Source organism: uncultured Brevundimonas sp., from assembly GCF_947305955.1.
GTDB lineage: Bacteria > Pseudomonadota > Alphaproteobacteria > Caulobacterales > Caulobacteraceae > Brevundimonas.
The window spans coordinates 1-57,671 of sequence record NZ_CAMZFB010000012.1; the positions used below are offsets into that span (position 1 = coordinate 1).

The 57,671-nt window shown below is 62.1% G+C and carries 47 protein-coding genes and 2 tRNA genes (1 of these 49 running past the window's edge); 19 read left to right on the forward strand and 30 right to left on the reverse strand.

Going from position 1 to position 57,671, the window contains the following annotated elements:
- On the reverse strand, positions 1–276 hold a 276-nt coding region (locus Q0Y42_RS04915; protein WP_297800809.1), incomplete at its 3' end, for a hypothetical protein.
- 251 nt (positions 277–527) lie between these two features.
- Here Q0Y42_RS04915 and Q0Y42_RS04920 point away from each other — a divergent pair.
- The 3 genes from Q0Y42_RS04920 to Q0Y42_RS04930 all read left to right on the forward strand — a co-directional run bounded on the left by Q0Y42_RS04920 (position 528) and on the right by Q0Y42_RS04930 (position 4,455).
- Positions 528–653, forward strand: coding sequence for a hypothetical protein (locus Q0Y42_RS04920; RefSeq protein ID WP_297800812.1), 126 nt, complete (start codon positions 528–530; stop codon positions 651–653).
- Position 654: 1 nt separating this feature from the next.
- Entirely contained in the window at positions 655–1,821 is a 1,167-nt protein-coding gene (locus tag Q0Y42_RS04925; RefSeq protein WP_297800814.1) for an aminotransferase, read from the forward strand.
- Between the two features lie 228 nt (positions 1,822–2,049).
- Entirely contained in the window at positions 2,050–4,455 is a 2,406-nt protein-coding gene (locus Q0Y42_RS04930) for an ATP-binding protein (protein WP_297800816.1), read from the forward strand.
- A 96-nt stretch (positions 4,456–4,551) separates the two neighbouring features.
- Here Q0Y42_RS04930 and Q0Y42_RS04935 read toward each other — a convergent pair.
- Together Q0Y42_RS04935 and Q0Y42_RS04940 are read right to left on the reverse strand one after the other, a co-directional pair.
- Positions 4,552–4,627 (reverse strand) — tRNA-Lys (locus Q0Y42_RS04935).
- 74 nt (positions 4,628–4,701) lie between these two features.
- Positions 4,702–4,777: transfer RNA gene (locus Q0Y42_RS04940), tRNA-Lys, on the reverse strand.
- 191 nt (positions 4,778–4,968) lie between these two features.
- Between Q0Y42_RS04940 and Q0Y42_RS04945 the strand changes: the two genes are divergently transcribed.
- The 3 genes from Q0Y42_RS04945 to Q0Y42_RS04955 all read left to right on the forward strand — a co-directional run bounded on the left by Q0Y42_RS04945 (position 4,969) and on the right by Q0Y42_RS04955 (position 9,203).
- Positions 4,969–6,378, forward strand: a complete 1,410-nt coding sequence (locus tag Q0Y42_RS04945) for an amino acid permease (RefSeq protein WP_297800817.1) — start codon at positions 4,969–4,971, stop codon at positions 6,376–6,378.
- A complete protein-coding gene (locus tag Q0Y42_RS04950; protein WP_297800819.1) occupies positions 6,378–6,731 on the forward strand; it encodes an Hpt domain-containing protein in 354 nt (117 codons plus the stop codon). The genes Q0Y42_RS04945 and Q0Y42_RS04950 overlap by 1 nt, the downstream gene beginning before the upstream one ends.
- A gap of 198 nt (positions 6,732–6,929) precedes the next feature.
- Positions 6,930–9,203 (forward strand): autotransporter outer membrane beta-barrel domain-containing protein, encoded by a 2,274-nt coding sequence (locus Q0Y42_RS04955; RefSeq protein WP_297800821.1) that lies wholly within the window; start codon positions 6,930–6,932, stop codon positions 9,201–9,203.
- A gap of 50 nt (positions 9,204–9,253) precedes the next feature.
- Here Q0Y42_RS04955 and Q0Y42_RS04960 read toward each other — a convergent pair whose 3' ends face one another.
- Positions 9,254–9,526, reverse strand: a complete 273-nt coding sequence (locus Q0Y42_RS04960; protein ID WP_297800913.1) for a chorismate mutase — start codon at positions 9,524–9,526, stop codon at positions 9,254–9,256.
- 61 nt (positions 9,527–9,587) lie between these two features.
- Positions 9,588–10,391 (reverse strand): ferredoxin--NADP reductase, encoded by an 804-nt coding sequence (locus tag Q0Y42_RS04965; protein ID WP_297800823.1) that lies wholly within the window; start codon positions 10,389–10,391, stop codon positions 9,588–9,590.
- Positions 10,392–10,535: 144 nt separating this feature from the next.
- On the opposite strand from Q0Y42_RS04965, the gene Q0Y42_RS04970 reads away from it, so the two are divergent.
- The 5 genes from Q0Y42_RS04970 to Q0Y42_RS04990 all read left to right on the forward strand — a co-directional run bounded on the left by Q0Y42_RS04970 (position 10,536) and on the right by Q0Y42_RS04990 (position 14,820).
- Positions 10,536–12,782, forward strand: coding sequence for a S9 family peptidase (locus Q0Y42_RS04970; protein WP_297800825.1), 2,247 nt, complete (start codon positions 10,536–10,538; stop codon positions 12,780–12,782).
- A 120-nt stretch (positions 12,783–12,902) separates the two neighbouring features.
- Positions 12,903–13,343, forward strand: coding sequence for a hypothetical protein (locus Q0Y42_RS04975; RefSeq protein ID WP_297800827.1), 441 nt, complete (start codon positions 12,903–12,905; stop codon positions 13,341–13,343).
- A gap of 39 nt (positions 13,344–13,382) precedes the next feature.
- Positions 13,383–13,574, forward strand: coding sequence for a hypothetical protein (locus Q0Y42_RS04980; protein WP_297800829.1), 192 nt, complete (start codon positions 13,383–13,385; stop codon positions 13,572–13,574).
- An 85-nt stretch (positions 13,575–13,659) separates the two neighbouring features.
- Positions 13,660–14,364 (forward strand): hypothetical protein, encoded by a 705-nt coding sequence (locus Q0Y42_RS04985; protein ID WP_297800831.1) that lies wholly within the window; start codon positions 13,660–13,662, stop codon positions 14,362–14,364.
- 33 nt (positions 14,365–14,397) lie between these two features.
- Positions 14,398–14,820, forward strand: a complete 423-nt coding sequence (locus Q0Y42_RS04990) for a low affinity iron permease family protein (protein WP_297800833.1) — start codon at positions 14,398–14,400, stop codon at positions 14,818–14,820.
- A 3-nt stretch (positions 14,821–14,823) separates the two neighbouring features.
- Here the strand turns inward: Q0Y42_RS04990 and Q0Y42_RS04995 are convergent, their stop codons facing one another.
- Complete coding sequence (locus tag Q0Y42_RS04995; protein ID WP_297800835.1) at positions 14,824–15,378, reverse strand: STM3941 family protein; 555 nt, start codon at positions 15,376–15,378, stop codon at positions 14,824–14,826.
- Between the two features lie 14 nt (positions 15,379–15,392).
- Entirely contained in the window at positions 15,393–16,592 is a 1,200-nt protein-coding gene (locus Q0Y42_RS05000) for a CaiB/BaiF CoA-transferase family protein (protein ID WP_297800837.1), read from the reverse strand.
- 581 nt (positions 16,593–17,173) lie between these two features.
- Here Q0Y42_RS05000 and Q0Y42_RS05005 point away from each other — a divergent pair.
- On the forward strand, positions 17,174–17,995 hold the full coding sequence (locus Q0Y42_RS05005) for a GntR family transcriptional regulator (RefSeq protein WP_297800839.1): 822 nt from the start codon (positions 17,174–17,176) through the stop codon (positions 17,993–17,995).
- Positions 17,996–18,055: 60 nt separating this feature from the next.
- Here the strand turns inward: Q0Y42_RS05005 and Q0Y42_RS05010 are convergent, their stop codons facing one another.
- On the reverse strand, positions 18,056–19,552 hold the full coding sequence (locus Q0Y42_RS05010; RefSeq protein WP_297800841.1) for an aldehyde dehydrogenase: 1,497 nt from the start codon (positions 19,550–19,552) through the stop codon (positions 18,056–18,058).
- 231 nt (positions 19,553–19,783) lie between these two features.
- On the opposite strand from Q0Y42_RS05010, the gene Q0Y42_RS05015 reads away from it, so the two are divergent.
- Complete coding sequence (locus Q0Y42_RS05015; protein ID WP_297800843.1) at positions 19,784–20,983, forward strand: FAD-dependent monooxygenase; 1,200 nt, start codon at positions 19,784–19,786, stop codon at positions 20,981–20,983.
- A 71-nt stretch (positions 20,984–21,054) separates the two neighbouring features.
- Here the strand turns inward: Q0Y42_RS05015 and Q0Y42_RS05020 are convergent, their stop codons facing one another.
- Both Q0Y42_RS05020 and Q0Y42_RS05025 read right to left on the reverse strand, forming a co-directional pair.
- Positions 21,055–21,354 (reverse strand): hypothetical protein, encoded by a 300-nt coding sequence (locus Q0Y42_RS05020; protein WP_297800845.1) that lies wholly within the window; start codon positions 21,352–21,354, stop codon positions 21,055–21,057.
- 33 nt (positions 21,355–21,387) lie between these two features.
- The gene (locus Q0Y42_RS05025; protein ID WP_297800847.1) at positions 21,388–22,203 is read right to left on the reverse strand and encodes a hypothetical protein; all 816 of its coding nucleotides are present in this window, start codon (positions 22,201–22,203) and stop codon (positions 21,388–21,390) included.
- A 120-nt stretch (positions 22,204–22,323) separates the two neighbouring features.
- Here Q0Y42_RS05025 and Q0Y42_RS05030 point away from each other — a divergent pair, with 120 nt between their 5' ends.
- The gene (locus Q0Y42_RS05030) at positions 22,324–23,448 is read left to right on the forward strand and encodes a class I SAM-dependent methyltransferase (RefSeq protein ID WP_297800849.1); all 1,125 of its coding nucleotides are present in this window, start codon (positions 22,324–22,326) and stop codon (positions 23,446–23,448) included.
- Between the two features lie 145 nt (positions 23,449–23,593).
- On the opposite strand, the gene Q0Y42_RS05035 is transcribed toward Q0Y42_RS05030, so the two are convergent.
- The 8 genes from Q0Y42_RS05035 to Q0Y42_RS05070 all read right to left on the reverse strand — a co-directional run bounded on the left by Q0Y42_RS05035 (position 23,594) and on the right by Q0Y42_RS05070 (position 33,268).
- Positions 23,594–25,768: a TonB-dependent receptor gene (locus tag Q0Y42_RS05035; RefSeq protein WP_297800851.1), complete on the reverse strand. Its 2,175-nt coding sequence runs from the start codon at positions 25,766–25,768 to the stop codon at positions 23,594–23,596.
- A 221-nt stretch (positions 25,769–25,989) separates the two neighbouring features.
- Positions 25,990–26,799 carry an alpha/beta fold hydrolase gene (locus tag Q0Y42_RS05040; protein WP_297800853.1) on the reverse strand — a complete coding sequence of 270 codons (810 nt, stop codon included), beginning with the start codon at positions 26,797–26,799 and terminating at the stop codon, positions 25,990–25,992.
- Positions 26,796–28,244, reverse strand: coding sequence for an FAD-dependent oxidoreductase (locus Q0Y42_RS05045; protein WP_297800855.1), 1,449 nt, complete (start codon positions 28,242–28,244; stop codon positions 26,796–26,798). The genes Q0Y42_RS05040 and Q0Y42_RS05045 overlap by 4 nt, the downstream gene beginning before the upstream one ends.
- A gap of 43 nt (positions 28,245–28,287) precedes the next feature.
- Positions 28,288–29,820 carry an ABC transporter substrate-binding protein gene (locus Q0Y42_RS05050; protein ID WP_297800857.1) on the reverse strand — a complete coding sequence of 511 codons (1,533 nt, stop codon included), beginning with the start codon at positions 29,818–29,820 and terminating at the stop codon, positions 28,288–28,290.
- A 1-nt stretch (position 29,821) separates the two neighbouring features.
- On the reverse strand, positions 29,822–30,715 hold the full coding sequence (locus Q0Y42_RS05055; protein WP_297800859.1) for an ABC transporter ATP-binding protein: 894 nt from the start codon (positions 30,713–30,715) through the stop codon (positions 29,822–29,824).
- Positions 30,712–31,527 (reverse strand): ABC transporter ATP-binding protein, encoded by an 816-nt coding sequence (locus Q0Y42_RS05060; protein ID WP_297800861.1) that lies wholly within the window; start codon positions 31,525–31,527, stop codon positions 30,712–30,714. The genes Q0Y42_RS05055 and Q0Y42_RS05060 overlap by 4 nt, the downstream gene beginning before the upstream one ends.
- The gene (locus Q0Y42_RS05065; RefSeq protein WP_297800863.1) at positions 31,524–32,336 is read right to left on the reverse strand and encodes an ABC transporter permease; all 813 of its coding nucleotides are present in this window, start codon (positions 32,334–32,336) and stop codon (positions 31,524–31,526) included. The genes Q0Y42_RS05060 and Q0Y42_RS05065 overlap by 4 nt, the downstream gene beginning before the upstream one ends.
- Entirely contained in the window at positions 32,333–33,268 is a 936-nt protein-coding gene (locus Q0Y42_RS05070) for an ABC transporter permease (RefSeq protein WP_297800865.1), read from the reverse strand. Before Q0Y42_RS05070 ends, Q0Y42_RS05065 begins: the two co-directional genes overlap by 4 nt.
- 242 nt (positions 33,269–33,510) lie before the next feature.
- Here Q0Y42_RS05070 and Q0Y42_RS05075 point away from each other — a divergent pair, with 242 nt between their 5' ends.
- The 4 genes from Q0Y42_RS05075 (at position 33,511) to Q0Y42_RS05090 (ending at position 40,483) form a co-directional block, all read left to right on the forward strand.
- Positions 33,511–36,324, forward strand: a complete 2,814-nt coding sequence (locus Q0Y42_RS05075; protein WP_297800867.1) for a M14 metallopeptidase family protein — start codon at positions 33,511–33,513, stop codon at positions 36,322–36,324.
- A gap of 139 nt (positions 36,325–36,463) precedes the next feature.
- Positions 36,464–37,684, forward strand: coding sequence for an acetyl-CoA acetyltransferase (locus tag Q0Y42_RS05080; protein ID WP_297800869.1), 1,221 nt, complete (start codon positions 36,464–36,466; stop codon positions 37,682–37,684).
- 134 nt (positions 37,685–37,818) lie between these two features.
- Positions 37,819–39,618 carry an AMP-binding protein gene (locus Q0Y42_RS05085; protein WP_297800871.1) on the forward strand — a complete coding sequence of 600 codons (1,800 nt, stop codon included), beginning with the start codon at positions 37,819–37,821 and terminating at the stop codon, positions 39,616–39,618.
- A 58-nt stretch (positions 39,619–39,676) separates the two neighbouring features.
- Positions 39,677–40,483: a DUF1295 domain-containing protein gene (locus Q0Y42_RS05090; protein WP_297800873.1), complete on the forward strand. Its 807-nt coding sequence runs from the start codon at positions 39,677–39,679 to the stop codon at positions 40,481–40,483.
- 61 nt (positions 40,484–40,544) lie between these two features.
- Here the strand turns inward: Q0Y42_RS05090 and Q0Y42_RS05095 are convergent, their stop codons facing one another.
- The 4 genes from Q0Y42_RS05095 to Q0Y42_RS05110 form a co-directional block, all read right to left on the reverse strand.
- The gene (locus tag Q0Y42_RS05095; protein ID WP_297800875.1) at positions 40,545–42,020 is read right to left on the reverse strand and encodes a carotenoid oxygenase family protein; all 1,476 of its coding nucleotides are present in this window, start codon (positions 42,018–42,020) and stop codon (positions 40,545–40,547) included.
- A gap of 59 nt (positions 42,021–42,079) precedes the next feature.
- Complete coding sequence (locus tag Q0Y42_RS05100) at positions 42,080–43,039, reverse strand: helix-turn-helix domain-containing protein (protein ID WP_297800877.1); 960 nt, start codon at positions 43,037–43,039, stop codon at positions 42,080–42,082.
- Between the two features lie 113 nt (positions 43,040–43,152).
- Positions 43,153–43,812 (reverse strand): hemerythrin domain-containing protein, encoded by a 660-nt coding sequence (locus tag Q0Y42_RS05105; protein ID WP_297800879.1) that lies wholly within the window; start codon positions 43,810–43,812, stop codon positions 43,153–43,155.
- A gap of 12 nt (positions 43,813–43,824) precedes the next feature.
- Positions 43,825–45,975: a catalase gene (locus Q0Y42_RS05110; RefSeq protein ID WP_297800881.1), complete on the reverse strand. Its 2,151-nt coding sequence runs from the start codon at positions 45,973–45,975 to the stop codon at positions 43,825–43,827.
- Positions 45,976–46,236: 261 nt separating this feature from the next.
- On the opposite strand from Q0Y42_RS05110, the gene Q0Y42_RS05115 reads away from it, so the two are divergent.
- Entirely contained in the window at positions 46,237–47,886 is a 1,650-nt protein-coding gene (locus tag Q0Y42_RS05115) for a c-type cytochrome (protein WP_297800883.1), read from the forward strand.
- Here Q0Y42_RS05115 and Q0Y42_RS05120 read toward each other — a convergent pair.
- The 8 genes from Q0Y42_RS05120 to hutH all read right to left on the reverse strand — a co-directional run.
- On the reverse strand, positions 47,883–48,854 hold the full coding sequence (locus Q0Y42_RS05120) for a hypothetical protein (RefSeq protein ID WP_297800884.1): 972 nt from the start codon (positions 48,852–48,854) through the stop codon (positions 47,883–47,885). The genes Q0Y42_RS05115 and Q0Y42_RS05120 overlap by 4 nt on opposite strands.
- On the reverse strand, positions 48,851–49,963 hold the full coding sequence (locus tag Q0Y42_RS05125) for a GNAT family N-acetyltransferase (RefSeq protein ID WP_297800886.1): 1,113 nt from the start codon (positions 49,961–49,963) through the stop codon (positions 48,851–48,853). The genes Q0Y42_RS05120 and Q0Y42_RS05125 overlap by 4 nt, the downstream gene beginning before the upstream one ends.
- Positions 49,960–51,165, reverse strand: coding sequence for a hypothetical protein (locus tag Q0Y42_RS05130; protein ID WP_297800888.1), 1,206 nt, complete (start codon positions 51,163–51,165; stop codon positions 49,960–49,962). Before Q0Y42_RS05130 ends, Q0Y42_RS05125 begins: the two co-directional genes overlap by 4 nt.
- Positions 51,162–52,034 carry a ThiF family adenylyltransferase gene (locus Q0Y42_RS05135; protein ID WP_297800890.1) on the reverse strand — a complete coding sequence of 291 codons (873 nt, stop codon included), beginning with the start codon at positions 52,032–52,034 and terminating at the stop codon, positions 51,162–51,164. Before Q0Y42_RS05135 ends, Q0Y42_RS05130 begins: the two co-directional genes overlap by 4 nt.
- Positions 52,031–52,963, reverse strand: coding sequence for a hypothetical protein (locus Q0Y42_RS05140; RefSeq protein ID WP_297800892.1), 933 nt, complete (start codon positions 52,961–52,963; stop codon positions 52,031–52,033). The genes Q0Y42_RS05135 and Q0Y42_RS05140 overlap by 4 nt, the downstream gene beginning before the upstream one ends.
- Before the next feature lie 86 nt (positions 52,964–53,049).
- The gene (locus Q0Y42_RS05145; RefSeq protein WP_297800894.1) at positions 53,050–53,361 is read right to left on the reverse strand and encodes a plasmid stabilization protein; all 312 of its coding nucleotides are present in this window, start codon (positions 53,359–53,361) and stop codon (positions 53,050–53,052) included.
- A 135-nt stretch (positions 53,362–53,496) separates the two neighbouring features.
- Positions 53,497–56,490, reverse strand: a complete 2,994-nt coding sequence (locus Q0Y42_RS05150; RefSeq protein WP_297800896.1) for an autotransporter domain-containing protein — start codon at positions 56,488–56,490, stop codon at positions 53,497–53,499.
- 359 nt (positions 56,491–56,849) lie between these two features.
- Positions 56,850–57,671, reverse strand: partial view of a histidine ammonia-lyase gene (gene hutH / locus Q0Y42_RS05155; protein WP_297800898.1) — the 3' portion only. The gene runs 711 nt beyond the window's last position; 822 of the gene's 1,533 nt are visible here — the last part of the coding sequence; its start codon lies off the right edge, out of view; the stop codon is at positions 56,850–56,852.

Here is a 57,671-nt window from a genome sequence, read left to right on the forward strand (position 1 = left end):
GGTGTCGCCGTAGATAATCTGGGCGCTTTCGCCGTTCGCGAGCGGGCGATAATGCGCTTGGACGACATAACCACCCGGGCTGTTGCACGCTTCGGTCACGGTACCGGACGCGCCGTTCTGGGCGATAACGGTCGTGTCAGGTCGTACCCAGCATGCCACCGGCACACGGGCGCGAATACGGAAGGTGGTCCCAGCCGTATCCTTGGCTTCGACGATACCGGGTGCGGCGATCATGGCCACTGCGGCCGTAAGGCTGGCCAAAACGAAATTCTTCATTCTTACAGACCCCGTCATGACGCTCTCTGTCATTGCATTCTTGAGTCTGGTTCTAGCGGGCAGCTGTTAACTCTAGGCGATCAGACAGGCTTAGCGGGCGCTTAAATCTTAGGGTGAACAGCCACTTAACCGCGTTCCTAGTGACGGGATTCAAACGTCATTCGTGGTCAACGGCGGTTAACCATGTTCTTCACAACCAAAAAAAATCCGAGCAAAATCAGCCAATGATTCGTGTTCGGGAGTGCTGAGACATGCCGCTGCAGGTCTATAAGGGTAAGGGTCGTCATGCCCGCCGCGTCGTGCACAAGCGCAGCGGTGGCCTGTTGTTTCGCCTGTTCACCCAATGGCTGCGCAACGGCGTGATGTCTGTCCGCTAGGATGGAGCCTGATCCCCGCTACGCCGATGCGTCGGTCACCATCTTTGAGGTGATGTCCGGATTGGCGCGTGAGTATGGGGCGATCAATCTGGGGCAGGGGTTCCCTGAAGATCCCGGCCCGCTGGAAATCCGACAGTTTGCTGCCGACGCCGCCGTTCATGGCTGGAACCAGTATGCGCCGTCGCGTGGCCTGCCCGAATTACGCGCGGCGGTGGCCGAGCATTACGGCAGGCTGCACCATCTGGAACTGACGCCTGAAGAGGTGCTGATCACCTCGGGCGCAACCGAGGCGCTGGCTGCGTCCATTGCTGCTTGGGTTCTTCCGAGCGACGAGGTGGTGATTTTCGAGCCGGCCTATGACGCCTATCGCCCCTTGGTCGAGCGGGCAGGGGGCGTGGTCAAATCCGTCACCCTGTCACCGCCCGATTGGCGGATTACCGCCGAGGCGCTGGATGCCGTGGTCGGCGCAAAGACCCGCGCGGTCATCTTCAACAACCCGATGAACCCTGCCGCACGCATGGTGCCACCCTCCGAGCTTGAGTTGCTGTCAGATGTCTGCGTGCGCCACGACCTGCTGGTGATCAGTGACGAGGTCTGGGAGCATGTGCGGCTGGGCGAGCAACGGCATCTACCCCTGCCTGCCGTGGCCCGCATGCGCGAGCGCACCATCAAGATCGGCTCGGCGGGCAAGATGTTTGGTCTGACGGGGTGGAAGATCGGCTTTGTCTGCGGGCCGCAGAACCTGATCGATCCGGTGGCGCGGGCGCACCAGTTCATCACCTTTGCCACGCCGCCCCTGCTGCAGACGGCGGTGGCCAAGGGCTTGGCCTATGACGCCGCATGGTTCGATGCCGCTGCGGACGAGATGGCGCGTCGGTACCAGTTGTTGAAACAGGCCCTGACCGCGCAGGGTTTCCACTGTCTGGACAGCGACGGCACCTATTTCCTGAATGTCGATCTGTCGGCATCCGGCATTGAAACGTCGGACGTGGATTTCTGTGACCTGTGCGTGCGCGAGTTCGGCGTAGCGGCCATTCCGGTCTCGGCCTTCGTGTCCGCGAATACGGACTGGAGCGTGATCCGCCTGTGCTTTGCCAAGCCGGATGAAGTCTTGAGAGAGGCGGCGGATCGGCTGGGCCGTGCGCGTAAAAAACTCGAGAACCGTTGACCTGCGGAGCCTGATCGCACACTTAACGACCAGTAAAGAGTAGCAGGTGATATGGCCCGCACAGTTGTTAAGTGTAGCTACGCCGCCCTGGCTGCGGCGTCTGTGTTGCTATTTGCCCCCTATAGTCCTGCGGCTCCCAGTGGCGACACCATGCCCACGGAGGGACCGTCGGTCAGCGCGGGCCTGCACAGTGACGTTCGCGATTATACCTTGACCGTAAGGCGGCGGGTGCTGGCAACCAGCCCGCAAAGCCTGCAGGAGTTTGGTCAAAGGGCGCTTGGTAATCCGTCGGAAGAAAGCCTGAGGCACCTGCACCATGTGGCAATCGTCAGCATGGGCGAGCGCGCCTTCCCCGAGGCGGAGGCGTGGAATGCCCGCATGCTGGCCATGGCGCAGCAGCTGAACAACCGCACCTATATCAATCTGGCGGCCCTCAATACGCTGACGATCCAGCAACTGCGCGATCAATCGGTGACGCAGGAGCAGGCCGACGCCGCCGTGGCGCGCTATCGTAGTGGTGTGCCTATGCTGATGGCGCGCACGCTTCAGGCGCGGGTGCTGATCGACAATCAGCAGGCACCGGCCGCCATAAAGGTTCTTGGCGATGTCCTTCGGCGCCTGCCGCGCGTCGAAGGCGAGGGGCCGGCGGACGAGGTGATGATCTGGCGCGCGGTCGGTCTGGCCCATGGCCAGTTGGACGATGTTGCCGGCTATCTGGCGGCCATGCGCACGGTCGAGGAGAAGATGGCCGAGACCGGCTATCCTTGGCCAGATTATGAGGGCACCTACCACCTCGCCCTGACGCTGGGCTACATCGGCCAGTATGATGACGCGGACTATGTGGCGGGCGTCTATCAGGAGCTGGCCCAGCGTAATGGACAGCCGCTGCGGCTGGCGATGGCGGGCAGTCTCTGCGGCTATATCGCGGCGGCCAAGGATGACTGGGCCAAGGTGCTGGAATGTTATGCGCCGTTCGGTCCGAACCTGGATGTGCCGGAGCGCATCTATAACGTGATGCTGCCGAGGCGGGCGGTCGGCTATGCGCGGACGGGGCAGCTTGCCTTGGCACGCCGCGATCTGACGACGCTGCGCAACCGGCTGGATGCGGGCAAGATCGAGTTCACGCCGGCCATCCATCGTGCCGAAGCCGAGGTGATGATCGCCTCGGGCGACTACAAGCGCGGGGTGAAGGCTCTGCGCGACTATCACCTGCGCCAGTTCCGCACGGCCAGCGAGCTGTCCGGTTCGGTGATGGGCGAAGTCGTAGGCGATATGGACAAGCAACTGCGCGAGGTGCAGGCGCAGAGCCAAAATCGCGCAACGACCATCGCGACCTTGTCGTGGCTGGTGGCCATGGTGGTCCTGCTGGCGCTGATCACGATGGCCCTGCTGTTCAAACAGCGCCGACTGAGCAAGGCGCTGACCGCCGCCAATGCCCGTGAACGCGAGGAGTTGGAGCGCCGAGGCCAGTTCTTTGCCGACATCAGCCATGAAATCCGCACGCCCCTGAACGGGGTGGTGGCCTTGGCCGATGCTCTGGAAAAGGAAGACCTGCCGCCCGAGATCGCCGAGAAGGTGCGCCTGATCAACAGCTCCAGCGAGCTGCTGAACCGTCTGCTGTCCGATGTTCTGGACAATGCCAAAATGCAGGCGGGCCAGCTGTCGGTGGAGCCGACGGTCTTTAACCTGACCCGTCTGATCCGCGACACGACGGCCCTGTGGCGTCCCAAGGCCGAGAGCAAGGGTCTTAAGCTGGAGCTTCAGAGCGATTTCAGCGACGACGTCTGGGTCATGGGCGATGGCATGCGTCTGGCGCAGGTGATCAACAACCTGATCAGCAACTCGCTGAAGTTCACGCCCGAAGGCCGCATCCTGATCAATGTCGTGGACCTTCCTGCAGAACGGGTTCTGTTTGTGGTCACCGATACGGGCATCGGCTTCGACGTGCCGGACGCCGGGTCGATCTTCGAGCGCTATCGTCAAGCGGACCGCTCTATCTCGCGTACCTTCGGCGGGACTGGGCTGGGGCTGGCCATCAGCCAGAAGCTGATCTCGCTGATGGGAGGACAGCTTCAGGCGAAGAGTGCGCCGAACGAAGGGGCGCAATTCTGGTTCGATCTGCCTCTGCCGGTCCAGCAGGCCCCCGAGGCCGAGGCCGCTCCAGTGACGCAAGTGCCGCGCGATCCGTCTGGTCCGATGCGTGTGCTGATCGTTGACGACAACCAGACCAACCGAACCATTGTGGGGATGTTGCTGGCTGACCGTGACTATCAGCTGCACTATGCCGTCAATGGTCAGGAGGCGGTCGAAGCGGCCGCCGCCATGCGGTTCGACGTGATCCTGATGGATATCCAGATGCCGGTGATGGACGGACTGGAAGCCATCCGCCGTATCCGTCACGCCGAGGTCCAATGCGGTACCGAGCTGGCGGCCATCGTGATCTTTTCGGCCAATGACAGCGCCGACGATTACCGCACGGGCGTTGAAGCCGGTGCCGACACCCAGCTGTCCAAGCCGGTGGTTCTGGACCGCCTGCTGGAAGCCATAGATAGCGCGATCCAGATCCGCTCCAACTTGAGCCAGAAATCGGCCGAGGCGGATTTCGACATCATGTCGGCGTCCATCAACCCATAGGCGACAAGCGGCGGCGAAGGTTCAAACAGCCTTCGTCGTCGGACCGCTTGGCGAAGCGGCTGTCAGATGGATTATGAAGGAAGAGGAGGGAAACGATGGTGGGTGATCACGGGCTCGAACCGTGGACCCGCTGATTAAGAGTCAGCTGCTCTACCAACTGAGCTAATCACCCATGCCGTCGTTCAGGCCCTAAAGCCTGTGTCATCTCTTTGCGGTGCTGTGAACAGTATCGCTAAGAAGAAATGATGGTGGGTGATCACGGGCTCGAACCGTGGACCCGCTGATTAAGAGTCAGCTGCTCTACCAACTGAGCTAATCACCCGTACCGTCATTTGAGCCCTTGGTGAGGCTCCGGCGTCCCGCAGAAACGCAGTGCGTCGCGGCGAGGTGGGCTTAATACTGATGGGGTCGGATTCATGCAAGTGGAAAATTTCCGGCGTGGAAATTTTCTCAACACTGATAACGTGATACCGAGAGTCTCTAACCAATTTTACAAGAGTCGGGGAGTGAGGCATGGCCTTCTGGAGCCGCCGAAGATCAATCGATGCAATGCTGGCTCCGCAAGAAGGGCCCGCGCTTAAAAAGACCCTTGGATGGCCGCACCTGATGGCCCTCGGCATCGGGGCCATTGTCGGCACCGGTATCCTGACCCTGATCGGGGTTGGGGCAGGGCTGGCAGGGCCCGCCGTTCTCATCAGTTTCGCTTTGGCCGGTCTGGTCTGTGCCTGTGCGGCACTGTCCTATGCCGAGCTCTCGACCATCATGCCCGCCTCGGGCAGCGCCTATGCCTATTCTTATGCGGCGCTGGGCGAGATTCTGGCTTGGATCGTGGGCTGGAGCCTGATCCTCGAATACTCGCTGGTGGTATCCGCCGTGGCCGTGGGCTGGGCGGGCTATGCCGCGCCCTTCCTTCAGGAATGGGGTGTTCCGGCAGCGCTGCTGACGGGGCCGCACGTTGAGGGCGGCATCGTCAACCTGCCGGCTATCGGCATCATTGGCGTGGTGACCGGCCTGCTGCTGCTGGGCACCAAGGAAAGCGCCACGCTGAATGCCATTCTGGTGCTGATCAAGATCGCTGCGTTGGTGCTGTTTGTGGCCCTGTCGCTGCCGCACTTCGACAACGCCAACTTTACTCCGTTCATGCCGAACGGCTTTGGTGCGCCCTTTGTCCAGACGGGCGTGATGGCCGCTGCCTCGATCATCTTCTTCGCCTTCTACGGTTTTGACGCCATCGCCACCGCCGCCGAGGACACCAAGAAGCCCGAGCGAGATCTGGCCATCGGTATCGTCGGCTCCATGCTGATCTGCACCGTGCTGTATATCCTCGTGGCCGCCGCCGCGATCGGTGCGGCTCCGGTCGCCCGCTTCGCCGAAAGCCCCGAGCCGCTGGCCCTGATCCTGCGTGATCTGGGGCAGGGTGCCGCCGCCAAGTGGATCGGTGCCGCTGCCGTCATCGCCTTGCCGACGGTGCTGCTGGCCTTCCTGTTCGGTCAGTCGCGTATCTTCCTGGGGATGGCACGTGATGGTCTGCTGCCGACCGGCCTGGCCAAGATTTCCAACCGTGGCGTGCCGGTCGTGGTGACGGTGTTCACCGCCATCGTCGTCGCCTTCCTGGCGGGCGTGATGCGTCTGGACGAGCTGGCCTCGCTCGCCAATGCCGGTACGCTGACGGCCTTCTGCGCCGTGGGTGTCAGCCTGATCGTGCTGCGCCTGCGCGAGCCGGGCCGCGAGCGCAAGTTCAAGGCCCCGCTGTGGCCGGTGGTCGGCGCGATCACCATCATCGGCTGTCTGTTCTTCTTCACCAGCCTGAAGGCTTCGACCCAACTGTGGTTCCTGCTGTGGAACGTGGCGGGTCTGGTCATCTACTTCGTCTGGTCGTCGCGTCACTCGCGTCTGGCCAAGGGCGAGGAAGAAGCCGCCTGATGGCGCGTCGCGATCTGACAGGCGCGGTGGACTTTTCCGTTCTGGAACGGGCCACCGCCGGTGCGGATGACATCAGCGATGAAATCCTCGGCCTGTTTGTGCATCAGGCCTCCATCTGGGGGCCGATGCTGACCACGGCGCAGGAAGGCTGGCGCGACGCGGCCCACACCCTTCGCGGATCGGCGGGCGGTATCGGTGCTGGCGAACTGGCTGAACTGTGCGGAACGGCAGAAGGTGCCGATGAGGCAGTAGCCGAGGGGCATCTGGTCCGCGTCCGCGACGCGCTGGATCGGGCTTTGGCCGATGTGGCGGCCTACCGCCACGAACTGGCGCTCAGAAGCCTAAAAGGCTGAGGCGATAGACCTTAAAGACCAAGGGCGGTTCGGTTGAGCCGCCCTTTTTCATGGCGCGCGATTATCGTTTAAAGTGTTGAGCTTGCACGATTTTCAACCGGCAAGGTTGTATTGTTGTTCAGTCCTCATGGAAATCGGGCCGATGTAAGACTCCGGAAAGTCTTATGTTCGTAGCGAGCCCTGAACTCGGGGACTCCTATGAACAAATTTTCGAACCTGCGCACGGCGATGCGCACGGCCTTGCTGTCGACGACCGGCCTTTGTGTGGCGGGGCTGATGGTGCCGTCCACGGCGTGGGCTGAACCGGATTACAGCCATATTCGCGACGGGCAGGTAGTCAACGTTGGCGATTATACGTTCGGCTATGACGTACTGGTCGAGGGGCCGGTTACCACGCTGGTCGGCCACACTGTCGCGCTCATCGACGACGCCGAACTCACTATCGACGATCGGGCGGTGGCCGAGTTCCAGGACCTGTTTGTCGGGGAGAACCACAGTTCCGGCGCGGTATCCGTTACCAACGGTGGGCGGCTGTTTATCAATGCCGATCTCGCTCTCCCCGGTGGGGGGACGAAATATGGTTCGGTCAGGATTGATGGTGCCGGATCGCTGCTCGATGTGGGCCGCAACCTGATCATCAGCGGCGACGGTGGCATTTTTGACGACAGCACGTTGGTCATTTCTAACGGCGCGGTTGTGAATGTCGGCAGCGAGATCATCTTGGAGTCGCGTGCAAGCCGTGCGGTCATCTGGATCGGCGGCACTGGGTGGGCGGCACCGGAAGCTGCGGGCGTTGTGAATGCGCCCAGTATTCTTCTTAACAATCAGTCCAGCATCAATCTCAACCACAGCGGGACCTTCACCTATTCCGGTGAGATTGCGGGCGAGGGCGTCGTCAATGTTATGGCGGGCCACACGATCCTGACGGGCGATAGTTCGCAGTTCGACGGGTACACTTACGCGTCTTACGAAGCAGGGACGCTGGAGGTTAACGGCAGGCTGGGCGGTGCCCTTTATCTGGGTGACTCCCACCTGACCGGAACGGGTGTCGTTGACTTTGTGCGGCTGAACCCCGCCTTGAGCGGAACCATCCGGCCTGAAGCCACGACCCCGACGATCGGCGAACTCGATATCGGCGTCTATTCCACCCTGTACGTGGTTGTGGACCCTGAAACCGGCAAGTCGGGGACGCTGCGTGTCGCAGGCCGCGCAACCATCGGCGAGGGGGCTGAACTGCACCACATCGGGGGATCGAATACCAATTTCCGTCGTTCGGCCAGCTTCGTGATCATCGACGCCGCGGGCGGGGTCGATGGCCAGTTCGACATCGTGCAGTCGGAGTTCGCCTTCCTCGATGTAAGCATGGATTACACCGCCACCCAGGTCATCATGAACCTGGATCGCAATGACATCCGCTTCGTCGACATCGCCGAGACCGCGAACCAGCGGGCGGTGGCGAATGCCATCGAAGGTATTACGGATAATCTGGACCTGTCGGATCTGGTTATTGGTCTGAATGACCAGAATGCGCGTCTGGGCTTCACGCAGATGGCGGGCGAACTGCACGCCTCGGCGCGTTCGGCCATGCTGCTGGATGCGGCCAATCTGCGCCGTACCGTGATCAGTTCGGTCGGAGCGCGCGACGAGAACGGTTATGGCGTGTGGGGCCGCGCCCTGACGTCATCGACGCGGATGGAGGCGCTGGGCGAGAATGCCGGACTGAAGGCCGAAACGACGGGCTTCGTCGGCGGTATCGACAAGTCGTTTGGTGAAGCGATCCGTGCGGGCGTCGTGGTCGGCTTCGAAAAGGGTGAGCTGAAGTCGAATGGCCTTGGCCAGATCGACCGCGATACCCAGCATCTGGGCGTTTACGGTCGTGGTGACTGGGGCGCACTGAACGTTCAGGCCGGTGCCATCGCCTCTTGGCATGAACTGTCGTCGCGCCGCGATCTAGCCTTTGGCGATACGGCACAGACCCTCAAGGGCGATTATGACGCCACCTCGCAGCAGGCCTATGTCGAGGCTGCATGGTCGGTGCCGATGGCGTGGGCCACGGTGTCGCCCTATGCTTCGCTGGCGGTCAACACGCTCGATGTTGATGCCGTGTCGGAAAAGGGTGGCGTGGCCGCTCTGGAGATCGGCGACAACGCGCAGGATCTGACCACGGCGGGTCTGGGCATCGGTGCCGAGCGTCGCTGGAGCTTATCGAACGGCCGTGCGGCCAGTGTCTCGGCCCGCGTGGGCTGGGAAAGCTATTCCGGTGATCTGGAAGCCATCCAGACGGCGGCCTTTGCCGACAGCGCAGCCTTCGACATCGTGGGCCTGCCGATGGGCGACGAGGCGGTCGTGGCCAGCGTCAATGTGGCCGTTCCGGTGGGCCAATCCGGCCAACTGGGTCTGTACTGGAGCGGGGCCAAGGGTTCCGACCACATCCGCAACAGTCTGGCCCTCAGCTATCGCCTGAGCTTCTAAGGCAGATACGAGAAAGGCGGCCCGTCGGGGCCGCCTTTTTTGTATCCGGTTCAACCGCGGTTGCGGTCGTAACTGCCGAACTCGTGCGCGATGCAGCGGTCGATCAACAGACGCCAGACAGGCTCGGCGATGTCGGGCGACAGTCCGGCCTTCTCAGAGGCGGCCAGCACCTTGGCCACCACATCGTCGATACGGGCCTGATCGAACACGGCGTCGCGGTTGGGTTTGATGCGGGCGGCGGCGTCCATGTACCGCTGGCGCTCGGCCAGCAGGGTGACAAGGGCGCGGTCCAGCGCATCGACGCCCTGACGCACGTCCGCCATCGTCTCGCAGGCTTCGGGGGTCTTGCGTTCGTCGATGGCGACCGACAGCGGGGATTTTACATCAGCCGACAAAGGCGCGCTCCAGCACATAGTCACCCGGTTCGGCGTTCGAGCCTTCCTTCAGGCCGTAGGATTCCAGCAGTTCCGCCGTCTCCTTGATCATGGCCATCGAGCCGCACAGCATGACGCGGTCGGTGTTGGGCGAGAAGCCGATGGGCAGTTGCAGGTCGGCGAACAGGTCGCCCGACTTGATGCGGTCGGTGATACGGCCCGGCGTCTCGAACTTCTCGCGCGTGACGGTGGGATAGTAGGTCAGCTGGGCCTTGGCTTCTTCCCCGATCAGCGGGTCATCGTGGATGCCCTTGGTGAAGAAGTCGCGATAGGCGAGGTCCTGCACATTGCGGACCGTGTGGCAGACGATCACTTCCTTGAAGCGCGAATAGGTTTCCGGCTCACGCGCGACCGACAGCCACGGGGCCAGACCCGTACCTGTACCGATCAGCCACAGGCGCTCGCCACCCGTCAGGGCGTCGAGGACCAGCGTGCCGGTCGGCTTCTTGCCCATCAGCACGGTGTCACCGGCAACGATCTTCTGCAGGCGCGAGGTGAGGGGACCGTCCGGCACCTTGATCGAGAAGAACTCGAGCTCTTCGGCCCAGAACGGGCTGGCAATCGAATAGGCGCGCAGGACCGGCTTGCCGCCGTCTTCGCCCGGCAGGCCGATCATGACGAATTCACCCGAACGGAAACGGAAATCCTCGGGGCGTTTCACACCGAAGCTGAACAGCTGGTCGGTCCAGTGGCGGACCCACAAGACTTCCAGTTCGTGGAACGGGCTGGGCTTTGCAGGGGAGGCGTCTGTCATGCGCCCTAACTAGGGCGTTCGAACGATTTGCGAAAGGTGGTGGCACCAACAGAGACGCCGTTGCGATGTTTTCCGAGTGACGGGGCGCATTTCGGCCATTAACCTGACATCATGCGCACACTTCTTCTCGCTTCGACGATCCTGATGGCCGCAGTTGCAACGCCTGTCATGGCCCAGAACGCCGCCGCGCCTGCCGCGGCCACCGCTCCCGCTTCCAATATCCTGACGGTGGAGCGGGTTTTCGCGAATCCCTCGCTGGCCGGACCTGTCGCCCGTGGCGTCAGCCTGTCGCCCGATGGCGAGCTGGTCGCCTTCCTCCGCTCGCGCGAGGATGACGTGGATGTGCTGGACCTGTGGGCTGCGCCTGTTTCGGGCGGCGATGCCTTCAAACTGATCGATGCCCGCGCTCTGGTGCCTGATGCCGGTGAGCTGTCGGAGGCCGAAAAGGCCCGCCGCGAGCGCATGCGTATTTCCCAGCGTGGCGTGGTGGAATACAGCTGGGACGAACAGGGCCGCTATATCCTTGCCCCGCTGGAAGGTGACATCTTCCTGGCCAACCGCGCCGATGGCTCGGTGCGCCGTCTGACCGAGACCGCCGCTGACGAGATCGACGCCAAGGTCTCGCCCAAGGGCTCGTTCGTCAGCTTCGTGCGTGACCAGAACCTTGTGATCCTGAACCTCGAGACGGGGGCCGAACAGGCCATCACGACCGACGGCAAGGACCTGATCACCTGGGCGACGGCAGAGTTCATCGCGCAGGAAGAGCTGGACCGCGACACCGGCTATTGGTGGTCGCCGGACGAGAAATACATTGCCCTGCAACGCACTGATGAATCGACGGTCGATATCATTCCGCGCCTCGATATCTCGGGCGGCGGTGCGTCTGTGGTCTCGCAACGCTATCCACGTGCGGGTCGTCCCAATGCCGTGGTCGAACTGTTCATCCAGGACGTGACGACGGGCAACCGCGTTCAGGTCGATCTGGGCGCGAACAAGGACATCTATCTGGGTCGTGTGAACTGGGCCGCCGACGGCTCGGTCGCCTATGTGCAGCGCCTGTCGCGTGACCAGAAGACGCTGGACCTGCTGAGCGTCGATCCGGCCACGGGCCGCAGCCGCGTGATCGCCACCCAGACCTCGAACGCATGGGTGCCGCTGACGCACAATTTCAAGGCGCTGAAGGACGGCAACTTCATCTGGTCGTCGGAAGAGACCGGCTGGCAGCACCTGTACCTCTATAACAAGGACGGCCGTCGCATCCGCGCCATCACGCGCGGCGAATATCCGGTGAAGTCGCTGGATGGCGTCAATCAGGATACGGGCGAGGTCTTCTTCACCGCCTCCATGCGTGACGGCAAGGAACTGCCGATCGAGCAGCAACTGTTCAAGGCGTCGCTGAAGCGTACCGTGACCCCGACCGAGATCACCCCGCGTGGCGGCTGGTGGTCGGCATCGGTCAACGGCACGGGCACGGCCTATGTCGGCAACTATTCGGACCTCGACACCCCGTCGCAGTCGGCGCTTTACCGCATCGACGGCACCCGCGTGCGCTGGATCGAAGAGAACAAGCTGCAACCGGGCCATCCGTTCTGGCCGTTCGCAGAGCGCCAGCAGAAGCCGACCTTCGGCACGCTGGAAAGCCACGGCGAGACGCTGGTGTGGCAGATGACCACCCCGCCGGACTTTGACCCGAGCAAGAAATATCCGGTCGTGATGCAGGTCTATGGCGGCCCGTCGGGCGGCGGCGTAAAACGGGCTTGGCAGCCAGCCACGACCCAGCTGCTGACCGAGGCGGGCTATATCGTCTTCCGTCTCGACAACCGTGGCGAGGGCGACCGTTCGGCAGCCTTCAAACAGGCGCTCTATCTGAAGATGGGACAGCCCGAGATCGAGGATCAGGTGCTGGGTGCCAACTATCTGCGCAGCCTGCCGTATGTCGATGCTGACCGCATCGCCATCATGGGCTGGTCCTATGGCGGGTTCATGAGCCTGATGGCGCTGACCGAGCCGCAGATGGGTCTGGCCGCTGCTATTTCGGGCGCGCCGCCCACGGAATGGAGCCTGTACGACACCGCCTATACCGAGCGTTACATGTCGACGCCGCAGGGCAATGTGGCCGGTTACGCCGCGTCGGACGTTCTGGAGCGCCTGGATAATATGACGGGCCGTCTGCTGCTCATGCACGGCATGGCGGACGACAATGTGATCTTCGAGAACACCACCCGCGTGCTGAATGCTCTGCAGGAAAAGAGCATTCCGTTCGAGACCATGCTCTATCCGGGGCAGCGCCACGGCATCCGTGGCAATGACCGCCAACTGCACCAGTGGCGCACCTATCTGGACTTCCTCGACCGCACCATCGGCACCCGCGCCGAAACGGGCGAGCAGTAAGGTCGAATCGAAAGGGCAGGGACTTCACGGTCTCTGCCCCTTTCTTTTGGGGGAATAGGGGGAATGGATAATCGGCCAATATGGGATCGACGTCCGGAATATAAATCGCCCTCAACGGCGATGGCCGACCACATCTTTCTGTCGTTCCGAAAGATCGATGAGGACTGGAAGGCGCGCAACCTGTGGGAGCGAGGTGAGCAGGCTTGGCTTATGGTCGCCGTCGCGCATTTTGTGTCCGGGATCTACCATCATTTTCACGCGGATATCCTTGGCTATGACGCGCGATGGACCAATGAGCCCATGGTCATTCTCAATGGCAGCTTGGCCGTTCTCGCCATTGCCATGAACCGCGTTTCCAAGCTGCACCAAAAGGCTTGGTTGCCTGTGTTCTGCCTGCTTTGGATTGGGTTGGGCTTCTACTATAATTTTACGACCCAGATCGCTGACAAAATCAGCATGCTGTTTGCGTTCTTTGCAGCAGGGCTATCAGTCGGTGCTGTCCGGGCCGCCCTCTATATGACTCGTCAGAAATCGGTGGATCAGACGCGGAACGCAGCTTAACGAACGGGTGCATGTGAACATGCTCCTGTGGAGGGGAATATGAAGTTGAAGATGTGGGCGCTCGTCGCCGCTGCGGTTGCCGTATCTACTCCGGCACTTGCGGCCAGTGATGGCGGAAAAGGTAGTCCAGCCGTGTGGATCGCTTTGGGGACCGTGTTCATGGGCGTCTTTACGACCCTCATCGCCGTGCTGGTCGCCGCGAAAGCGAAGAAGAAGCCATCAGGCGAGTAAGAAGCGGCAGCGGTTCGGGCCGCTGTCACATCAGTTGAGTCGATCCGGTGTGGCGCCAGCCATGCCGCAGCGTTGAGGGACGCCAATGCCCGACACCAAAAAGCCCGGTGAGGATCTGGCCGAAGACATTCTGGGCTTCGGTCGGCAAGAGGTGGTCACGGCCAGGGACTTGTTGGTGAAACCATCGCAGGTTCTGGCAGCATGGATGGAGCAGGGAGCCGAGGGCGGAGGTCGCTATGCCCGCCCCTTGCGGCTTTATCTGGCGCTGAATGCGATACTGATGCTGCTGCTGTTTCTGCGGGGCGGCGCGGGTTTCATGCTCGACGGTATTCCGGACGACGTCATGGGCAAGCTGCTGGAGCGTACCGGCAAGTCCAGGGACGGATTTGTGGCCGACGCCGAGGGTTGGATGACCCTGGTCATGGTGCCGGTTCTCTCTGTCTTTTATTCGGTGGCCGTCACGCCCCTGCTGCGGTGGTGGGACAAGGCTGATCTGGGCTGGCGTCGGGGTTTCCGCGCCAGCTTTGCGTGGCTGAATGCCTGGACCGTACCGATGTTGCCGCTGGCGTGGTGGTCCTATGGAAACGGGACGCTGCAGGTCTGGATGGGGCTTGCGATCACCCTGCTGGGCATGGTGGCCTTTCTACGCATGGGGCGTGGACGTTGGTATCAGTCCAACGCGGGCGGGATCGCCAAGGCTATCGTCTTGATGTTCGTTCTCGGTATCTCCGCGCAAATCGGCGGGATGTTGGTGGGCGCTATCGGTCTTCTGGGCGGGGTATTCGCCTAAGGAACCGCCTATTGGGCGGGCCGTTCAGCGAGAATGGAAAAGCTGTTCAGCGCCTTTTCGACCGCAACTTCCCGTCTGGCCGGAATGCCTTGGACCTTCAATATCTTCCTGCTTCTGGTGGTGGTTTGGGCGGTGACGGGGCCGCTGTTCCACTTCAGCCAGACGTGGCAGCTGGTGATCAATACCGGCACCACCATCGTCACCTTCCTGATGGTGTTCCTGATCCAGAATTCCCAAAACCGCGACAGCGCGGCCATGCACGCCAAGCTGGATGAGTTGATCTTCGCCATCCGTCACGCCGATGCGGGCTTTATCGGCATCGAGCATCTGACCGATCATGAACTGGCCGCCATTCTGGCCGAAGTCGAAAAGCGCGCCAGTGCCATCCATGCCGGACACTCGGCCCGTCCGGTACGCGCCCGTCCGGCCAAGCGAGTTGATGATTTGACGACTTGAGGCTCAGCTTTTGGGACGGAACTTCTCGACCGCGTCCAGTGCCTGATCAAGAGTCCGGTCTGTGCCCAGCATGGATAGACCGATCTCACCGCCCGACAAGCCGCTGTTCATACTGTCGAACATCCGTTTCCACGGTGCCCGAGGATAGCGTGACGGATCACACAACTTGATCACCAGCGCTTTTTGTCCTCGGTGGGACCAGGTACCGATATGTTCAATCTGGTCCCACGGGATCGGATGCTCGGTGTAGGACGGCACCAGAACGCCCATACGGTCGATCCGCAGATGCTCAGAAGGGCTGGTGATCCGTTTCGCGCCGACCAGAGCCACCCCGCCGAAGAAAACTATGGATACCCATCCCCCCGTTTTGATCAGCCAGTCGGGGTATCGGGATGGACTTTGGGGCAGGGGGTGGATGATCAAGTCGTCTACGGGTGCCGACGTGACCGGCTTGTCCAGTATGCCGGTCATCCATACGCCGACAGCCACGAAGATCAGGGCGATGATGATGCCGATGATCATCTTGAGAGGCTGCGTTCTTGCAACAAAGGCGTTCATCGGCAGGGCTTCCGTTAGTCTTTCAGACGTGAAAGCACGTCGTGATTATCGGCACCCAGCGCAGGCGGCGGGCGGTCGTAACGAACGGGAGTCTTCGACATCCGGATCGGCGATGCGACGGTTTTGACGGGCGCTGACAGGTCGTCCCGCGATTGCTCGACCATCAGGGCGCGATGCAGGGCCTGCGGTTCGTTGAACACCTGATCGATGCGGTTGATCGGGCCGCAGGGGACACCGTGATCTTCCAGCCGCTGCATCAGATCGGTCATGGTGTGGACCTGCGTCAGCGTTTTTAGGATGGGGATCAGAAGCTCGCGGTTGGCGACGCGGTCGGCATTCTTGGCAAAGCGTTCGTCTGTGCCCAGTTCGGGCTGGCCCAGCGCCTCGCACAGTTTGCGGAACTGGCTGTCATTGCCCACGGCAATGATGATCATGCCGTCAGAGCAGGGGAAGGGCTGATACGGTGACAGGTTCGGGTGGGCATTGCCCATGCGGGTCGGCACCTTGCCCGAGACAAACCAGTTGGTTGCCTGATTGGCCAGTACGGCGGCCTGAACATCGAACAGGGCGATATCGATATGCTGGCCCTCACCGGTAGCGCGGGCGTGCATCAGGGCGGCAAGGATGGCATTGGAGGCATAAAGGCCGGTGAACACATCAACGACGGCCACGCCGACCTTCATCGGCTCGGCTCCTTCGGCCCCGTCGGGCTGGCCGGTAACGGACATCAGGCCGCCCATGGCCTGGATCATATAGTCATAACCCGCGCGGTGGGCGTCCGGTCCCGTCTGGCCAAAGCCCGTGATCGAGCAATAGACGAGGCGAGGATTGATGGCCGACAGGCTGTCGTAATCGAGGCCGTATTTCTTCAGGCCGCCGACCTTGAAGTTTTCGACCACCACATCGCACTCAAGGGCCAGTTTGCGGATGGTGTCGGCTCCCTCGGGCGAAGCCATGTCCAGCTCGACCGACTTCTTGCCGCGGTTGGCGCACATGAAATAGGCGGCGTCCCCGCGCCCACCATCCTTGGTGGTCGTGAAAGGCGGGCCCCATTGGCGGGTGTCGTCACCCACATCGGGCCGTTCGACCTTGATAACCTCGGCACCCATGTCGGCAAGGGTCTGGGTGGCCCACGGTCCCGCGAGAACGCGGGACAGGTCCAAAACCTTGACCCCGTGAAGCGGGCCGTTAGAGCGGGGATGGTGCGAGGTCATGCCTATCAGATACAGGACTCTGCAATTGCAGGCGATAGGCAGCGCACAGATGCATCGACCTTGGTCTGCCTTTTTTTGGCTTTGGTTGGTCTATATTATCAATGATGAGTAACCGACCCCGCGCGTACGCTCGCGTAGCTTTTGAGCAGTGGGGTCGGCAGTAAGCCGTCGGTGAGGCGTACGTATTTTCACTGATGGTCCGGGAGCACACCGCTGGGCCAACTTGTTTTCAAGTCGATACCTCTCGGTGTGATGCCCGCAGTAGGCGTGCTAGTGCATCTATCTGTAAGTGTACCTAGTAAGCGTAGCGTTTTCCAAGGGCAACGGGTCATTCCGTCGCCCTTTTTACGTCTGATCATATGAAGATTGCTATTTCCAGTGTCGATCTAAAAGACCGGCCGCTTCGCATTGAAGCCTCTGCTCATCGCCATCGCGGTTAGCGATAGATATATAACAATATTATTTATATTTGCGCATAGTCGGAGACATGCGATATGCGCTCAAAACGCAATTTCTTCGGCCGCGTGCTTGCACTGATGGACCGTCGAGATCTTAGGGGCGCGACTTGAAAGGGTGGCAATTTGCAGCGTTCAGCTGAAAGCGGGAATGGTGGATCGCGCCGTAGTCTTAAGGCGCAAGGGACGGGCAGCAGCCTGCCGGTGTACCATCAGCTCAGTTCTATCCTGCGGCAGCAAATCAAGGATGGTGTCTTCTCTTCGGGGAAAGCCATGCCCTCCGAGATGCAGTTGTCTCAGACCTATGACGTTTCGCGCGTGACCGTTCGTCGGGCACTGGAAACTCTGGAAAATGAAGGCTTCATCGTGCGCCGCCATGGCGTTGGCACGTTTGCGGCCCCTCGACCGGAAACGGCGGCTAGCACCATCAACCGCGTTTCGGGGCTGGTCGAAAATCTTATCACCTTGGGCCTGGAGACGACGGCGCAGTTGCTGTCCTACGTTCCTGATGCGCCCACGCCGCCGGTGGTATCGCAAGCCTTACGTCTTGAGCCGGGCGACACCACACTGCGGATTGAGCGTCTGCGCTTCTACAAGGATAAGCCGCTGTCGCTGTCGCTGGTGTACGTACCGCACGACTTCGCACACATGGCAGCCGAGCATCTGATTGATGATCGTCCGATTATTCGTTTGCTGGAAGACGGTGGTCTGCGCCCGGATCGCGCAGAACAGACCATCAGCGCTGTGCCAGCCGACGATGAAGCCGCTGCGCGCCTGAATGTCGGGATCAGCATGCCGCTGCTGCGCATGCGCCGCACGGTATACAGCGTCGATGGTCATCCGCTGGAGCATCAGATCGGTCTGTATAACCCCGACCAGTACGAGTACCACATGATGCTGACCCGCGATAACAGTTCGGCCCGCCCGCAGTGGCGCCACATCGGCTGATTATCGGGTAGCAGGACAGAACGAATAAGGGGCGATCCTGTGGATCGCCCCTTTGTTTTATCAGGCACCGAACTTGCGGAGCGGCACGTCTGCGATTGGGATGGTGGTGGTCTTTTCTTCGGTGAAGAAGGCCATCGATGAGGTCGCACCATCGCGGCCAAGACCGGAATCCTTCACGCCACCGAACGGGGCACGCAGTTCGCGCACCATCGGGGTGTTCACCCACATCAGTCCGGTGCGGATGGCCTGGCTGACGCGCAGGGCCTTGTCGACGCTCTGGGTCCACAGATAGCCGACCAGACCGAACTGGCTTTCATTGGCCATGCGGATGGCATCTTCGGCGTCCGAAAACTTCACGAAGGCTGCGAACGGGCCGAAGATTTCTTCTTGGCACACGCGGTCTCCGTTGCTGGGGGCCAGGACAGCGGTTGGCTCGATAAAATAGCCGTCGCGATCCAGTGCCTTGCCACCGGTCAGCAGGGTTGCGCCCTGCGACTGTGCGATGTCGACGTAGGACAGGATGTGCTGGCGGTGACGCGCCGAGGCAATCGGTCCGATCTCGGTTTCGTCCGACAGGGGGTCGCCGACCTTGATTTTGCGGGCACGCTCTACGAAGCGACCGACGAAATCGTCAAAGATCGAATCCTGAACCAGAATGCGCGATCCGGCGAGGCACTGCTGGCCGTTGTTCGAGAAGATAGAAACGAGCGCGCCGTCCAGAGCGCGTTCCTGATCGGCGTCGGCAAAGATGATATTGGCCGACTTGCCGCCCAGTTCGACGGCGGCGGGTTTCAGGCGGCGGCCTGCGGCCTGCATGATGGTACGGCCGGTCTCGGTGCCGCCGGTAAAGGCGATCAGATCGACGTCGGCGTGGTCCACGAGTGCCGAGCCGGTGGTCTGCCCGCGGCCGTTCACGAGGTTCACCACACCGGGCGGCGTGATGCCGTTGATGATCTCGACCATACGCGCCAGTGACAGCGGCGTTTGCTCAGACGGCTTCAGTACACAGGTGTTGCCATAGGCAATTGCCGCCGCGACCTTCATCGAGGCCAGCGCCAGCGGGGAATTCCACGGCGCGATCAGGGCGGCCACACCGACCGGATGGCGGGTGACGAAGGTCAGATAGTCTTTGTTCTGTTGCCAGACCTGACCCGGTTGCTGGCTGATGACCTCGGCAAAGAAGCGGAAATTATAGGCGGCGCGCACCACCTGACGGCCCAGCACGTCGCGGCGTACGATGCCGGCGTTCAGGGTCTCCAGCGTGGCCAGTTCATAGGCGTTGGCATCGATCGCATCGGCGATGCGGCACAGGATGGCCTGACGCTCCTCGATGGCCATGCCTGCCCATTCGGGATCGTTGAAGGCGCGGCGGGCAGAGCGGACGGCGCGGTCTACTTCGTTGGCGTCGGCTTCCTGAAGCTCGGAAATGATCTGGCCGTTGCCGGGGTAGAATGTCGGGATACGGTAACCGCCCTGATCGCCGACCCAAGCGCCGTCGATAAAGCTGGTCACAAGTTTGGGGGCGAGCTCGAACGGGTTGGACGTGCCGGTAGCCATCACTCAGATCCTGTACATGGGCCGACGAGCGGCATATTTGACTCGTCTTTAACCTAATACGTCTTAAGCGTGGCAGGCAAGACCAAGAGTGGCGTTATCAAAACCGCCTTCCAGATCAAAGCTCAAATCTGGACCAATGTTACGCGGTTCGGTCGATCCCCGTGGAAATGGGGTTGTCGGCAGCGAACTTAATGTATTAGATCGAATACAAGTTAGATTTCGGGGTGAGTCATGGGGCAGTTCGACGCGCAAGTCGTGATCGTGGGGGCAGGGCCGGTCGGCCTGACTGCCGCCTTGCGTCTGGAAGGATTTGGAATTTCCGCTCTTGTCCTGGAACAGGAACAAGTGCTGCCCGAAGATTTGCGTGCGTCCACCTTCCATCCGCCGACGCTGGATATGCTGGCTCAGTATGATGTTGCGGACGAACTGATCGCGCAGGGTCTACGCTGTGACCACTGGCAGATCCGCAATCATGATACGGGCGAACGGGCCGTGTTCGACCTGTCCTATCTGAAGGGTGAAACAGACCATCCTTTCCGCCTTCAATGCGAACAGTTCAGACTGTGCCGCATTCTGGAAGCGCGTTTGGCCAAGGCCCGGCACGTTGAAACCCGTATGGGGGCCAAGGTTGTCCGCATCGAGCAGGATGAAGCATCTGTTCGCGTCTTCTATGAAAGCAACGGCACGGAACAGGTCGTCACGGCGCGCTATGTGATCGCGGCAGACGGTGCCCGCAGCACGGTGCGCGGCCTTATGGGATGGGAGCTGGAAGGCAAGACGTATCCGGAAACCACCATCCTTGCGATCACGCCTTTCGCGTTCGACGAGCATCTGGAAGGCCTGTCGAACGTCAACTATTGCTGGACCGACGGCGGCACCTTCTCGCTGCTGAAGCTCAAGGAATTCTGGCGTTGCAGCCTGTATCCGCGCGGCGACGAAACGATCGAGGACGCGCTTGATCCTGCGTCTATCGAGACGAAACTTCAGGGTATCGTGCCCCGCGACGTGCCTTATGATGTCCTCGAAATCCGCCCTTACCGCGTGCACATGCGCATTGCGCCGGACTATCGCAAAGGTCGGGTGATTCTGGCGGGTGATGCCGCCCACATCAACAGTCCCTCGGGCGGCATGGGCATGAATGGAGGCGTGCACGACGCCTTCAATCTGACGGACAAGTTGAACCGGATCCTGAACGGTGCCGACGACAGTCTGCTGGACCTGTACACCCGTCAGCGCCGCCCGGTCGCGGAACAGGAAATCCTTGCGCAGGCCGACCGCAACCGCGGCCGGATGCAGGAGCGTGACGCCGAACGGCGCAAGGTGATGATGGCCGAAATGCAGGCCATGCTGGCCGATCCGGTACAGCACAAGGCCTATGTCATGCGCTCTTCCATGATCGATGGTCTGCGCAAGGCCGACGCGATCCTCTGATCAGCGTGGTAGCAGATATAGAAAAGGCCGGGTTCCCCCCGGCCTTTTTTGTGGCTGGAGCCGAGGCGGGATCAGCTGCCGGTTTTGGGCGTGTCCTTAAGGGCGTCGATCTCTTCCTGCAGCACGTAGAAAACGCGCTGTGTGAAGGCGGCGTGGCGCTGGCGGCGCTCTTCCATGTCTTCCGGTGTCGGCTGATAGGTTTCAATGGCGTCCTTGGCCATAACCCCGCTTTGGGCCAGCACGGATTCCAGCGTGACAACGCGGTCGCAAAGGGTGGCCACTTCTGCCGTCAGGGCCGTGATGATGGCCGTCAGGCGATCGTTGGCGGTGTCCTCGAAAAAAGTCGGGCGAGGGTGTTTGGGAGAAGCCATTTGAACTCCGGTAAGAGATTAGGCGAAAGGAAATCAGGCCATGCCCAGACGGGCAAGTGATGCGGGGAAGCGGGCGGCCAGGCGCGCACGCCACGGGGCGTCGGCGGCCAGCCAGTCGGTAATGGAATCTGTGTGGCCCAAATCCTGACAGAGCGCCCAGGCTGTGGCCAGATTGGACGACAGTATCGGCATATCCGCCCGCAGGGATGCGACAGCCAGGGCGGGCAGGCTGGGCGCCCCCGTTCCCGTGGCGACGACGGCATCTATGCCGCGCTGCCGGACCGCTGTTTCCAGTACCGCCAGCAGGTCTGACGAGGTCTGGGTATAGATCGGGTGTCCCGCCACTTTCGAAGGCGGGGCCTGCAGGACGAAATCGGGCTCGAACCCGCGCGAGGCCCAATAGGCGGTCGCCGGTTGCGTCAGGGCCGGTGGATAGGGGCTGACCAAGGCTATACGCCTGGCACCCAGGGCCTTCAGGGCACGCTCCACGGCATTGGCCGCGCCAATCAATGGACACGGCCCCTTGCCGCGCAGGATCCGGTCGCTGCACCTTTGTTCGGGCGCCAGCAGATAGGTCGATCCGGTGCAGGCGAAGGCCACCGCATCCAGCGGCGCGTCCCCGAACGGTTCAAGCCATCGCGACATCTGCAGCTCATAGGCGCGCAGACGTTCGTGCATATCCTCGAATGGCGCATACATGCGGGCCGTCAGCACGTTGAAGTCCGGCGTCAGTAGGGTGGAGATTTCCGGCTCTGCAGTCGGGTTCTCCGCAGGGGTGAGAAGGGCCACGACGGCCGATGCGCCCAGATCGGGGCGCGGGCTGGCTATGGGTGGTGAACCGGTGTTCATTATCTCGTATGGCCTGCCTTAAAGGGCGAAAGAGACGCTTTCGGATAGCTTGTATTTGATATAATACATCCTAAAGCGCTTTCGTCATGCTAGAAAGTGCAATCCAAGAAGGGGACGTGCATGATCATCGACCGTACCGCCACGCACGAGATGCTGGCCCGCCCGACACATGACGAGGCGGCCCGGACCCAATATATCGTTCAGTTGAAGAACCATCTGCGCCGTTTCGAGGCGGGCAATCAGGTGGCGCTGGAACATCGTGCAGGACCGGCTTTTCAGCAGGCGCATGGCCGCTTTCCGCAGACGGTCGAAGACATTACCCGCGCCATGAAGGGCGATCCCTTCTACCAGATCTGGAGCGCGTTCAGCCGCAGCGCCCAGGACGTCATGTGGAACTCGGTCGGCACGACCATCCACCGCGAACTGCCGCGCATGGGCGAGGTGGCCAAACGTCTGGCCAATGCGCCTGCGGGCGGCACCTGCGAGACGAGTCCTGAGTTCAAGGCACCGGCCGATGCCTATGCCGCGCACATCCACGGCCAGCCGGGCGGCTATATGCTGGGCGAGGAATCCGCAACCGATTTCGTAGCGGGTGCCTTCTACGAGAGCGGCGGCAACGCCTATTCACTCGGTACCGGCATCGGTATCCGCGACTCCAAGTCGGCCGCCATCATCGAGTTCCTCAAAGAGCGCTATCCCGACTTCAAGCCGCGCCGCATCCTTGATCTGGCGTGCTCGTCGGGCGGTGCAACCGTTGGCTATTCAGCCGCCTTCCCTGAAGCAGAGGTCTATGGCGTGGACGTGGCTCCGGGCCTGCTGCGTTATGCCCACTTGCGCGCAGAGGCCATGGGTCTGAAGGCGCACTTCCGTCAGATGGATGCGGGCGCGCTCGACTTCGAAGACGATAGCTTCGATCTCGTGATCTCCCACAACATGATGCACGAAGTCTCGCGCGAAGCTCTGGGACGGATCTTCTCGGAGGCCCGCCGTGTCGTGAAGCCCGGCGGTATCGTGGTCCATCAGGACGTGCCGGTGAAGGGCGCTGACTTCACCCCGTTCGAGAACTTCATCTTCTCTTGGCAGACCAAGAACAACGATGAACCCTTCTGGGATGACTTCACCGAGGCGCATGTTCCGTCGGTGATGTTGGAGGCCGGCTTCAGCGAGGATGAAGTGCTCGAGACAACGGTGAAGATGCGTGACGGCCCTCGCGCCTGGTACGTGGTGTTGGGGCGAAAAGCGTAAGCCACGAACCTCTTCCTTGCGGAAAGGCTCTGCTCCTAGCGGATCAGGACCTTTTTGCTGGCCGGTGGTGGGCGCGGTCCGAGACGGGGCAAAAAAAAGCCCGCAGCGGGTGCTGCGGGCTTTTAGTTTGCTCACCGTCTAAGGTTTAGAAGTTCGCTTCATAGGTCAGGCCGAACTGGCGACCGCGCGGCAGCGAGCCCACGAAGCCGCGTTTCGGGCTGGCAGCGAAGTCCGAGTAACGGACGATGCCGACCGGATCGATGTTGTCGAAGATGTTGCGGCCGAACAGGAGCACGCGGTGCGGACCACGTTCCCAGCCCAGTTGGACGTTGGCGGTGTCGCGACCATCAACCCATGCGAGGTTGGCGACCTGATCATACTTCTTGGAACGGAAGGCGTAGGTGGCGTCCGCGAAGAAGCGGTTCTCGCCGATGTGCCAAGCGTAGTTGGTGCCCAGCGAGTACTGGATCTTCGGAGCGTTCGGGATGGCATTGCCCGAGATGTCCGAGCTGCCACCGGTCAGGGCCGGAAGATCCGGATCGAAGGCTTTGGTGTATTCACTGTCGGCATAGGCGAAGGTGCCGCGGACCAGCCAGTCAGCGCTGATCTTGCCCTGGGCCTCGACCTCGATACCCTTCACCTCGACTTCACCCACGTTGCGGATGAAGGATACGGTCTCGGTCGAGGAGAGCTGGGCGACCTGCGTCATCTGCTGGTTGGTCCAGTCGATGAAGTAGCCAGCCACGTTCAGGCGAACACGACGGTCGAACAGGTCGCTCTTGAAGCCGACTTCGTAGTTCCAGGCTGTTTCTTCGCCATAGGTACGATCGGCAGGAGCCAGACGCACGTCGGTGTTGAAGCCGCCGGGCTTGTTGCCCTTCGCGACAAGGCCGTACAGCATGAAGTTTTCGCTTTGCTTGTACGACAGGGTGACGCGCGGATTTGTCGAGCGGTAGGTGGCACCCATGTTGAAGTTGGAGTCGCCACCGGTCAGCGTCAGTTCTTCTTCGGCGACGCGCAGTTCAGCCGTACCCGACAGCTTGTCGGTGAAGTCGTAACCGATCAGGCCGAAGGCAGCCAGGTTGGTGGTGCCGATGGTGCCGTTGTTTTGTAGCGCATTGGTCACGTAGCGGAAACGGCCGTCCCAGCGGTCGCTGTTGAAGTAATAGGCACCGGCCATCCAGCGGAGGCGCTCGCCTTGCGGGGAGGTGATGCGGAACTCCTGGCTGACGCCTTCGATGTCGATCTGGTCGTTGATGTGCAGCGAACCTGCCAGCAGGCGGGTCGGCTGATAATCGAGGTCGGCCTTACGGTCCTCTTCGGAGTTGTTGTAGGCCGTGATCGAGGTGAGGGTGTAGCCGTTCAGATCGTATTCGGTCGTCAGGCTCAGACGGCCCGTCTTGCGTTCGACGCCACCGCCGTCGACTTCATCCAGATTGAAGCCGATCATGTCCGGCGTCACATTGATGGCACCGCAATAGTACTGGGTGCGTGACGACAGATAGCAGTTGTTGGCCGTGGCGCGCTGCATCGCCATCGGCTCGTGGCCGTCGTCATTGTGGGCGTAGGAGGCACGCAGCAGGAAGCTGAGGTTCGGGGTCGGGGTGTAGTTCAGTGCCAGCGTACCGCCGACGGTCTTTTCTTGACCCAGCATACGGCCGTCGGAAGAGTCGCCCGGCGCGTTGTTACGGTACTCACCGCCATAGGTGTAGTAGTTGAACGAGGCCTGGGCTGACAGCTTGTCTTCGACGATCGGGCCGGAGATACCGGCCAGCAGATTGTACTCGTCGTGCTGTGCGGCCGTGGCACGCAGCAGCAGCTCGCGGTCGTTCGACGGGCGACGGGTGGTGTAGCTGATGGCACCCGAGAAGGTCTGGCGGCCGTACAGAGCCGACTGCGGGCCCTTGATGACTTCGATCTGGTCCACGAAGGCCAGCTCGGTCGCGAACAGCGAGTCCGGAATATAGACGCCATCGATGAAGGAGGCCGCGTTCGGCGAGCCGAACACGTTGGCCTGACCGCGGATCACAGGGCGCTCGAAGCGACGGCCCTGATCCTTCTCGATGTTCAGGCCCGGTGCGACCGATGAAAGGTCGGCTACTTCGCGCACGCCGCGACGCTGCATCTCCTGTGCGTTCATGGCCGTGATGGCCAGCGGGACTTCCTGCAATCTTTCGCTGGTTTTGCGGGCGGTGACGATGATCTCGTCAACCTGTACCGCCAGTTCACCACCGGCAGACTGGGCCATTGCAGGCATTGCTGCACCAGCCAAAATTGCAGCGATGCTGGTCCCCGCCAGCGTCATTGCACGAATAGCCATACTTCTTCCCCTCGATGCGTCGAGCGCACACGTATTATATTCAATACGTTTGAAGACTGTACGCCCATCCGCGCTCTGTCAATCACGTAAGAGCGTTCGGTAAAAGACGAAATCAGCGATTTACCACGTGAGGCATTGGCACCACACCCATTGTAATCAAAGGGAATGATGAGAGGAGGACTGCAATTCAATACCTTAAGGGCCTTTAGGAGTCATAATGCCTAAGCTGGAAGGGTTCTGAGGTAGGAAAGGCATGCCTCTGACCAGATTTCAGGCTGCTCGAGAATATTTGCGGAGCCACCGCCCATATGGACGAGATTCCAGTGCGGATGCAGGTTCTGGAACCTCTCGGCGTGACCGGAGACAGGATCAAGCCGACTCGAAAGCAATAGCGCAGGAGCCGAAACCAGCGGCAGCAGCGCCGCCAGATCGAAGCGATAGGCTGCCGAATGCCCGTGATCGGCGCGAATATCGTTCAAATAATAGGCCAGGTTCGCCAGATGCAGGTTCTCGACCGACAGGTTCGGATCGGCAAAATCGCGCATAAACGCCCAGCGATCGACAAAGTGGCTGCCGCCTTCGACCGGAGCGAAGGCGCGGTGCGGCATGGACTGTCGCTGTTCGCGTTCGCTGGCGGAATAGAGGGGCGGATTGTCCAGAACCAACCCCCGCACCATAGCCGGACTGAGGGCGGCAAAGGCCGAGGCGATCAGGGCTCCGGTGTGATGGCCGCCGATGATCGCCCTTTCTATGCCCAGTGCGTGCAGCGTGACTTCCAGACTGGCGGCATAGTCTTCGATATCCGGAGGCGAGGGGGACGGTTCGGACAGGCCGTAACCCGGTGTGTCGGGGGCGATGACACGCCAGCCTGCCGCGGCCAGATGCGGGGCCAGTCTGTGGAACTGGATGCCGTTCCACGGCGTCTGGTGCAGCAGGACCAGCGGCGGCCCTTCGCCCCATTCCCTGATGTGGACTTGACCCCACAGGCCGTTCACATAGGTGCGGCGTCCGCAGAGCAGGGGCGTGGTCATTGCGGATCGCCCAACGCGATCAGTTTCTGACCCAGCAGACGCCCGAACGTCAGCGCCGGTGTTGCCATCATGCCACCGCAGACGGCACGGCCCATCGTCTGGCTGGCGCCGATGATCTCTCCGGCAGCCCAAAGACCGCTGACGGGTTGTCCATCGGCGCGGATGACACGCAGCTTGTTGTCTACTGACAGGCCCACTGCGCTTGATACGGCCGCGCCTTGGACGCGAATGGCATAGAATGGTCCATTGGCGATGGGGGCAGGCAGATGTCTGCGACCGAAGAAGTCGTTGCCGGAAGCGACGCCGAAATTATAGCCGCGAACCGCGCTGAGTAGCCCTTCGGCACCGACGCCAGCTTTCTGGGCGAGTTCTTCCAGCGTGTCGGCCTTGTAGAAGAAGGGGCGTCCCTGCTCGAACAGGGCAGCGAAGCCTTCACTGTCAAAGCCCGCGACCAGCGGCGGTGCCGTTTCCAGAATGGTCTGGTCGAAGATGGCCCAATATCTCTGGTCCGGCTGTTCCAGCAGAGCGTTTTCGCGGGCGTCAACCGATTCCATATCCTCGCGGACGAAGCGGTTTCCGTGGACATTCACATAGATTTCCCACGGCAACCGCTTTTGCGGATAGGTGTTCAGCCGCCCGACCATGCCCGGCTTGGGCTGTTCGCCGTCCAGCAGGAAGCCGAAATTGCAGAAGAAGTTCTCCTGTCCACGCAACACGCCGCCGACCGATTGGCCCAGCGTATAGCCGTCACCCTGTGAATGGCGGTAGGGCAGGTTGGTATAGAGGGGGCGGCCGTTCAGGGCCGCGTACATCTCGGGATTGGCGGTATAGCCACCGCACGCCAGCACGGTGTTGAGCGACCTGAAGCAGTGGACAGTGCCTCGGGCATCGGTCGCCTCGACACCAATGACTGCGCCCGTGTCATCGGTCAGCAGACGCGTCGCGCGATGCTGTAGACGCACTTGCAGGCGACCTTCCGACAGCGCTTTTTCCACGGCACCGACCAGCACCTTTCGCACCGATGCGCCGCCTTGCAGGCCCCAATAATAGCGGGCGCGGCTATAGGGTTCGTGTCCCACGCCATCCACCGGACAAGCCGGATCGACGTCAAAGCCCTGATCCATCAGCCAGTCGAAGGTATCGGCGGCATTCCACACGGCCAGACGCACCAACTCCTCGTTCCCCGTGCCACGGCTGAGGCGCATGATGTCGTCGAAATGGTCCTGCGGGCTGTCCTCGATGCCGCGTTCTTTTTGCAGGCGGGTGCCTGCGGCGCTGAGCTGGCCGTTGGCGACCCAAAGAGTGCCGCCCAGAGCCTCTGCCGTGTCCAGCAACAGGACCCTGCTGGAACGTGCGCTGGCAAAGATGGCGGTGGACAGGCCCGCCGTGCCGCCTCCGATAATGATCAGGTCCCAAACGTCAGTGGAAGCGGTCGTATCGGTCATCAGGCGGCTCGGCGGTAGACGAAGGAATGCGAAATGATGGGCCTTAGCGGGCCAGCGTCATCTCTTCATAGACGGGGACGCGGTGCCGGATTTTCACATTGCCGACGCGCGGGCTGTAGGCGAACAGGTCGCGGTGTTCGAGCAGGAACACCGAGGGGGCGGCCTCGTGATACATGCGGCCCAGCTTCCGGTAGGCGACCAGCCGTTGGTCGGTGTCCATGATCTGGCGGGCCTTATCCAGTTCGGTGGTGATGGCTTCATCACAGAAAAAGGGCACACGGCGCCCGCAGGAGAAGTCCTCCATCGCGCGGGTCGTGTCGTAGTACTGGAAGCTGTTCCATGACAGGGCCAGTGCCTCGCCCGCCCAGCTATTGGCCTGATATTTGGCCAAAAAGTCGGGCATGGTCATGACCTTCAGCTTGGTGTTCACGCCCACGCTGCGCCAATATTCGGCGACCGCCTGCGAGATCAGGTCATCACCCGGCGCGGCGTCCACCATGACTTCCATCGTCAGGTCGAACCCGTCCGGATAGCCTGCCTCGGCCAACAGCCGTTTCGCCTTGGCCGGATCGTAGGGATAGGGGCTGATGGTCGGATCATAGCCGAACACGCCTTCGGCGGCGGGCTGGCCCGAAGCCTTGGCGCCTTCCGGCATCAGGGCGACGATCGCGTCCTTGTCTACGGCATAGTTCAGGGCCTGACGGACGCGGACATCTTTGAGCGGGCTGTCCTCGGCCCCGCCCACATTGCGGAAGCTGTAGGCTTTGACCTGTGCGGAGGGTGACGACAGGACGTGGTAGCCCTTGCGGTGCAGGCGTTCCAACTCTTCCAGATCGACCAGCGAGAAGTCGATATCACCCGACAGCAACGACTGGGTGCGTCCTGCCGCGCTGGGCAGTTCGTAGAAAACCACGCCCTCGATATTGGATCGACGCCAGGACCTGTCGTTTCGAACCAGCGTCAGCTGGCGAGAGCGTTGATCCCAGCCTGTCATGGTGAAAGCGCCGGTGCCGACAGGCTGGCGGGCAAAGGCATCCATGCCCATCGATTTGACCGCCTCAGCATCGACCATCATTACAGCCGCCAGACGACGCGGCAGCACCGGGTCGGGCCGGGCTGTGACGATTTCCAGTTCAAGCAGGCCGACAACGCGGGTCGAGGCAATGCCGCGGTTCTCGGCACCGATCAGGGTGCGCTTGCCCTCCTCGGAAGCTAGATAGTCAAACACGCCCTTGGCCGCCGCGGCATCGAAGACGCGGCCGTTGGAATAGCGGACACCCTCGCGGATTCTGAAACGCCAGACGGTCGGCTCGATCAGTGTCCATTCCGTCGCGAGGCCGGGTTTCAGTTGACCGTCGTCGTCGATGGCTGTCAGCCCGTCATAGATGGCCAGCCAGATCAGCGAACCGGGGCGGCTGTTGCCACGGAAAGGGTTGCCGAGACTGGAGGGCAGGGAGCCCGCTGCCACGCGCAACACCTGGTCATTCTGCGGGGCGGTGGGGCCGCAGGCGGCGACACCCAGCGCAGCTGCACAGGCCATACCGGCCAACAGGGATTTGAACGAGGTCATCTTCATCTCAGGCCATCCCCTCACCGGAAGGGGGCATTCGGGCATCGCTGCGGATAATCTCCATCACCCCGGCCAGAACGCCGTCATCGATCGCCGCGCCGTCTTCCAGCAGGGCGGACAGGCGTGGATCGGCCAAGGCCGCCGTGGGGTTGAGTGCCGCAGCCAGCAACAACTGGGTATAGGCCGTGCTCGGATGGTACAGCACCTGTGTGACCGGCCCCTGTTCGATGATCCGGCCGTTCTGGATGACACACACCTGATCGGCCATGCGGCGCACGCTGCGCATGTCGTGCGATACGAACAGCATGGCCAGACCCAGTTCCTCCGTCAGCGACTGAAGCAGGGTGGAAATCTTGTCCTGATTGGCAAAGTCGAGCGCCGACAGCGCCTCGTCGGCGATCAGGATTTGCGGCTCCATCGCTAAGGCGCGGGCAATGGCGAGGCGCTGCTTCTGTCCACCCGAAAGGGCGGCGGGCCGAAGACCGGCAAGGCGTTCGTCTAGATGCACCAGTGCCAGAAGTTCTGCCGTGCGGCTCTTTCGCTGGGCGGCGGTTCGACCGCCCTTGACCAGCAGGGCCTCGTCCAGAATCTGTCCCGCGGTGTGGCGCGGGTTCAAACTGGCACCCGGGTCCTGAAACACCATCTGGATTGCGTGCAGGGTCGCCTTGTCGCGTTTGCGCAGCGGCAGCAGCTTTTGCCCGTTCAGCAGGATTTCACCCGCCGACGGATCGACCAGACCGGCAACGGCACGCACCAGACTGGACTTGCCAGAACCGGACTCGCCCACGATGGCGGCAACCTGTCCGGCTTCGAGTGTCAAAGAGGCATCGGCCAGCACCGTCTTCGTTGACGGGCCGTCGCCGTAGGAAACGCTGATGTCACGGATGTGGAGCAGGCTCATCGGTCGTCTCCGCGTGTCACTGTGCCGATAGGGGCGGCGGCCAGAAGCTGGCGGGTAAAGTCGTGCTGCGGGGCCGACAGTATGGCGCGCGTCGGGCCTTCCTCGATGATCCAGCCTTCCAGCATCACGGCCAGCCGGTCGCAGATGGCGGCGGCGGCGGCAATGTCGTGGGTGACCATCAGACCTGCGCTGTTCGACACCTTGCGGCGCATCAGGGCGAGGATCTGCAGTTGAACGGTCGGATCCAGCGCTGTGGTCGGCTCATCCGCCAGCAGCAGGGCAGGGTTGTTGATCATCGCCAGACCAATCATTGCGCGCTGTCGCTGGCCACCGGAAAGCTGGTGCGGATAGGCATCCACACAGGCATTGCTGCCCGGCAGGTGCATCGACTTCAGAATATCGATGGCAAGGGCGCGGGCATCGGCCTTTGACAGGTTCTGATGGCGACGGGCCGATTCAATCAGGATCGCGCCGATGGTCTTGACCGGATTGAACGACGACAGCGGGTCCTGGAAGATCATGCCGATCTGGCCGCCACGGATGGAGCGCCATTCCTTTTCGGAGCGGTTGTCGATGCGCTGGCCGTCGAGGACGATCTCGCCTGCGGTCATGCGCACGCCGGACGGCAGCAGCCCTGCGATACCGAAACAGGTCAGGGTCTTGCCCGAGCCGGACTCGCCCACAAGGCCCAGTATCTCGCCACGGCGGATCTGCAGGTCCAGAGAAGGCACCAGAATGCGGCCACCCTCGACGGCTTCCAGCCGCAGGCCTTTGACGTCGAGCGCGATATCGGAATGGGTGACGGCGCTCATCGGGTGATGTTCCGCAGATACTGGCCCAGACGGTGGGCGGATACGATGATGATGACCATTGCCAAAGCAGGGGCGAGGGTCAGCCACGGCGCTTCGAGCATATAGCCACGGCCTTCGCTGAGCATGGCCCCCCATGTCGCGGCACCCAGCGGCGCACCGATGCCGAGGAAGGAAAGCGCGCCTTCGGCCACGATCATTTCGGCAAAGTGGAACACAACCAGCACCGACAGGGTGGGGATGAGCGCGGGCAGAACATGATGTAGATACAGGCGCATCTTGGACATGCCGGTCATTTCGGCGGCCTGGACATACTCGCGCTGGAACAGGCTGCGGGCCTCCGCATAGACGACGCGCGAGAACACCGGCCACGTCACAAGACCCAAGGTTAGGGTCAGGGCCACAAAGCCGCTGTCGCCTAGTATTGCGATGACGGTGACGGCCATGACGAAGGAAGGAAAGGACTGGGTGAAGGTGGTCAGCAGGCGCAGGGACGATCCCAGCAGACCGCCTTTGTGCGCGGCCAGAATCCCGAAGGTCGAACCGATGCAGAAGGCGATGACCGTGGCGCAGAATGCCGCTCCGACAGACCAGCGCAGGCCGGTCAGCAGGCGGGCCAACTGGTCACGTCCCAGTTCGTCGGTGCCCAGAAGATGGCCGGGCGACAGAGGCGGCAACAGGCGCGCCGTCAGGTCGATGGCCCGATGGTCGTGCCCTGAAAGCATATCGCCGAGCAGCATGCTGAGCGCGCAGACAAGGCCGACAATACCAAGCGGCAGCAGCGGCGAGCGGATGATCTTTGCGGGGCTCATTTGTCTGCCCTCGCGCCGACACGGATGCGGGGGTCCAGCATCACCTGTACCGCTTCGGTCAGGGCATTGCTGAGGAAGACCGACACCACCATCGCGATCACCACGGCCTGAACCACAGGGAAATCGAGGTTCAGCGTGGATTGTACCAGCAACCAGCCGATACCGGGCCAGGCGAAAATCGTCTCGATGACCACCAGACCGGTCAGCATGAAGGCGATCTCGGCACCGATCAGGGCTACAGCCCCGAGCAGCGAGTTGGGCAGGACATGACGCCACAGGATCACGCTATCGGATGCGCCGATCGAGCGGGCGGTGCGAACGAAATTGGCGTTCAGAGCGGCCCAGGTATTGGCCTCGACCACGCGGATCAGTTTTGGCGCAAGGAAGCAGACCACCGACACGACGGGCAAAATCCACGTTGCCGGCCCCGAAAAGCCGATAGATGGCAACCATTCGAGACTGGCGGCAAACAGATTGATTAGCAGCAGGGCGATAACAAAGCCCGGAAAGCCCTGAATCACCGACAGGAAGGCGCGCACCGCCTTGCATGATTTCGATGTCTGGCTTTGGCCCAGCCATGCCCCCAGAGGCAGTGACACGATCAGGTTCAGTGTAATGGCCATTGCCGCCAGCATCAGGGTAGCGGGCAGGGCGGCCAGTACTTTTTCCATTGCGGGGGTACCATCCAGCAGCGACTTGCCGAAATCCCCCTGGGCCAGACGTGCGACCGTGTGCAGATATTGGATGGGCAAGGGCTTATCAAAGCCGTTCTCGACGCGGATGGCTTCGATCTGGTCTGCGGTGGCACCTTCACCCGCCAGTACGACGGCGGGGTCGCCGGTTAGGCGAAGCAGGAAGAACAGAACGGTGACTGTAGCAACCAGGACGAACGCAAAATCGCGCAGTCCGGCAAAAAGTTTGCGAAAGGCCACTGGGTCAGATGCCCTTGTCCGGAAATCTGGCGTCTGCCCGCCCGAATCTGTTGCTCATTGCTCCCCCACTAAGCTTGGCGTTCGTAGAACCTACCTCGACCAACCTTGGTAGGGTAGTGCTAGCACGTATTCAAATAAATACAACATGCGCTTTTCCCTCTAAAATCGCGGGATAAAGAGGGTTCTCTTCACCGTCGCTATTGAATACCAAGGGCTGGCTCAGTGAAGCGTGTGAGGGGAAAATGAAGCGCATCAAACCATCTGCGGGCCTGACGGCCCTGCTTCTCGCCGGGACCTGCCTGACGGCACCCCTCTTTATGCCTCATATGGCCGTGGCAGAGGTGGCTGCGGAAGCGTCATCGCCTGTAGCCGGTCCGCTTAGCCCCGCCGTGGCCGGCGTGACCGCGCCCAAGGACTTTTTCCCGCAGGAGCCGGGGTCGGACTATTATCTGGCCAACTACAGCCAGTACGAAGCCTATCTGAAGCTGCTGGCCGAGCAGTCGGACCGGATGAAGCTGGAAAGCTTCGGCACGACGGAGGAGGGGCGCACCCAGTGGATGGCGATTGTTTCCACGCCGGAAAACCTCGCCAATCTGGACCGCTATAAGGATATTGCCCGCCGTCTGGCCAAGGCCGAGGGCGTAACCGAAGAAGAGGCCCGCCAACTGGCCGCCGAGGGCAAGTCGGTGGTCTGGATCGATGCCGGTCTGCACGCCACCGAAACGGTGACGACCCAAGGCCAGATCCACGTCCTTTACCGTTTGCTGACGGGTCAGGATGCAGAGACCCTGCGCACGCTGGATGACACCATCCTGCTGTTCGGCCACGTCAATCCGGATGGTCTGGAGCTGGTCGCCGACTGGTACATGCGCAAGGAAAACCCGCAGGAGCGTTCGTTCCGCGACCTGCCGCGCCTGTACCAGAAGTACACCGGTCACGATAACAACCGCGATTCCTACATGGTCTCGCAGGCCGAGACCGAGAACGTGAACCGCATCCACTATCGCGAGTGGTTCCCGCAGATCGTCTATAACCAGCACCAGACCGGCCCGCGTGGTATGGTGGTGTACATCCCGCCGTTCCGCGATCCTTTCAACTACAACCTCGACAGTCTGGTGATGAACCTGACCAGCGAGCTGGGCACCACCATGCACAGCCGTCTGGTCTCGGAAGGCAAGGCGGGTTCGGGCTCGAACTCGGTCGGGGCCTATTCGACGTGGCACAACGGCATGGTCCGCTCCACGCCCTACTACCACAACACCATCGGCATCCTGACCGAGATCATCGGTGGTCCGACGCCGGAACAGATCGCTCTGGTTCCCGAGCATCAGCTGGCCCGCAATGATGTGCCGCTGCCGATCACGCCGCGCACATGGCATCTGCGGGATACGGTGGAATATCAGTGGAGCTTGAACCGCGCGATCATCGACTATGCGTCGCGCAACAAGGAACGCCTGCTGTTCAACATCTGGCGCATGGGCCAGAACGCCATCGAGCGCGGCTCGACCGACACCTGGCAGGTGACGCCGACCTTGGTGGACCAGATGAAGGCCGCCGCGGGCGAGAACGCCCGTACCGCCGATCCGGCATTGCTGGACACCATTGTCCGCACCGCCGAAAACCGCATGCCGCGCGGCTATATCATCAACCCTCAGACCCAGCGCGACCTGCCGGCCACGGTGGCCTTCCTCAACACGCTGATCAAGAACGGCGTGGACGTGGAGGTGGCCGAGCGCCCGTTCACCGTCAACGGCACCCGCTATCCGGCGGGCAGCTATGTGGTGAAGACGGCGCAGTCCTATCGCCCGCACGTGCTGGACATGTTCGAGCCGCAGGATCACCCCCACAACACCGAATATCCGGGCGGCCCGCCCAAGCTGCCGTATGACGTGGCGGGCTATACGCTGGCCTTCCAGATGGGCGTGAGCTTCGACCGCATTCAGGACGGCTTTGAAGCTCCGACCGTCAAGGCTGCAGACGTTCTGGCTCCGCCGCCGGGACGTGTGATCGGCAATGGCCGTGCAGGCTTTGTGATCGGCCACGAAGAGAACAACAGCTTCATCCTGACCAACCGCCTGCTGGCGGCGGGCATCCAGCCGGAATGGATCGAACAGTCGGTCCGTGCCAATGGCGAGACGCTGGGCGCAGGTGCCATCTGGGTTCCGGCTTCGGAACAGGCTGCGGCCATCATCCGCGAGGCGGTCGGCCCGCTGGGTATTGACGCCCATGCCGTGTCGCGCCGTCCGGCCGGTGAGGGCATGGCCCTGAAGCCTGTTCGTGTCGGTCTGGTGGACCGTTACGGCGGTGTGATGTCGTCGGGTTGGACCCGCTTCCTGCTGGAACGCTACGAGTTCCCGTTCGAGGTCGTCTATCCGCAGGCGCTGGATACCGAGGACCTGAACGCCAAATACGACGTGTTGGTTTTCACCGACACGGTCGCGCCCGCGCTGGACCATCCGGCCTATCGCCAGACCAACCCCTATCCGCAGCCCAAGCCTGAAACCGTCCCCGCCGAAATGCGCGGCTGGCTGGGCGAGGTGACGGCAGAGACGACCGTGCCCCGCATCGCCGAGTTCGCCCGCAAGGGTGGCACGGTGGTGACCATCGGCAACTCCAACCGTCTGGCACACCTGTTGGGCGCGCCGATCGAGCCGGCTCTGGTCAAGACCGAGGGCGAGCGTGTGCGTCCGCTGCCGAACACCGAGTTCTTCCTTCCGGGGTCGATCCTGTCGGCCAAGGTCGAGACGGCCAGCCCGCTGGCCTATGGCATGCCGGAACGGGCCGATGTTTTCTTCAACAACGGCCAGACCTTCCGCGTGACGGGTGAGGGCGCACGCACCGTCGTCAGCTTCGACAGCGATGCGCCGCTGCGCAGCGGCTGGGCCCACAATCAGGAAATCCTGAAGGACACCAGCGCCGTGGTCGAAGTCGATCTGGGTGAGGGCAAGCTGTTCGCTTATGGCGCGGAGGTCATCCAGCGCGCCCAGCCGCACGGCACCTTCCGCCTGTTCTTCAACGGCCTGCTGTACGGTCCGGCCAGCGCCAACCGCGACTGATCCGTCCGTTTGCACGATGGATTTAGGGGGCTGCTTCGGTGGCCCCCTTTTTCGTGTGGTGCCGCCCTCAAATAGAAGCTTGCTTTACAAGACTGACTATCGCACTCTTTCGTTTGAATAACGGTGGAGGATTGGCGTCATGGTCTATGTTCTGGGCGGATGGCAGAGCGATTTCTCGCGCAACTGGGCGCGGGAAGGGATGGAAGTCTCGGACGGTTTTGCCGAGGCACTGAACCACGGACTGGACGCCGCCAAACTGGACCCAACAGAGATCGAAGTGGGCCACGTCGGCAATTTCGTCGGCGAGCTGTTCTGCCACCAGGGCATGATGGGGGGCCTGTTCGCCCAGACGGACCGTCGTTTTGACGGCATGCCGACCGCCCGTCACGAAGCGGCCTGTGCATCGGGTTCCTTGGCCATCATGGCTGCAATGGCCGATATCGAGGCCGGACGCTATGACGTGGCCTGCGCCATCGGTCTGGAGATGATGCGGAACGTGCCGGGCAAGCTGGCTGCCGAGCATCTGGGGGCGGCCGCATGGCATGGCCACGAGTTTCAGGATGCCGCCTATGTGTGGCCGCGCGCCTTCTCGGACGTCGGCGACGTCTATCAGGAACGGTTCGGCATCAAACGCGAGCATCTGGCTGAGATCGCGCGGATCAATTTCGGCAATGCCAAGCGCAACCCCAACGCCCAGACGCGCGGCTGGGCCTTTACGGATGCCAGTTTCACCGATGACGATGAAGCCAATCCGGTAATCGAGGGCAATATCCGCCGTCAGGACTGCGGTCAGGTGACGGATGGCGCGGCTGTGGTCTTCCTCGCCTCGGAGCGCAAGGCTGCCGAGTATGCCCGCAAGCACGGGCTGCGCCTTGAAGACCTGCCGCGCATCAAGGGCTGGGGCCATACGGGCGCGCCGATGAGCCTTCGCTCCAAGCTGGAAGTTCAGGACGAAGAGGGCTGGATCTTCCCGCACGTGAAGAAGGCGGGCGAGGATGCCCGTCGCCGTGCGGGTATTGCCGATGTGTGGGGAATCGATGCCGTCGAGACGCACGACTGCTTCACCACCACCGAATACATGGCCATCGAACACCTGGGCCTGACCAAGGCGGGCGAGGCGTGGAAGGCCATCGAGGACGGCACGATCGATTTTGACGGCAAGCTGCCGTTCAACCCGTCCGGCGGTCTGATCGGTCTTGGCCACCCCGTCGGCGCGACCGGCGTGCGCATGGTTCTGGATGCCGCCAAACAGGTGACGGGCACTGCCGGAGACTATCAGGTCGAGGGCGCGAAGAACGTCCAGACCCTGAACATCGGCGGATCGACCACCACTACGGTCAGCTTCGTTGTCGGAACCTGAAGCCCCACAGCAGGGGCGTTTGAAAAGTGAACCTGACATCGCTCGCTTAACGAAGCGTTGCAGGGTGGGGAGGAAAGAATGAGAACGATTTCGAGGGTTGTCACGGGTTTTGAGACAAACGGGGAGGGCGCGTGATGGGCGTCGTTTCGCCTCTGGGATTGACCGCCGAAGACATCGCCAAGGCACCGCTGCGCGATGCCGCGCTGCTGCCGGTCGATCTGGATGTGCGCAAGGAAGCCGACGGGACTATCTATCTGAAGTCGCGCATTCCGGTTGTGCCCTATGACTTCAACATGCCGCGTCTGTTCGCCCGTATGGCAGAACAACAGGGCGACAAACCGGCCCTGATGCGCCGCGCGGCGGGGGGCGGCGACTGGCAGGCGATAAGCTATCGACAGCTCAAGCGCGACTGCGACGGCTTTACCCAGTGGCTTTTGGATCAGGGCGGCGATGGCACGGTGTTTCTGGTGTCGTCCAACTCACCTTTATTCTCGACCGTGACCTACGGCGGGTGGGCGTCGGGGCGGGCAGTTTGTCCGGCCAGCCCGATGATGGTGGCGCTGGGCGGCGATCTGGGTCGTCTGCGCCATGTGATCGGCAAGGCCAAGCCGTCCGTCATCCTGGCCGAAACCGCAGGCATCGCCGCGGCGATCTCGTCGGTGGATATCGGTGATGCGGTGCTGATCTGCGGCGAGCCGTTCGAGGGCGCGCAGTTGCTGGCCGATGTGGTGGCTACAGAACCTACGCCTGCCGTCGAGGCTTCCATTGAAGGGCTGAAGGAAGACGGGGTGGCGGCCTATATGCTGACCTCCGGCTCAACCGGATTGCCCAAGCTGACGGTGCTCACGCTGGGCGCGCTGGCGGCAAATACCGCCGAGTGCAAACAGACGGTTGGTAAGGCTGCGGGCTGGAACGAGGTCATGCTGGACTGGCTGCCTTGGCACCACGCGGCGGGGGCCTATGTGATGCGGACCACCCTGATGGAGGGCGGGACCTTCTACATCGATGACGGTAAGCCCATGCCCGGCCTGTTCGACACCTCGATCCGGAACCTGACCGAGATCAGCGTTGGCTATTACAACAATGTGCCGCTGGGTTACGTCATGCTGGCCGATGCGCTGGAAACCCATCCGGAGATGCGCAGGAACTTCTTCTCGCGCATGAAGATGATGCTGTTTGGCGGAGCGGGGCTGTCCCAGGCTGTGTTCGATCGTCTTCAGGCCTGTGCGGTTGAGGCTTGCGGCTACCGTGTCATGCTGACCAGCGGCTATGGCTCCACCGAAACGGGATCGGCCATTACCGTCACCCACTATGAGACTGACAAGGTGGGTTTGGGCCTGCCGGTGCCGGGGGTGACGATCAAGCTGGTGCCACAGGGCGACCGCTATGAGCTGCGCGCCAAGGGCAAGAGCCTCGCGCTCGGCTATCTGGACGAGCCCCAAAAAACCGCCGAAGCCTTTGACGAGGAAGGTTATTATCGCTCTGGCGATCTGTGCGTTTTTCATGATCCGAACAAGCCCGAACTGGGGCTGGCTTTTGCGGGCCGCGCCGCCGAGGAGTTCAAGCTACTGAGCGGGGCTTGGGTCTATGGCGGGCACATGCGCGAGCAGATCATCCGCCACCTTGATCCGCTGGCGCTGGATTTGGTGCTGTGTGACGAAAATCGGCCCTATCTGACGGCGATGATTTGGACCAAGGCCCCGAACGCCGAAGTCGAGATTGTCGAACGGCTGAAACAGTTCAACGCGACACAGTCGGCGGGCAACCGTATCCGACGCGTGCTGTTCCCGTCCGCGCCGCCTAATCCGAACGCGCACGAGCTGTCGGACAAGGGCACGGTCAACCGCCGCGCTGTGATGGATAACCGTCCCGATCTGGTCGAGCGTCTGTTCGCCGAGCAACCGGACGAGGGCGTCCATATTCTGGAGGCCTGACGGCCTTTCCTGAAAAACTGTCAAACATATCTGGCCGTGACGCGGCCAAGGGGGAGTGATGCTGCCTGAAGTTCTGAGGATACTTCTGATCAATGTCGGTGTAGCGGTGGCGGGTTTCGCGCTGGTCTGGACCATTTCTTTGAAGTTGAAAGACCCGACCATTGTGGACGCTTATTGGGGACTGGGTACAGTGGTGCTGGCTATTTCCACCTTTATCCAGTCGGATGGGCCTCTGTTGCGAAATGCCTTGCTGACGGGGATTTGCGCGGCGTGGGGTGTGCGCCTGTTCGGCTATATGATCTGGCGCTGGCGGGTGCATGGTGCCGACCGCCGCTATGAGCGACTTTATGAAAAGGTGAAGGAAACCAAGGGTTGGAGCTTTGGCTTTTTCACTCTGGTGTCCATCTGCGTGACGCAGGCACCGCTACAGTTCCTGATGTCGCTTCCGGTCCAACTGGGCCAGATCAACCGCACACCGGATGTGGGCGTGATCGGATGGATCGGCGTTGCCATCGCGGTATTTGGCTTGATCTTCGAGATCATTGCCGACGGGCAACTGGCCAGGTTCAAGCTGAAGCCAGAGAACAAGGGCAAGGTCATGCAGTCGGGACTGTGGCGCTATAGCCGTCACCCCAACTATTTCGGCGAGAGCCTTTTCTGGTGGGGGCTGTTCCTGATCGCGGCGGAAACCACGACAGGCCTGTTCGCCATTGTCGGTCCGGCCTTCCTGACGTGGACCCTGATGAAGTGGTCGGGCGCACCGACGATGGAATACCGTATGCGTAAGACCAAGCCGGAGTATGCCGACTATATCGCGCGCACCTCCGGCTTTGTGCCGATGCCGCCCAAGAAGGTGGAAGCCTGATACGAAAAGGGGGCGGCCTTCCCCAAGGCCGCCCCCGTTCGCCCCTGTGTGGTTCAGCCCGTCAGGCCGAGACCACACCATCGCGGATATAGGCCCGATCGGCCCAGCAGGCGTGGGTGCCGCTGGAGATCTTGTGCGGCAGGGCAATGCGGCACACGGGACCTTCCTCGAACTTCTTGCAGTCCACGAGGATGCATTCGGACGTGCCGGCATTCTCGTCGATGATGAAGCTAATCAGATAGCCATCATCCTCGTCCTTGGCGTTGATGCGCGGGACAAAGGGGCTTTCGCTTGCATAGCGACCATCCGGCAGGGTGATCTGCCAGCTTTCGCCGGTTTCCAGATCGTGTTTGACGAAGCCGTTGAACAGGAACCAGCCCGGCTTGGTCGTCGTCGAATAGCAATAGCGGTTCTTGCGACCGGCATAGCGGTTGTTGATGACGCCGAACTCCAGCACGCGGTCGTCGAGGTGCCCCTCGGTCGTCTCGCTGGTCTTCAGGTTGAAGCGCCAGCGGTGCAGTTTGGATTTGAAGCTGTGCTCGTCCAGATAGGCCATCATCCGGTCCATACCCTTGGGCGCGCCTTCCAGCGGCTCGGGCATGGGCACTTCCTGGAAGTAGCCGTCCATGACGATCTCGTCGCCTTCCTCATAGGCATTGAGGAAGTGCAGCACATAGGTCGGGTCCGCCTCGAACCAGCGGATGTCCTTTTCGGTGCCATAGCGCGGGATGACGGCAAAGCGCGACGGCAGGTCGTGCATGCGGGCCGCGTGATAGCCCTTCTCCAGCAGGCCTTCGTCCCAGAACAACGGGAAGTCGTTCAGGATCGAATAGTTCTCCGAGAAGATCATGTCGTGCGGCAGGCGCGGACCGGGCAGGGGGATCGGGGTGTAGTGGACCTGCTTCCCGTCCTTGTTGATCACGCCATAGTGCATGTAGGGCGCGTGCTTCGAATAGTTGAAGAACAGCATCTCGCCGGTGCGTTCATCGGTCTTGGGGTGGGCCGATACGCCGTCCAGCGGAACCCACGGAGCGGTACCCAGCTGTTCCATGGTTTCGGGGTCCAGCATGTAGGCTTCGCCGCACTGGTAGAAGGTCGAGATGGCCTTGCCGTTGTGGATCACCACGTCGGTGGAGGATGAGTCCTTCAGGCTTTCGTGCGCACCGAAGCCGGGGCGCTTGGACGTGCCCGGACCATCCTGGATGCCGCCCCACAGCGACCCCTCGGCGATCTGTTCGGCCACAAAGCCGCGGGTGCGGACAAAGCGGTTGCGATAGTCGGCCTTACCGTTCTGGATGCTGATCTGGTGCAGCATGCCGTCACCGTCGAACGGGTGATAGCGGCCCAGCGGCTGGTGTACGGGGTTTTCGGTATTACGCAGATAGACCCCGTCGATATCGGTCGGGATCTCGCCCTCGATCACATCAAGATCAAGCGCGGTGACTTCCTCCCACTGCGGGGTCCACGGGCCCGTCATATACGGGTGGTTCGTGGGCTGAAGCGTGGTTTTAACAGGTTCCAGACGCGTGACTTTCATATCCATTCCCCATTGGTATGGATATCAGCTAACACTGTTAGTCTGTTTATGCAAGCGACCTAGGCGAGGCCCGAAGAGCTGCCGCGTGTGACTTCTTCATGGCAGTGGCCGCAGACCACTTTCGTACGCAACGTCGCGCCGCAACTGTGGATCAGGGTCTCAGGCGCACCTTCCGGGCCGGACAACCATTTGGCCCCCCAGTTGATTAGTTCGACCACCAGCGGAAACAGGTCCAGACCCTTTTCCGTCAGGCGATATTCCATACGTAGAGGTTGGGTCTGATAGGGCCGCTGTTCGAGGATGCCGAGGGTAACAAGGCGTGCCAGTCGCTCCGACAGGATGTTGGTGGCGATGCCCAGTTGCTGCTGAAATTCCCCAAAACGGCGGGCACCAAAGAAGGCGGCGGCAATGGTGTGCGAGATCCAGCGATCCCCCAGAACAGCGATGGCCCGCTCGATCATCGCGTCGGTGCTGTTGCGGATTTCGACGATGGAGCGGCGCTGGGCGCGTGCCTTGAGGGCAGGGTCGAACCCTGCACCGGGCCCCGCCTTGGAACGGACGTCGCGGGCGACCACTTCCTTGTCGCAGTGGCTGCAACGGCATTGCGCCTCCAGCGGGTGGCCGCAGCTGTGGGTCAGGTTGTGGGCGCGAACCTTGGCGTCATAGTGCCAGTGGCGCTCCCAGCGCAGGATCATCAGCGCGGTCTTGAACAGGTCCTCGCCAGCTTCCGTCAGACGATATTCGTCGCGGGGAGGGCGGGCCTGATACTGATGGCGTGCCAGAACGCCTACGCTTTCGAGGCGACGCAGACGGTCTGTCAGCAGGCTACGGGCAATGCCGATGCGCGACTGGAATTCTTCAAACCGTGACGTGCCGACGAAGGCTTGGGTACAGATCATCAGCACCCAGCGATCGCCCAGAATGTTCAGGGCGCGCGCCGCAGAGTTGGCAGGCATCAAACGGTTTTCAGCACCCTCGCTGGCCCTCGCGGCAGCGGTCGTATTCTGGGACAGGCTCATGGGGGCGGAGACTCGTCGGCTGGGCCACTCAAGTCAATCGCAATGGCGCGGCCGACAAAGAAAACGCCCCGCTACTTTCGGCGTAGCGGGGCGATATGGCGCAAAATGCCGGTTTAATTCTTCAACCTGATCTTCTTTTCGATCTTCAAGGTCGCCTTCTCTTCCTTTTTGCGACGCTCGAACACCTTGCGCATGTATTTCAGGTCGCTGCTTGAGAGGATTTTCTCGGCAGCGGCGAACTGTTCCTGCTCCTCCTCGGCGATGTGGTGCAGGTATTCTTCCTTCAGCGCGGCAAAGCGGCGAAGCCAGCCGGGGTTGCCATAGTCACGCGCCGCAAGGTCCGCCATCAGCTTGTCCAGTTCCTTGTGCTCGGCCACGGCATGGCGGGCGTCGTCGGTGGTGGACGGCTCGCGCAGGACCGTGGACCACAGGGCCTGATCCTCGGCGTTGGCGTGGGCCTGAACCTCCTTGCAGAAAGCCTCGAACAGCTTCTTGCGCTGTTCGGGCTGTCCGCTGGTGGTCTCCTCGATCATGGCGATCAGGGCGCGGTGCTTGTCGTGGTCCTCGACCAGACGCCCAAAGATGTCCGGATTGCCCCGGAACTTGGTCTTGGGCGTCGAGCCGATGCGGACGGACAGCTCGGGCGCAAAGGATTTGGCCTCGGCGATGGCATCGGCCTTGGCCTTCTTCGGGTCCTTCTTGGCGTCCTTTGCGGCAGCCTTGTCAGCCTTTGCCGATTTGGACTTTGTCGCCGTAGTGGTTTGTGTGGCCATTCTCGTGCCTCCTTACGGCAGGTCGCGGACTTTGGGTTCGCGCGCCCAGTGACGGACGGGGCCGACGCCAACCATTTCCTCCCACGGCACCACGCCTTCGTCCTTTTCGACATTGGCCTTGTCGAGCAGGATTTGCGTGCCCTTGCAGTGACCGATGGTCTTGCAGTGGGCATAGGCGTCGGCGAACCACTGGATGGCGGCAGCGTTCTTCGTCAGCTTTTCTGCGGCGTCCGGCATCAGGACCGAGGCCACGGCGTCGAACACGACCGACGGCGCGCCTTCCAACTTTTCATCGGCCTTCAGTTCGCCACCCTTGACCGGAATGCCACCGACCTTGGGCGCGACCAGTTTGACGGTACCGCCCGCCTTTTCAATGTCGCCCTTCAGCTTGTCGATGCTGGCCTTGTCCGATCCTTCGGCGAACAGCAGGCCGACGGTGCGGCCCTTGAACGTCTTCTTCGCCTGTTTCTGGATCGACAGGGCGTCCGACGGCTTCATATCGACCGGTTCCTTGGCGGCCGGAGCCTTGGCCGGCAGGTCCATGGCCAGACCGTCGGCAATGCGCTTGGCCATGTCCTCGTCGATATTCCGCAGGCGCGACAGAACACGTTCGCGGACGTGCTCGAGGTTCACCTTCGACAGTTCGAAGACGATGGCATCACGGATGTGGGCCTGTTCGTTCTCGGTCTGCGAGCGGTAGAAGAGGCGCGCTTGCGAATAGTGGTCCGCGAAGGTTTCCGCGCGCACGCGCAGCAGCTCGCTGCCGTCATTGCGCTCGCCGTTTTCGCGGAACGAGGTGAAGCCGGTTTCGGGGCAGGCGCGGGGGCCTGCATCCTCGCCCGCTTCATTCAGGCTGTTCGGCTCATAGTTGGCGCGGCCCGTCGGGATCAGCGTCTGCATCAGCCCGTCGCGCTGGAAATTGTGGAACGGGCATTTGGGCGCATTGATCGGGATCTGGTGGAAGTTGGTCGTGCCAAGGCGCGACTTCTGCGTGTCCAGATAGGAGAACAGGCGGCCCTGCAGCAGCGGGTCGTTGGTGAAGTCGATGCCCGGAATGATGTTGGAGGGCAGGAAGGCGGCCTGTTCGGTCTCGGCGAAGAAGTTGTCGACGTTCCGGTTCAGGGTCATGCGACCGATGATCTGGACCGGAATTTCTTCCTCGGGGATCAGCTTGGTGGCGTCGAGGACGTCATAGGGCTGTTTGGCGGCCCAGGCCTCGTCGAACACCTGAATGCCGAAATCCCACTCGGGGAAGTCACCCGCGTCGATGGATTCGAACAGGTCGCGGCGGTGGAAGTCGGGATCGGCACCGGCGATCTTGACCGCCTCGTCCCAGGTGGTGCTTTCAATGCCCAGCACCGGCTTCCAGTGGAATTTCACGAACTTGCCTTCGCCCTTGGCGTTGACGAAGCGGAAGGTGTGAACGCCAAAGCCCTCGATGTTGCGCAGGGTGCGCGGGATGCCGCGGTCCGACATCGCCCACATGATCATGTGCATGGTCTCGGGCATCAGGGAGACGAAGTCCCAGAAGGTGTCATGCGCCGAGGCGGCTTGCGGATAGCCGCGGTCGGCCTCCATCTTCACCGAATGGACGAGATCGGGGAACTTCATCGCATCCTGGATGAAGAAGACCGGAATGTTGTTGCCCACGAGGTCCCAGTTGCCCTCGTCGGTGTAGAGCTTGACCGCAAAGCCGCGCACGTCGCGCGGCGTGTCGATGGATCCCGCGCCGCCCGCGACGGTCGAGAAGCGCACGAAGACGGGGCACTCATTGTCTTCCTTTTGGAACAGACCGGCCTTGGTCAGTTCCGGGATGGCCTTGGTGACCTTGAACACGCCATGCGCGCCCGAGCCGCGCGCGTGTACGATGCGCTCGGGGATGCGTTCGTGGTCGAAGTGGAAAATCTTCTCGCGCAGGACAAAGTCCTCAAGCAGCGTCGGGCCGCGAGCGCCTGCGCGAAGGCTGTTCTGGTTGTCGGAGATACGGTGACCGAAATTGTCGGTCAGATGGGCCACGCCATCCTTGTGGTCGCCATCATGCTTGATGTGCTGCTGGGTCTCGCCAGCGTTGCCGGTATCGGTCTTGAACTCGCCCTTGCCTGCGCCGGGAGCATGGTGGTGCAGGCTGTTATCCAAACTGGGGGAGGTTTTGGAGGGTTTCATAAAGGCAGTCTCCGTAAGCCGTTGCAGGCATGCGGGTCCGTGGACACGGACCGGACCTGTGCGGTTTGACAACCCCGCGTTCGGCCACTGGTTCCTGAATGTTTTTTACGTTGGGGAGGGGGCAGGATCGCTGCTTCAAGTTTCGCACATGAAAACAATGGGCTTGGGGCCGGTGCGGATGACTGAAGAGTTTGTGATCCTTGCCCGTGGCGAGGATGGCCGCCCAAGGCTAGTGTGGGCCGGAATGGAGAGGGATTTGCCGTGAAGCGTGCGCTTTTCGTGAGTATGGGGGTTCTTGCCCTTGCTGGATGCGCCAGTGGCGGAAGCTCCGCGTGGGATTTCCTGAGGGGGCATATCTCCGCACGCTCGGCGGTTCTGGAGAATTGGCAGCCCTCGGATGATGCTGTGGCGCGCGGTGCCATGCAGTTTGCCTTCGGGGATTTCGGTGGGCTGAATTCGGATGCCATGAACACCGTGGCCCTGCCGTGGAAGCTGACGTCCGCGGCGCTGGTCCTGCATCAGTCGCCGGACGATCTCTCGCAGGCGGCCTTGCGCCGGATCATGCAGGGCTATGGCTTCCAGTATCCCGAGACCATCGCCAACTGGCCTGAAGGCGCGGGGGCGGCTCCGCGACCGGAGGCGGCCATGGGGCTGGTTCTGGGTACCGGCACGCGCTCCATCCCGCAGATCGAACTGCAGATCGCCAGCACCGGATGCGCGGCCTGTCACGCCGCCCCGACCTATGACGCGCAGGGCAGGCCCGAGCCGAACCGCGTCTGGCTGGGCGCGCCCAATCCGTCGCTTGATCTGGAACGCTATACGCAGGACATCTACCGCGCACTGGTTGCGACATCAGGGGATGTGGATCGCCTGTTGGCTGCCGCTCGCGCCCTCTATCCGGGCATGACGGCCCGCGAGGAAAAGACCCTGCGCGATTTCGTCATGCCGCGCATGACCGACCGTCTGCAGTATCTGGTGCGCGCGGGCAACGGCCCGCTGCCGTTCCACAGTGGCCATGCGGGTGTAACCAATGGGGTGGCGGCCCTGAAGATGCAGCACGGGATGCTGGCGGGGGACGAGGGCGCGTTCGAGCGCGAGCGGGGCTTCACGTCTGTGCCGCATCTGGCTGACCGGACTTTCCGCACCATGCTGCTGTGGGACGGGGCCTATGCGCCCAATGACGGTCGCGAGCGCCGCCGCATGATGCCTGCCGATGCGATTGATCCGGCCCACATCAATGCGCTGGCGGGGATCACGGCCTATTTCACTGTGCCCACCATGGGCATGAGTGACGAGGCCGCTGTCCGCGCCGTTCCGCAGGTCCGCGAAGCCTTTGCCTTTGTCGGTACGGTGCGGCCACAACCCTTTCCGGGGACCATCGACATGGCGCGGGCCAGACGGGGAGAGCGGCTGTTTGCGGAAGCCTGTTCCTCATGTCACGGCAGCTATGAGGACAGTGGGCAAGGGCCGCGACTGGTGCGCTTCCCCAACACCCTGCGGTCGGTCGGGACCGATCCTGTCCGTGCGGAGACGATGGACGAGGCGCTGGCCGACAAGGTGAACGCCAGCCCGATCCGCCGTCACATCAGGGCCGAGAGCACGGGCCAGTATGCGCCGCCACCGCTGACCGGCATCTGGCAGAGCGCGCCCTATCTGCACAACGGCTCGGTACCGTCGCTGGCGGCACTGCTGGGACTGGAGGAACGTCCCGTGACCTTCCGTGTCGGCGGCCATGCGATGGATCTCGACAAGGTAGGCGTGGCCTATCCCGAGGGCTATGTGCCCTATAGCCACCCGTCTGAAGTGGACACCCGCCAGCGCGGCATGGGCAACGGTGGTCACACGCGCATGTTCGGCGGCCTGTCGGACAGCGAAAAGCGCGATCTGCTGGAATATCTGAAGCGGCTCTAGGGGACGATCAGTTCGTCTACCGAAAGGCGTGCGGGGGCGGGCAATCTGGCGGCGTCCACCATCCCTGCACGCAGGACCGTGACCACGCGGCGGTGCGACGGCACTGAAAGACGTTCGGCCATTTCATCAGCAGCCATCGGATCGTCGCCCAATATGGTCAGGGGTGAGGCGGCAAGGCCCCGCGCCGTCAGTTCCAGCCACAGGCGGTGCCAGAGGCGTCCGGTTTCAAACGGCGGCGCATCGCGGTCCTGCACCAAGGCAACCAGCGCGGCGGCCGTGTTGGTCGTTGCGGCCTCGCCGGTCAGGGGGGCGGCGAGTTTTACCGCATCCAGCGCCTCGAACACCGGATGGGACATCACCACGCCCGCCGCCACGGCAACGGGGGTGGACATGGCCATGGCTTGGGCGTTCAGGCCATCCACGCTCCATCGCGGATGGCGCGGGGTCAGCCGCATCCATGACGTCAACTCGGTGCGGTAGGGACGATTGCGGAAAGCTCGCATGGTCGCCTGATCGGTCAGGCGGGCGATCTGTTCGATCTCGGCGCGGTCTGTGATCAGGCGGGCGTCGGGATGGCTGAAGGTTTCGAGCGCGGCCAAGGCGTCGTCGGTACGGCGGCGGTCGAACTTGCCGCGATAGGTCCGCCGCCTTGTCAGGCGCGCGGCCAGTGGATCGGCAGTGGTGCTCCCCGTCACCGCCAAGCGGGCGACCTCGCCTTGGGCAGGGGCGGTCAGCGACAGGGCGATGCCCCTGAGGCTGGCGGCGAGGATCATGCCCTCTGCGGCGGCACCGTGGCTGGCGGCGGCGTCGCGCCCCGTCGGATCGCCGACGGGCAGGGTGCGGCCCGGCGACGCGATCAGGGCGATGGTGTCCCCGTCGATCCGTCGCCATTGGGTCGGCTGGATGTTGTGCACATTGGGCGACAGCGCCGCCTCGGCCACCAGTTCGCGGAACAGTTCGGGCGTCATGCCACGGCCTTGCGGAACAGGTGGGTGCGATGAAGGCGCTCGGCCCCCAGACGGTTGACGTAGCTGAGGCTGGGGCCGTTGACGTCGGCGATCCATGTGCCGCCGCAGTATTGGTATTTGCCCTTCTTCAGCGCTTCCACCACGCGGTGCAGCATGGCGGCATTCACCCCCTTGCCGTGGTGTTCGGGGCGTACCGAATAGAGGATGATGACGGCGCGCTTGGGCGCGAACAGACCGCGTAGCCACGACCAGATCATCCGCACTCCATAGCGTGCACCCGCATGGCGCACGAAAGGATTTAGGTCGGGAATACAGATGACTACGCCCGCTGGTTCACCTTTATGATGAATGATGGCAGACAGGGTCGGGTCCATCACCCACATCATCTCGCCCGCCTGAAACTGGAACTCCTCTGCGGTCAGGGGGACGAACATGGGGTTTTGGTCAAAGCCTGCATTCAGGCACAGACGGCCTTCCTCCATGCGGACCTTGAAGTCGCGGCGGGTGATGGGGGCAAAGGTCCAGTCGGGCGAGTTCAGGATGTCCCGCGCACCGCCGCGCAGCAGCCTGTTCTCGTCCACTTCGTCAGGACGGAAGCCCCAGGTCATCATCGGAAACTCTGCCGCAAAGCCCAGCCGCTCCAGATGCTTCGGCAACCACGGCGGGTTCCACATCATGTCGGTGGTCGGGGCGTGTTCGAACCCCTCGGTCACCATACCGACCATCTGCATGGCCGTCAGGTTGAAGGGGCCGACGATCTCGGTGTCGCCGTGGCGGCGGGCAAAGTCGGTGATGGCCGCGAACAGCAGGTCGATGGCGTCCGCATCGTCCGCCGCGTCGAAATAGCCGAAGCAGGTCCGCGCCCAGCCGTGGCGTTCATTCGATTGCCGATGGCGGTGGGCGGTCGCGCGGGCCACGGGCCTGCCGTCGCGTTTGACGACATAGAACTCCAGCGCGCCGCCGGATTTCAGCATCGGGTTCTGCTTGGGGTCGAGGTACTTTTTCAGGTCCGACCGCATGGGCGAAACATAGGGGCTGTCGGACGGATAGACCTCGAACGGGACGCGGAAGAAGGCGTTGAAATCACCCTTTACCAGCTCAAGGGTCATGCGGCTTCTCCGGTACTGTGTGCGGCCAAGAGGGCGGCCGTCTTCTGGAACAGGGCCATGGCCCGCTCGTCCTCGTCCAGCAGGGCCGATCCGCCCAGCGCGACAAGCCCGATCCGCAGCGGCTGGTCCGAGATCAGGATGGCGTGCGTCGAGTTGTGCCGCAGCAGCAGGTCACGCAGCTGTTCGCGGGCATCGGCCAGCGGATGCTCGGCCCACAGGCTGGACAGGTGGACCACAGGGCGGCCCTCGAACGCGGCGGGCAGCAGGGCGGGGTCGTAATCGGTCAGGTCGTTGCCTTGGGCGAGGATCAGCCCTTCCAGCGGAGCGACGCGGGACGCATCGGCGATAAAGGCACCCAGCGATGCGGTGTCGGCATTGGCCAGCGTATGGTCGAACAGGCGGCGCTGTTGGTCATTGCCGCCCGAGCGCAGGCGCAGCAGCACCGACAGAGCCAACAGGGCGGCTACCGTCACCGCCAGCACCGAGCCTGCCTCCAGCCAGCTTTGCGGGCGGTTGAGCAGCATCAGCGCCCCCGCCAGCAGGATGGCCGTCGCGAAGGTGAGTGACAGCTCCTTGATCGTGTCCAGCCACCCCTTGGGCGCATTGGCTCCGGCAGCGGCGGCATAGGCGAGGCCCAGCAGACCCAGTGCGGACAGGCCGACGGGCAGGCCGATACGGAAATCCGTCAGCGCCAACAGGCCCGTCGCCAGAAGGGCGCGGGCATAGGCGTTGAGGGTGGAGTTCTCCATCGGCGACAGGCTGTCACGGCGGCGGAATACGATCAGGCCCAAAACCAGCAGTAGGGCGCACGGCACATAGATCGCCAGATTGAAGGCCCGCTCAATGCCGCTTCCGGCCAGAAGGGCGGCGAGGATGCCAAGGATGGTGCCGCCGCCGATGACGATCTTCATCCACAGCGGTGAATGCCGCCGCAGCAGGATTTCCGCGAGGATCAGCGCCGCCGTCGGCAGGGCGCAGGCCAGCACCAGCGTCAGGGCCCCAAATGCCCCCACACCCGTGGCCATGCTGAGCGCGCGGCAGAGATAGAAAAGGCCCGACAGGCCGAACACGAGCAGCAGCACGTTCTGGACGGTCGAGCGGCGGCGACGTCGCCACAGGACGAGCGCCACCGCCAATGCGCCGATCGCCCCGAACCCGTCCACGAGCATGCGCGTGGTTTCTGCCAGCGACAGATCGCTCATCCGGCCAGAAGCCTTTGCATGAAGCGACGCACGATGACCGCCTTCAACGCGCCGATGGGGGCGGGCAGGGGGCGCTCGCATTTCGCGTCACGCGTGTTCATGAACCAGCCACGGCAGTCGGTCTTTGTCTTGCGCCCCATCAAAAGGGCCAGCGCTTCGCCCGCCATCAGGCATCCGGCGGTGGTGACCATGGGGGCGAAGCTCATGCGCTTGCGCTTTCCGGCGGCCATTTCGGCGGCGGCAGTCAGGTCCACATGGCTGTGGCTGGACGAATGGGTCATCACCCATTCCAGTTCCTTCATGAAACAGGCGGCGGCCTGTTCCTCGGTGATGGCCTTCCAGTCCGTGCCCTTGATCGGATAGCCGAGGCGTTCTTCGGGGCGGGGATCGGTGGGGCGCACCACAATGACAGAGGGCAGCGGCGAGGCATAGGCGTCGATCACCGTCGCGCCATGCTGCTTGGCCTTGCGGTACAGTTGGGCGGTGGCGGGAATGTCGTCACAGCCGTTGATGATGACGCTGTACTCCGCGCACAGCTCGTCCAGCTTTTCGGTCCATTCCGCCCCCAGAACCGTCAGCGCCAGATCGAGATTGATGCGCTTCAGACCCTCTGCCGTCACCTCGGCCTTGGGGCGATCCACGGTGTCAGTGAACGCGAAGAGTTGGCGATTAAGGTTTGAAATTTCGAAACTATCGAGATCGGCGATGGCGATCTTGCCTACGCCCGCTCGCACCAGCATCTGGACCGCCGCGCCGCCCATGCCGCCCACGCCTGCGACAAAGACCGCGCCGTCTTTCAGGCACTGTTGCTCGGCCTCGGTAATGAAGCCGATGTTGCGGGTGGTCATCTCGGAATAGAAATCGGTCATTTGCTCATCTTTGCGGGGCGCAGCACGCCCCATGCGCGGTCAGGCGACAGCCAGTGGATCAGGGGCAGGACCGCCATGCGCGCCCCCATCAAAAGGACGAGGCCCGTCAGCCCCATGGCGGTGGTCGGTGGGGCGACCTTTCGCAGGTATTGGCCGGCTGCCGCCATGTCGATGCGACCGATCTGGATCAGGTCGTCGCCTCGGTCATAGTCCAGCTGTTGCTGGCAAAAATCGTTGTATTTCTGTTTTCTATGCGGCGTTGCTTGTTCGAAGGTTTTCTTCAGGGCGTCGCTGCCGCCGGTATAGGCATTGGTGATGACGAAGCGCGCCTCGTCGAAACCGGCTTCTTCGCCGACGCCAAAGGCCGCGCGGTGGCGAGCCATGATCTGGCGGCCCAGTGACAGGTGGTCGAAGCTGCGGCGCGCATCGGGACGGGGCGAGGGAAAAACGTCGGAAAACGTCTCCGCCACCATGCCTGCGACGGCCGGTACCTGTGTGACGTTGGAAATCCACATCGGGCGACCCTGACCCGTCAGGAACATCAGCACGCAGGTTAGGCCATAGAGGGTGGCCGACAGGCCGCGCCCGCGTGCCGTCGGGTCCACCATGACAAGGCCAAGGTGCATCACCTGCGTCGGTCGGTCTGCCAGTTCCACATCCAGAAGCGACAGCACATTGAACGCCACCGGACGGCGCGGACCTTTAGAATTTTCAGACTGATAGACGACAGTGATGACGCAGTTGTTCAACCGCTCTGCATCGCCACCCAGCACGCCGTATTCCAGATCCTCGCCCTTCAGGGTCAGGCTGGCGATGGAGCGCATGTCGTTGACCAAGGCGCGCGTCTGATCCACCGATAGGGTCAGGCCGGGGCGCTCGACGATGCGCGTCCACATATTGCGACCGGATCGCCATGTCAGATTGATCATCGGGTCCGGCGACTCCCCCGCCAAAAACTACACCCAAGGGTGCCCACCGAGGGAGGGGGAGGTCAAGCGGTGGATATATCCGGGTATTAGTTGCCACCGTTTTTGCGGCGACGGGTTTCCCAACCCTTCTTGGCTGCGGCTGATCGGTCGGCTTTAGTGCGCGAGGCCGATGTTTGCCCGCCTTTCTTGCCGCCCTTTTTCGCGGCGGGATGGCCTGTGGACTTGCCGCGTCCGGAACCACCGGGGTTCTTGCCGCCGCCATCGTCTTTATTGACGGTGGCCCAGGCGCGGGCTTCGGCCTCCTTCTTGGACACGCCACGGGACTCATAGCTTTCGGCGATATGGTCCGCCTTGCGTTCCTGTTTGTCGGTGTATTTGGATTTGTCTCCACGGGGCATGGCTGTTCTCCTCTGGGGAGAAAGTGACCGAAGGACAAAGCCTGTTCCGTGCGTCGCATAGGAGACACAGGCGGGCGGAAGACAAAGGGCGCAACCCTTTCGGATCGCGCCCCAAGGTTGGAAGTCAGTCGCTGATTAAAAGCGGTACTGGATGGCCGCTTGCAGGCCGTGGGCGGTTTCGCCGCCGATGGCTTGGCCCTGATACTCAACCGAGATGTTCACATTCTCCGAACGGGTCGAGCTGCGCAGGCCGATGTTCCAGTCCACCGCGTCACGCCCCAGTTGGCGTGATGCCGCGTCGAACGCCAGTTCCGGTGCCAGTGCAAAGTGGTTGACCGAGATCGCATCGCGATCCTGCAACTCGCGCTGCCAGACGACGCGGGCATAGGGGGTGACGCGCCAGTCGTCCTTGATGACTTCCTTCTGGAATTGCAGGCCGATACCGGCACGCAGGCTCTCAACGTCCTTCAGATCGCCTTCAAGGGCCGTTGGGTTGTTGCCCTGATCCTTAAAGGTCGTGCCGGACATGTTCACATAGTCCACCACGGGGGCGAGCAGGGTCACGCTGGCGTTGTCCTTGGACCCCAGCTGGAAGCCATGCTCGAAGCGGGCGAAGAAGGCGTTGCTGTCGTATTCAGAGCGGGTGCTGCCATCCAGGCCGTCGATACCGCTGATGACGCGGCGGGTATCGCTTTCCAGATTGGTATAGCCGATCTGGCCCGACACATATCCGCGACGGTAGTTGGCATCGCCGTACACCGCGACCGACAGGGCATCGATCTCGCCATTGAAGTTGTTGTTGGGGCGAGTGTTGGCGTTCAGCGTGCCATAGCCAAAGGCGGCACCCAGGCGGAATCGGTCCGACAGTTCGCGGTGGGCACCCATCAGAACGCCATAGCCGTTGTATTCGACCTTGCCGATGTCCTCATAGGCCTTGATGGCCCCGCTGCGGCCAAAGCCGCTGGCCCAGAAGGTGGTGGGGCGCGACAGGTCGTAAGGGCTGCGTACAGTGGGGGCGGGCGCTGCGACAACCATGGAGCCATTGTCGCCGCCGCCAATGCCGATGCGGCCTTCCTGATACATCAGGTCGGTCGTGGCAGAGGCCATCGGCGTGCCCACGCTCATGGAGCGGGCGACCGGATTGCGGGTCGCGGTGTGCAGAGCTTCGGAGAAGTTGTCGATGAAGCTGCGTCCGGCTAGCCGCAGGGTCGAATGTCCGTCACCGCGCAGGGCACCGGATTGGCGGCGGGCGATATCGCGATCGGCAAACTGCAGATAACCTAGCAGCGGGGCCAGCGTCGTGTTCGGATCGTGCGAGGCATCGCGCAGCGCAATGCCCAGACCGTCACCGGAGCGGGAGTTGCCGAACAGGGCCACATCCTCGAACGCCGGATTAGCTTCCAGTGAAATGCCGTCACCCGATTGCAGGATGTTGAAGGTCAGCAGCGAGTTATTGCGCGCGTGGAAGACCGCGCCGTCCTTGGTCAGGTCCACCTCATAACCATCGTCGCCGATGCGCTTGGCGGTCAGGAACTTGCCCTGAACGAACGGAATGTCCGGAGCCTCCATTTCAAGGTCTTCGTCGGCAAAGCCGCAATAGACACCGTTATAGCCGCGATAGCCTTGAGGGGAATCGGTGCACGGCTCGACAGGGAGTTGCAGCGGGCTGCTGTCCACGATGCCGCTCACCAGCGGGATGATGTGGCCGCTGGCGTAATATCCCTGCTGGATATCCAGCGCGAGCGCCGCCTTCTCCCCGATCGCCAGTTGGGCCTTGTTGTGGTTCGAATAGATGTTGAAGTCGCCGTAGAAGGCGTCTTCTTCGATCAGGAAGTAGCGCGCCTGTTCCAGCGTCAGCGGGGATTGGGTGGTCTGGTTCGAGACGCTGAAGGCGAGGGTACCGCCATCCAGCACGTTGAGAATACGGCCCTGACCGATCCGCATCTTCTCGGTGCGGAGATTCTCCGAAAAGCCGAACGGGGCGATGGGCGCGAAATCATAGGGTCGCATGACCAACCCGTCCGCGATCAAGGTGCCGCCGTCGCGGATCACCATGGTGGCACCAAGGGTCCCGTTGCCGGCCAGAACGCCGCCATTGAACACCTCGGTCAGGGTATTCAGCTCGCCGCCGTTCATGCGGATCATGCCGCCGTTATAGGCAAAGATCGCTTCGGCCAGTTCGACGCGCGAATTGGACAACATCTCCAGCTCGCCGCCGTCCACCATCACCAGTTCGGCGGCTGCGGCGGTATCCAAGGACCATTTTCCGCCCGGTAGAACCGTCACGGAGCTGTATTTGTCGGTAAAGTCGAACTCCGGGAAGTCGACGTGGAACTGGGCCAAGCCTTCCAGATTCGACGAATAACGGACGCCCTTGTCCCAGTTGGTTTCGATATTGCCCGAGACATTGTTGGTCACGAACAGCCGGTCGTTGACGGTCACATATTCGCCCGAGGTGGCGATGGTGTCCGAGGTCATTGTGACGTCGGGATAGGCAGTACAGTTACCGTCCTCGCCTAGATTGGCGGTCGGGCAGAAACGGGTCGCGATATCGGTCTTGTTGGGATCGAAATAGCGCAGGAAACCTGACTGCTGGGTCAGTTCATAGTGCGCCTGAATGATCCGGTCGCCCGCGATGGCAAAGCCTTCATCGCCCAGCATTTCGCGGTAGTAGTCGATGTAGATCTCTTGCTGGGGGTAGGGCAGGGGCTGGCCGCCGGATGCGGCGCCGTGGATGCCCAGTTCTGTCCCTTTCCACAGGCTGTAGGCCGGAATGTTGTAGTCCGTATAGTAGCGGTTCACCCCGCCGACAAAGGCATCGGCACAGGCCGAAAAACAGCCGCCGTCCAGCACGGTATCCAGGCCATAGGCGCGGATGACCGTGCCCATGCCGACACCGCCCGAAGCTGCGCCACCCGGAGAGTTTCGGAACACCACCGTATTGATCGTTACGCCTTGTTCCTCGGCGCTCGAGAGAATGCCGAGCAGCTCATAGGGGTCATCCCGCGAGACGCCGCCGGTATAGTAGAGCGTGTTGCCATTGATATGCCATTGGCCGGCCATGGCTTCGCTGGTGAAGCAGGCGAGAGCGCCGATAGAGGCCGTCGTCGCGAGTGCCAGCTTTCTCAAGCTGCCGTTACTGCTGCGTTTGTGTTGAATAATCTTTGAAGATGGAAACATGCGTTCAATACCGTCACTCGTTACCGATGAACAACGATTGTAACAATGTTATTCATGTACAAGCTGAGCGGTTTTTCAATTTAGTAAATTCATCTGGATAGCATCATTATTGTGATCAATTAGCCGCATTTTTGTAAGCGTGGCCGAATGTATTCAGGACAAAATGAATATAACTTCGGTATTATTGCACCTTGCGTTCAGTATTATTATGAAAGCTAATGTCTTCTGCGGTGTGAGGTTGCGGACACAAAAAGAGCCGCAACGCCTGTAGGACGTGCGGCTCTTCTGATGTTTGGATGCCGTTCCCGTCAGGCTGACGGCAGCAGCTCGCCCGCGAATGGACGGTAGCGGCCTTCGCGCACGCCCTTGGTGGCGCGGGCGATATCGGGGGCGAAATAGTGGTCGCTGGTGTAGGGGGCAGCCGCCTCGCGAACGATGGCATAGGCCTGTTCCAGTTCGGGTGAACTGGTCAGCGGGCGGTGGAAGTCGATGCCCTGGGCCGCGGCCAACAGTTCGATGCCGACGACATTGGCGGTGTTCTCGGCCATATCCAGCAGGCGGCGTGCGCCGTGGGTGGCCATTGAGACATGGTCTTCCTGATTGGCGCTGGTCGGCACGGTGTCGATCACGCACGGATGGGCCATCATGCGGTTTTCCGCGACCAATGCCGCCGCCGTGACCTGTGCGATCATAAAGCCCGAGTTCAGGCCGCTTTCCTTGACGAGGAAGGCAGGCAGTTCGCTCATCTTCGGATCGACGAGGATGGATGTGCGGCGCTCGCTGATATTGCCGATCTCGCACAGAACCATCGCGATCTGGTCGGCGGCATAGGCGACTGGCTCGGCGTGGAAGTTGCCGCCGGAGATCACGTCGCCGTCCTCGATGAACACCAAGGGGTTGTCGGTGACGGCATTGGCCTCGCGCTCCAGCATGGCGGCGGCGTTGCGCAGGACATCCAGCGTCGCGCCCATGACCTGAGGCTGGCAGCGCAGGGAATAGGGGTCCTGCACCTTGGAACAGTCGTGGCGGTGGCTTTCGCGGATGGCGCTGCCCGACAGGATTTCGCGTAGGCGTTTTGCCACGTCGATCTGGCCCGGCTGACCGCGTAAGGCATGGATGCGGTGGTCGAA

Bases quoted from the DNA above. Each gene is read 5' to 3' on its own strand.
- Q0Y42_RS04920 (WP_297800812.1), top strand. From the start codon at position 528: ATGCCGCTGCAGGTCTATAAGGGTAAGGGTCGTCATGCCCGCCGCGTC.
- Q0Y42_RS05065 (WP_297800863.1), bottom strand. From the start codon at position 32,336: ATGAGCCCCGCAAAGATCATCCGCTCGCCGCTGCTGCCGCTTGGTATT.
- Q0Y42_RS04945 (WP_297800817.1), top strand. From the start codon at position 4,969: ATGGCCTTCTGGAGCCGCCGAAGATCAATCGATGCAATGCTGGCTCCG.
- Q0Y42_RS05035 (WP_297800851.1), bottom strand. From the start codon at position 25,768: ATGGCTATTCGTGCAATGACGCTGGCGGGGACCAGCATCGCTGCAATT.
- Q0Y42_RS05050 (WP_297800857.1), bottom strand. From the start codon at position 29,820: ATGAAGATGACCTCGTTCAAATCCCTGTTGGCCGGTATGGCCTGTGCA.
- Q0Y42_RS05095 (WP_297800875.1), bottom strand. From the start codon at position 42,020: ATGAAAGTCACGCGTCTGGAACCTGTTAAAACCACGCTTCAGCCCACG.
- Q0Y42_RS04965 (WP_297800823.1), bottom strand. From the start codon at position 10,391: ATGACAGACGCCTCCCCTGCAAAGCCCAGCCCGTTCCACGAACTGGAA.
- Q0Y42_RS04985 (WP_297800831.1), top strand. From the start codon at position 13,660: ATGCCCGACACCAAAAAGCCCGGTGAGGATCTGGCCGAAGACATTCTG.
- Q0Y42_RS05055 (WP_297800859.1), bottom strand. From the start codon at position 30,715: ATGAGCCTGCTCCACATCCGTGACATCAGCGTTTCCTACGGCGACGGC.
- Q0Y42_RS04955 (WP_297800821.1), top strand. From the start codon at position 6,930: ATGAACAAATTTTCGAACCTGCGCACGGCGATGCGCACGGCCTTGCTG.
- Q0Y42_RS05000 (WP_297800837.1), bottom strand. From the start codon at position 16,592: ATGACCTCGCACCATCCCCGCTCTAACGGCCCGCTTCACGGGGTCAAG.
- Q0Y42_RS05130 (WP_297800888.1), bottom strand. From the start codon at position 51,165: ATGAGCGATCTGTCGCTGGCAGAAACCACGCGCATGCTCGTGGACGGG.
- Q0Y42_RS05025 (WP_297800847.1), bottom strand. From the start codon at position 22,203: ATGAACACCGGTTCACCACCCATAGCCAGCCCGCGCCCCGATCTGGGC.
- Q0Y42_RS05015 (WP_297800843.1), top strand. From the start codon at position 19,784: ATGGGGCAGTTCGACGCGCAAGTCGTGATCGTGGGGGCAGGGCCGGTC.
- Q0Y42_RS05030 (WP_297800849.1), top strand. From the start codon at position 22,324: ATGATCATCGACCGTACCGCCACGCACGAGATGCTGGCCCGCCCGACA.
- Q0Y42_RS04975 (WP_297800827.1), top strand. From the start codon at position 12,903: ATGGCCGACCACATCTTTCTGTCGTTCCGAAAGATCGATGAGGACTGG.
- Q0Y42_RS05085 (WP_297800871.1), top strand. From the start codon at position 37,819: ATGGGCGTCGTTTCGCCTCTGGGATTGACCGCCGAAGACATCGCCAAG.
- Q0Y42_RS04970 (WP_297800825.1), top strand. From the start codon at position 10,536: ATGGCCGCAGTTGCAACGCCTGTCATGGCCCAGAACGCCGCCGCGCCT.
- Q0Y42_RS05110 (WP_297800881.1), bottom strand. From the start codon at position 45,975: ATGAAACCCTCCAAAACCTCCCCCAGTTTGGATAACAGCCTGCACCAC.
- Q0Y42_RS04960 (WP_297800913.1), bottom strand. From the start codon at position 9,526: ATGGCGGACGTGCGTCAGGGCGTCGATGCGCTGGACCGCGCCCTTGTC.
- Q0Y42_RS04995 (WP_297800835.1), bottom strand. From the start codon at position 15,378: ATGAACGCCTTTGTTGCAAGAACGCAGCCTCTCAAGATGATCATCGGC.
- Q0Y42_RS05060 (WP_297800861.1), bottom strand. From the start codon at position 31,527: ATGAGCGCCGTCACCCATTCCGATATCGCGCTCGACGTCAAAGGCCTG.
- Q0Y42_RS04980 (WP_297800829.1), top strand. From the start codon at position 13,383: ATGAAGTTGAAGATGTGGGCGCTCGTCGCCGCTGCGGTTGCCGTATCT.
- Q0Y42_RS05135 (WP_297800890.1), bottom strand. From the start codon at position 52,034: ATGACCGATTTCTATTCCGAGATGACCACCCGCAACATCGGCTTCATT.
- Q0Y42_RS05145 (WP_297800894.1), bottom strand. From the start codon at position 53,361: ATGCCCCGTGGAGACAAATCCAAATACACCGACAAACAGGAACGCAAG.
- Q0Y42_RS05040 (WP_297800853.1), bottom strand. From the start codon at position 26,799: ATGACCACGCCCCTGCTCTGCGGACGCCGCACCTATGTGAACGGCCTG.
- Q0Y42_RS05140 (WP_297800892.1), bottom strand. From the start codon at position 52,963: ATGATCAATCTGACATGGCGATCCGGTCGCAATATGTGGACGCGCATC.
- Q0Y42_RS04950 (WP_297800819.1), top strand. From the start codon at position 6,378: ATGGCGCGTCGCGATCTGACAGGCGCGGTGGACTTTTCCGTTCTGGAA.
- Q0Y42_RS05080 (WP_297800869.1), top strand. From the start codon at position 36,464: ATGGTCTATGTTCTGGGCGGATGGCAGAGCGATTTCTCGCGCAACTGG.
- Q0Y42_RS05100 (WP_297800877.1), bottom strand. From the start codon at position 43,039: ATGAGCCTGTCCCAGAATACGACCGCTGCCGCGAGGGCCAGCGAGGGT.
- Q0Y42_RS05120 (WP_297800884.1), bottom strand. From the start codon at position 48,854: ATGACGCCCGAACTGTTCCGCGAACTGGTGGCCGAGGCGGCGCTGTCG.
- Q0Y42_RS04925 (WP_297800814.1), top strand. From the start codon at position 655: ATGGAGCCTGATCCCCGCTACGCCGATGCGTCGGTCACCATCTTTGAG.
- Q0Y42_RS05075 (WP_297800867.1), top strand. From the start codon at position 33,511: ATGAAGCGCATCAAACCATCTGCGGGCCTGACGGCCCTGCTTCTCGCC.
- Q0Y42_RS04990 (WP_297800833.1), top strand. From the start codon at position 14,398: ATGGAAAAGCTGTTCAGCGCCTTTTCGACCGCAACTTCCCGTCTGGCC.
- Q0Y42_RS05045 (WP_297800855.1), bottom strand. From the start codon at position 28,244: ATGACCGATACGACCGCTTCCACTGACGTTTGGGACCTGATCATTATC.
- Q0Y42_RS05125 (WP_297800886.1), bottom strand. From the start codon at position 49,963: ATGACCCTTGAGCTGGTAAAGGGTGATTTCAACGCCTTCTTCCGCGTC.
- Q0Y42_RS05020 (WP_297800845.1), bottom strand. From the start codon at position 21,354: ATGGCTTCTCCCAAACACCCTCGCCCGACTTTTTTCGAGGACACCGCC.
- Q0Y42_RS05010 (WP_297800841.1), bottom strand. From the start codon at position 19,552: ATGGCTACCGGCACGTCCAACCCGTTCGAGCTCGCCCCCAAACTTGTG.
- Q0Y42_RS05090 (WP_297800873.1), top strand. From the start codon at position 39,677: ATGCTGCCTGAAGTTCTGAGGATACTTCTGATCAATGTCGGTGTAGCG.
- Q0Y42_RS05105 (WP_297800879.1), bottom strand. From the start codon at position 43,812: ATGGCCACACAAACCACTACGGCGACAAAGTCCAAATCGGCAAAGGCT.